This is a genomic window from Arthrobacter sp. ISL-85, from assembly GCF_018613675.1.
GTDB lineage: Bacteria > Actinomycetota > Actinomycetes > Actinomycetales > Micrococcaceae > Arthrobacter.
Genome location: NZ_JAGGPQ010000001.1, coordinates 111,119 through 166,600, shown reverse-complemented (window position 1 = coordinate 166,600; position 55,482 = coordinate 111,119). Strand labels below are relative to the sequence as shown.

Below are 55,482 nucleotides of genomic sequence, written 5' to 3'. Positions count from 1 at the left end.
CCGCCCCGACGCCACAGGTGCTATCCCCGTTCCCCGCGGCTGAACCCGGCGAGCGTACTCGCGTCCGGGGTGCCCCGCCCGGCTTGCTCGGCTAGGCTCGGAACATGACGCGAGAGAACATCAGGACCCCCGACGGCGGCACTGTGGAGCTCTTCTCCACGGGCGCGGAACTGGCTTCGGCAGGTTCGGGCGTGGTGGTGGTGCCGCCCTCCATGGTGACGGCCGCGGACTACACGAAGTTTGCCCAGAAGCTGAGCGCCGCCCTGGGCCGGCCGGTGCACACGTTCAACCGGCGCGGCCGCGGCTCGTCGTCGCCCCAGCCTGAGGACTACACGCTGGACGTTGACATCCGGGACCTGGACACCGTCATGAAGCACACGTCCAGCACGGATGTCTTTGGCCACAGCTTCGGCGGTGCGGTTGCCCTGCACGCCGCGCGGACCCTGCCGGTGGAACGGCTCGCCGTCTACGATCCCGCGGTCTCCGTGAACGGCAGCGTCACTGCCGACTGGATCGTGGAGTATGAGCGGGCCATCAGCGCCGGCGACGATGACCGCGCCCTCGCCGTGATCCAGCGCGGCCTGGAGGCCGGCGGGGCGTTCTCGTCGCGCATGCCGCTTTCCATGCTCACGCTGGCCAACAAGCTGACGGCCGGCACCAGCGAAGGAAAGCAGCAGCGTGAGCTGATGCGCACCGGCGTCCGCGAGATCAAGGCGATCATTGCCGCGGATATGCCCGCCGAGCCGTTCCAGGCACTCCCCCTGGAGACGCTGATTGTTGTGGGCGAAAAGAGCCCGGCCTACTTCGGCATCGCCTGCGGCCAGATCCATGACGTGCTCTCCGGCTCCAGCTACACCATCCTGCCCGGTTTCGGCCACGACGGCGCCATCAAGGCTCCGGACAAGCTCATCAAGGAACTCAGCGACTTCTTCGCCGGCTAGTACGGCTTGTGCTAATGTCCTGCGCCGTGGCCCGGGCCGCCGCCTTCGGTCTTGCGCATCATCGCTGACAGTACGACGGCGGCAAGGGCTATGACTGTTGCCGTCATGAAGGCGGCGCTCATCCCTGCGACGAGTCCCGACGTCGCACTCACCACCGCGAAAATGGACACCAGCAGAGCCGTGCCCGCAGCGCCGGCCACCTGCTGGGTGGTGCTCATGATCGCCGAGCCGTGCGAGTACAGGTGCGGCGGCAACGGGTTCAGGCCGGTGGTGAAGGCGGGAGTGAACAGCAGCGCCAGCCCGAAACTCAGCCCCACGTGCAGGGTGATGATCCACCAAACTGCGGTGCCGGCGTCGAGCATGGAAAACTGCCAGAGCGTTACCACCATCAGGATGGACCCGGTGACCGTGAGGGGAAGCGGGCCAACCTTGTCGAATGCGCGCCCGATGACCGGGCCCAGCAGTCCCATGGCCAAGCCGCCGGGAAGCAGCGCCAGCCCGGTTTCCAGCGAGCCGAGGCCGCGGACTTGCTGCAGGTACAGCGGCAGCAGGATAACCCCGCCGAACAGCGCCATCATGGCCACCACCATCAGCAGCACTGAGACGGTGAACATCCGGAGCTTGAAGGCGCGCAGATCCAGCAGCGGTGCGGCGGACTTCTGCAGCCGGACCTGGCGGAGCACGAACAGCGTCAGGGCAGCGACGCCGATGACAAGGGCTGCGATGGCGCCGGCACTGGGACCCGCCTGGCCGCCGTGGCCCCCGCCGATCTGGCTAAGCCCGTAAACCAGGCCGCCGAAGGCGGGAACAGTGAGGACGACGGACATGACGTCGAGCTTGCCCTTCTCCACCTCGCCCACATTGGTGAGGTACTTGGCGCCGATGGCCAGCGCCGCGAGGGCCACCGGCAGGACGAAGACAAACATGAAGCGCCAGGTGAAGTGCTCAAGGATCAGCCCGGACACTGTGGGGCCCATGGCCGGCGCTACCGAGATGGCAATGCTGACGTTTCCCATGACGGCGCCGCGCCTGGCCAGCGGCACCAGGGTGAGGATGGTGGTCATCAGCAGCGGCAGCATGATGGCGGTGCCGCCCGCCTGGACAATGCGCGCCAGGAGCAGGACCTCGAACCCGGGGGCCACTGCGGCAAGGGCTGTTCCGCCGGCGAAAAGTCCCATCGCCAGCATGAAGACGGCCCGCGTGGAAAGGCGCTGCAGGATGAAGCCGGTGGTGGGGATGACAACGGCCATGGTGAGCATGAAGCCGGTGGACAGCCACTGGACGGTGGGTGCGTCCACCCGGAGGTCCACCATGAGCCGCTGCAGGGCGACATTCATGATGGTCTCATTGAGGATCACCACGAACGTCGCCACCAGCAGCGTACTGATGATCGTCACGGACTCCCGGGACATCTTCTCCGGCGCAGCGGGCTGGATTCCTTGGATAGGGACGGACTCGCCGCTTGTATTCGGAGAGGTCTCGGTAGACATGGGTGTTCCCTCAGGGGTGGTTTAAGAGTGATGCGCGGCCGGCGCCGCTGAAGATTCCAACACTCTACCGGCTGGAGTAATTCCTCCGCACGGGTTTCTTTACCCCTGATGGAACACTAGGGGTTTTGCCCTAGGCAGTCTGGCCTGCGTGCTGGCCTTCGGAGATCTCCTCCACCAGCTTGTTGTTGAACGCGGGGAGGTCATCCGGGTTACGGCTGGTCACGAGGCCCTGGTCCACCACCACTTCCTGGTCAGTCCAGTTGGCGCCGGCGTTCTTCAGGTCGGTTTCGAGCGTGAAGTAGGACGTAACGTTCCGGCCCCTGATCACCCCCGCCTCGATCAGCAGCCACGGTCCGTGGCAGATGGACGCCACCGGCTTGTGCTGTTCGAAGAAGCTTCGGGTGAAGCTCTGCGCGTCTTTGTCCACCCGTAGGTGGTCGGCGTTGACCACGCCGCCCGGAAGTACCAGGGCGTCGAAGTCGGAGGCGTTGGCTTCTGCCACCGTGAGGTCCACGTCAAAGGTGTCGCCCTTGTCCGTCCCCTTGTAGCCCTGCAGCTTGCCGCTCTTGGGAGCCACCAGGGTCGGCTCGCCACCGGCATCCTTCACGGCCTGCCAGGGGCTGGTGAGCTCCACCTGTTCCACGCCGTCAGTCAGCAGGAATGCCACCTTCTTGCCCGCGATGCTGTGCTCTGACATTTTTACTCCTCACTGGAGGGGGCCGCGCGGCCTTTGGGCGCGCCGAGTCCCGCTCGAGAGTTGATTGCCTTACGTCTTCCAGCCTAGGAAAGGGAAAAGTAATAAGCAAGCTGACTATTGGGTTAATCCCCGCGCGGACAGATCCCGATGCGCAGATTCCATTTCGCGCCGGGTACTTTCGGCGCGAAAAGGAACATCCGCAGCGAGAATTCGTACGACGGCGGGACCCGGCCTCGGTTCCGGGTCGCCGTGGGCAGTTTCGGGGCTTGGCGGCTGGCGGCCCGTCCTAAATGTCAGTGGGTCGATGGATGATGTTCCTATGGGAAGCAGCAGCGGTGTTGGGGTGGTTTTGGAGGGTGTTCGTGCCTCTGTTGCTGCCCTTGATGCGCTGGACCGTGAAGACGCATTCCTTGCTGGCGGAGTTGGTATTGGTTCCGGGGTGGATGTGTTGCAGCGGCGGTATGAGATCCGGCTGGAGCGGCTGGAACTGACGTCCCGGCTGGAGGCCCAGTTGGCCGCGGTGAAAGCCCGGGACGCGGCCGAAGCCGTCGGGTTTCAGCAGGAGATGACGCCGCCCGATGCCTCGGTCCAGGACCGCACCTACGCTGAGATGTCCGTTGTTGAGGAAATCGCCGGGGTCCTCACTGTGAGTTCCGCGGCCGCGAGCGTTTTGGTGGAGCAGTCCCGCCGGATCTGCGCCCTGCCACCGGTTCTTGAGGCCCTGTCCGCCGGGGCCATGTCCTGGCAGCACGCGAAGATCATCGCGGACGAGACCGAAGGCCTCAGCCCTGGGGGCGCGGTGTCGTTGGTGGCGCACTTCTTCGACCCTGACGAGCCCCGCCCGGCCCGCGGCGCAGCCCCCGGTGAACTCATTCCGTCCCGGTTCCGGGCCAAGGTCCGTGCGTGGCGGGAACGGCACCACCCCGAATCCATTGAAAAGAGGCATGCGAAGGGGGTGGCGGACCGGCGGATGGAATACACCCCGGACCGCGACGGCATGGCCTGGCTCTCCCTCTACCTGCCCGGGGACACCGCGTGCGCCATCTGGAACCGCACCACCGCGACCGCCCGCGGCCTCCAAAGCCCCGACGAACCCCGCACCCTCACCCAACTCCGCCCCGACATCGCCGCATCCCTCCTCCTCCGCTCAGGCAGCTCCACGGAAACCGGCAATACCAAGGGCACGCAGAGCGTTACCGAGATCGGGAAAGTCCCCACCCCGCGGGCCGACGTCCTGGTCACCGTGCCCGTGTTCTCCCTGCTCGGCCTGACCGATGAGCCCGCCAGGCTGGACGGTCTGGGCCCGATTCCGGTGTCGACGGCCCGCAAACTCGTGGCCGACGGGACGGACTCGTTCTACCGGGTCCTGGTCGACCCCAGGGACGGTGCACCCCTGGAGATCGGCCGCACGAGCTACCGGCTCACGGAGGTCATCAAGCGCTGGATCAGGATGCGCGACCGCAAATGCACCTTCCCCGGCTGCACCAACCGCACCCCCGACAACGAAACAGACCACCTTCAAGCCTGGGCACACGGCGGAACCACTGGGGCCAGCAACCTGGGCCAGGTCTGCCCGAAACATCACAGGCTCAAACACAACGGCACGTGGACACCCGATCCGGCAACCGAGAAAGAACCACCCGGCTGGACCTCACCCACCGGCCGCCACTACAAACCCGAACACCCCAACCCCGAACCAACCCGCTGGCCGCAATGGCTCACGCCCACCGGACTCCTGGCTGAAGAAGCCAACTTCGAAGACCTCCTGCGCCGGGAACCAGACGACGACAGCCTCGTGGACCTCAACGACCTGTCACCTGAGGATCCCGTCTGGGCAGAATACTTCGAAAAGCCATTCGCCCTGTCCGCGGACTTCGCCAATGTCGGGCGGTAGGGTACCCACGTTGGCACTAGTGCATTCCGGGTAGGCGAGGTTATGCTTCGCCAATGGGGAAAGCAGGTGATCGGCTGGGTCCGCTGAACTGGACGTTCTAGAAGCCCGGAGATTCTTGAGCATGGCGACTCGTCGCTTCCTGCGATCGGTGGCAGGCGCAGCAGCATTGATGCTGTTGTGCGGGTGTCAGGCAAACGGAGGTTCTCCCACCGGTCGCGTTTCAGATTCAGCAGCTGTTCCCCCTGTGGGCTCGCCGTATAACCTCCACACGCACTGTGGCATCCATGAAGCACTGGTCGAGGGTACATACTTTGTGGCTGACGAAGCGCTGGACGACGGCCAAGGCAATCCCCCTGCGGGGTGGGACAATCCCTATCAGGCCGGCACGATCTCGGTGATGGGTTCAGAGGCCACGTTCCAGGATGCCTCTGGCCACTCAGTGACCTTCCATTCGCGCCCTGGTGCTACAGGTTTCCTCAGAACCTGCTCCTGAGCCACCTCCCGGCTGCCCCTTTTCTCCTCAGTGGATGGCGGGCGGCTTGCTGCCGGGCGCGGCCCGCTAAGCCTTGTGGTGCTCGATCAGCCAGCCCGCCATCTGCCGGGCGCGCTTCCCGGCGTCCAGGTCGCCACCCGTAGCCGAGATGATGGACCCCTTCATCAGGATCTGCCAGGAACGTGCAAACCCTGCAGGGTCCACAAGCCCGGCTTCTTCGGCCAACGCCTGCACATGGCCCCGCAGTTTTGCCAGGTAATTGATACTGGCCTGGCCCAGCGGGTGCGAAGGTCCCATCTCCAGCAGAACCTGGATGAAGGTGCTCCCTTCAAAATCATCGCGCCGGAACCATTCCCCCAGGACATCGAAGATCGCCAGCAGGCGCTCAACCGGCGTCTGGCCCTGCCGCCGCGCCTGGGACACAATGGCTTCAACGGTCCACAGCTTGTCCCGCTGCTCCAGGAACGCCAAGACCAGCGAGTCCTTTGACGGGAAATGCCGGTAGAAGGTGGCCTTCGCCACTCCTGAGCGCTCAATAAGCTCATTGACGCCCACGTCCCGGATTCCGCGGCGTGAGAACAGCTCATAGGCGACCAAAAGGATCCGCTCCACGGACTTGGCGCTGCCCTCCGGGGATGCCACCTGGGATGGCGCGTCAGATATCGGGACCTTCGCCTCTGTGCTCATAGGACTTGAAGTCTACCGCAGGGGGAGACAGACCGGTCTTTCCCGCTGTAGTGTTTCCCCTACGCAGTTCTTTAGAACACCGCAAGGGCGCACCCAAGGGGGTGGCCATTTGGAGCAAGGAGGCCCCAATGTCAGCAGAGCGGATGTTCCAAAGTGTCCCGTCGGACCCGGATCCCTGGATGTCCAGTGATACGCCCGCTGAGGTCAGGGAGTTCGCCATAGAGTCACTCCGGTGGCAGGCGCAGGAAATCATCGATGAGCTGCTTGGCGGCCAGGATCCAGGTGAAGAGCTTGCGCGGGCCCGCCTCCGCCGCTGCGTCGCCAGGAACCCGGGCCGGCCAGAACGCGCACTGCTCGAACAGCTCATGATCAACCGGGACCACTCAGGCCTGTAACGGGAGCGGACCAGGCATGCGCCGCGGCTGGAGCGGCAGCTATGAATTCAGCGGAAGGTTGTCGATCAGCCGCACCGGGCCCACCTTGGCGGCTATGAGCGCCAGGGCCTCACCGCGAAAGGGTGTTTCCCGGCAGTTTTCGGCCAGCGGCTCGAGGGTTCCCGGGTTCACCACGTCGAAGTAGTCCAGTTCCACCAAGGGCTGGGATTCCACCAGCGCCAGCGCGGAATCAAGGTCCAGCGGCTCATGCGCGTTCGCCCGCCCTTCCAGCAGCCGCAGGGCCCTGGACAGGACCAGCGCGGCGTCCCGCTCGGCATCGGACAGGAAGCGGTTCCGGCTGGACAGCGCCAGGCCGTCCTCCGCGCGGACAGTGGGCACGCCCACAATCTCCACGGGGAAGTTCAGGTCCGAAACCATCCGCCGGACCAGTGCCAATTGTTGGGCGTCTTTTTGGCCAAAGTAGGCCCGGTAGGCCGGCAGGCTGCCGCCGGCAGAACCCACGGTGCCCGCCGGAAGGCCTGCCGCCGGCATTCCGTAGTGCAGCAGCTTGGCCACAACGGTCAGGGCGCCATCGAAGTGTCCGGGCCGGGAGGCACCCTCCCATTTCTCCCCCAGGCGGCCGGACGTGACCCGCACCAAGGGCTGCCCGCCCGGGTACACCTCTTCCACTGAGGGAGCGAACGCCAGATCAACGCCCTGCTCCTCCAGCAGGGCAAGGTCTGCGTCAAGCGTCCGCGGATAGCGGTCCAGGTCCCCGGCGTCGCCGAACTGCAGCGGGTTGACGAAGATGCTGGCCACCACCACATCGTTCTGCTCGACGGCGGTGCGCGCCAACGTTGCATGGCCTTCGTGGAGCGCACCCATGGTGGGCACCAGGCCCTGCGAGACACCTGTTTTGGTGGCGAGCAAGCGGGCGCTTTCGGCTTTCAGGCCGGCCACGGTGGTGACGAGTTGAATGGGCATTCAGTCTTCCTTCGGGTCGAGGGCCGCGTGAAGCCCCTTCAGCTGGTCAGGTTTCAGCAGCCCGCGCCCTTCAGCGCGGAGGGCAGTGGCACGGGCCATCGCAAGGTAGGCAGCCAGCACGTCGCCGTGCCCGCCGCCGTCGAACTCCCGTAACGCCTCAGCATGCGCCCGCACGGTCCCCACGTCCCCGCGGGCAACCGGCCCGGTCAACGCCGACTCCCCCGAGGCCAGCGCATTCTCCAGTGTGGCCCGCAGCAGCGGACCCAGCATGCGGTCAGGCGATTCCACACCCACCTCCCGGAGGAGCTGCGACGACTGTGCCACCAAGGTGACCAGGTGGTTGGAACCATGAGCGAGGGCCGCGTGGTAGAGCGTCCGGTCGGCCTCGGCGATGGCCACGGGCTCCGCCCCCATCTCCACCACCAGCGCCTGGGCGATGGGGAGCATGGCGGCATCGGCCGTCACGCCGAAGGTGCAGTCGAGCAGCCGGGTGAGGTCCAGGCTCATGCCCGTAAACGTCATGGCCGGGTGCAGCGCCAGCGGAACTGCGCCGGCGGCACGGACCGGATGCAGCACGCCTACGCCGAACCGGCCCGAGGTATGCGCCACGAGCTGTCCCGGCTGCCAGGCCCCGAGCTTCGCCAGCCCCTCCACCAAATCCGGCAGCGCGTCGTCGGGCACCGCCAGCAGCACCAGTTCCGCACGCTCAACAATGTCCTGCACTTCAAGGATGGGCACGCCGGGGAGCAGTGTTTCAGCCCGCTCCCGGCTTGCATCGGAGACAGCTGACACGCCCACGACAGCGTGCTCGGCGGCGCGCAGGGCCGCGCCGAGCACGGCCCCCACCTTGCCGGCACCGATGATTCCGACGCCGAGGCGTCCGGGCTTAACCATGCTGCTGGCCTTCCTGTTGGTAATGGGTGCGGGCTTCAATGGCTGGCGTCCCGGAGGGCTGTGCCCCGGCCAATGGAGCGCCAGGCGCAGGCGGGGCTGGCACCGGCGCAGGCTCAACCGCCGGAACAACCTGCAGCAACCATTGTTCGGTGGTTTGCCGCTTCCTGGCCAGCCGGGCGCGCGCCGACTGTTCGTCGAAGAGTTGCCTGGCCTCGTCCAGACCCGCCTGGGTCAGCCGGGGGGCAACGGGGCCGGCCGTCGTATGCAGGACCAGGTCCGCCACCCGGAACCGCCGCGCCAGCGGCCCCTGGTGGAGGGCCAGTGACTGCGTCCGTTGGTGCGGTACCAGCACTAGCTCCCGCCACCAGCGCCCCGAGCGGATCAGCAGCGCCGTGTCCGTAGCGGCAAAACCGTTACGTCGCCAGGCCAGGGGTGCCAGCAGCCGCGCCCGCCGCGGCGTGGTGACGAACCCGCCGTCGGAATCCCTGCCGCTGAGTCCAGCCGCAAACACAGCCGCAGGCTTTTCCGTCCCAGGGTCCGGCAGGACCAGGGAGAGCATGGCCATGACATCGCCGAGCTTGCCCACCGGCAGGAGGATGGTCCTGGTGTTGCCCTCCACCGCGTTGCCGGACGTCCCATAGCCGGCGGCGTTCACCTGCATTCGGTACCAGCCGAACGGACGCCACAGCGGAGGCTGGGCAATCTTTACGGCCTGGATGCGGCCAGGCGGAAGCGTCTGTGCCTGTGTGTCCAGCAGCCCGTACCGCAGCCGGATCCCGTCGGGCGAAACGGCGGCCGTGAAGTTGTAGCCCTTGTTGAAGAAGTTCCAATAGCCCGCCGCGAGTCCCAGTGCGGCGGGCACCAGGTAGAAGTAGAAGGCGCGGTTGTCCGTCAGCGCGGACAGGAGCACCGAAGCGAAGCCGCCCACCACAATAAAGAAGCTTTGCTCGCTCAACAGGAGCGATCCGATAAGGCGCGACGGCGGCACGCTGAGTACCGGGAATTCCGGCGCCTCGGGCACGCGCGGGCCAAAGTACGCTGCCGCTGACGTGCCGCCGGGACCTGCAAACGCCTCGGCATCAACGCCGGCTGCGGGGGCCGTGCCGGGACTGGCTGCAGCTCCGGAAGCACCCGCCAGGATGGTGGCGCGCAGCTGGCGGGCGTCGCCAATCCTGAGGTAGGCCAGGCGCATAGCGGATTCGCCGGCGTCGGCAACCTCGAACTTGAGTTCAGCCAGGCCAAAGATGCGGGCCAGCAGGGGCTGCACGATGTCAATGGCCTGCACCCGGTCCAGCCGCGCCTGCCGGTGCTGCCGGAAGAGGAGCCCGGTGTTGACCCGGACATAGCCGCCGGAGACCTGGTACTTCGTGAAGTACCAGGTCAGGACGAACCCGAGGACTGCAACGGCCAGCACCAGTGCCCCACCACCCAGGAGCCAGGGCGCGCGCCTGGCAAACCCGTCCTCGAAGACGGGCTGGCCTTGGAGTGTCCGCTCAAACAGGTCTCGGCCAAAGAAAAACAGGATGGCGGCCAGGGCAACCCAGCCGCGGACGAAAGGTGAGGCAGGATGCACCCGCAGCCATTCGCCGTCGGGCGCTCCTTCTGTTTCCTGGCTGGCTGCAGCAGGTGGGAGAGCCTGCGTCCCGGGAAGCGGATCCCCAGTAGTCACAGTCCTGCCAACCTGGCTTCGCCGCGTGCGGCCAGCTGTTCCCGGAGGCGCGCACCTTCCGCTGCCGGGAGGCCGGGAATGCGCGCGTGGGTTCCGGGGGACGCTGTGTGCAGCTTTACGGTACACAGGCCCAGCCCGCGCTCCACAGGCCCCACGGCGATGTCCACATACTGCATGCGGCCGTACGGGACAGCCATGGTGCGCTGGAAGAAGATGCCGCTTCTGACCAGCAGGTCGTCGTCGCGCTCGGCGTAGCCGATGGCCCGGACCTGGCGGGGGATCAGGACCAGCCGCCATAAAGCGACCAGCAGGGTGGCGGCCGGAACGGTGACGGCCACCCACAGCGGCGGCCACCGCCACCAGCCCAGGAGGACGAACACCAGCGGCGCGGACAGGACCAGCACCGTGACGAGGTTGGCCAAGGCCCATTCGACCAAACGGACCGTTACGTACTTCGATGACACCCGCTGCCAGGCAATACCCGGCGGGTCAATCGCCTCGGTATGCATATTCGCCTTCCCCCGCGGCTTCCCCGCGGGCGGCCCGGCCCTTCTTTCCCTCGACGCCGTTGGTGTCGCCATCTTCGGGCGGGATCCTGCAGAACTTCTCCACGACGAGCCCCACCACGATCATCACCAGGCCGCCACCGGCCATGGCCAGGGCCAGCCACGTGATGCCCTGGTCGCTGCGCAGGCTCCAGATCCGCAACTGGTCCAGGAAGATGCCCACGTGCCACCCCAGCAGCACCGTTCCGGCGTACGCGCACGCCTGCGCCAGTACCAGGGTCCGGGCGGCCAGGAGCGGATCCAACTGCGTCTTCCTGGCCGTGCTGTTGGGCTTGTTGCTGTTGCGCCACCGCAGGATCCGGATGCCAAGGATAAGCGTGATGATGACGATGACACCCATGGTGGCCAAGGCGGTGGCCGGAAGGACAGGCGTGGCAATGCTGTACCGGCTGGTAACAACCGTGGCCGCCCACCCTGCGACGGCGAGGATGACGCAGATCAGCAGCAGGCGCAGGGGGTTGATGGGCTTCATCGCTCCTCCACCGCTCCCGCCGTCGGCATGCCGTCGAAGTCCCCGAACCCGTCGAATGGGGCCAGGTCCTGAAAATCGTCCGCCTGGACGGCCAGTGTGCTGATCCGTTCACCGTTCAACGTGGCGGCCGGTTCGATGAGCGACCACGGGTAGAGGACGAACGCGCGGGAGGCTGCCCGGGGGTGCGGGATGGTCAGGGCGGGGTCGTCACTGCGGAGCTCATCGTAGGTGATGATGTCGACGTCGAGCGTCCGCGGCCCCCAACGGACCTCGCGGACGCGGAGGTGCTTGTTCTCCACCGCCTGGCAGTGTTCCAACAGTTCCTGCGGCGTCAGGATGGTTTCCACGGTGATGACCATGTTCAGGAAGTCCGGCTGCCCGGACGGACCGCCCACGGCCTTGGTCTGGACTATCGGCGACACAGCGAGGAGACGGACCTCCGGGGGATCCACCAGGTCCGCCACAGCCTCTGTCAGAGTCTCGTTCCGTTCGCCAAGGTTGCTTCCCAGGGCCAGCACGGCCTTGGTGTAGATCCCGTTCATGCCTGCGCCCCGGACAGCGCAGAGGCGGCGGGGACGCGTTCCCGGTGGACTGAAACTGCCACGTCACCGAAAGGGACCTCGATGGGGGCCTGGGGCTTATGGACGGTGATGTCCACGGCCTGGAGGGTGAATTCGGCCAGGAGGCTATCGGCGATGCGCACCGCGAGTGCCTCGATGAGGTTCAGGGGCTCCCCGGTGATCCAGTCGGTAATACGCTGCGCCACCTCACCGTAGTGGGCGGTGTCCCGGACGTCGTCGGACTGAGCCGCCTCGGTGAAGTCCAGGTGGAGCACGGCGTCCACCACGAAGGGCTGGCCGTCCCGGCGTTCGAAGTCGAAGACGCCGTGATGGCCGACGGCGGTCACTCCGGTCAGCGTAATCCTGTCCATGGGTCCCCCGGCCCTATTGCGTTTTGGGTACGGCTTGTGTCTTGGGTACTGCCGCGATGCGCGCAGCCACCTTGACGGCGTCAAGGCTTGGACCGACGTCGTGCACACGGACTGCCCAGGCCCCCCGGGAGGCGCTGATGGCAGTGATCGCGGCGGTGGCGCCGTCCCGTTCTTCGGGAGCGGCGGACTTGCCGGCGACGGTAAGCAGGGTGCCGAGGAAACGCTTGCGGGAAGCAGCCACCAGGACCTTGTGGCCCAGGCTGTCCAGCTGGTCCAGGTTCTGCAGCAGTTCCCAGTTCTGTGCATCGTTCTTGGCGAACCCCAGGCCCGGATCGATGATGATCTGTTCCTGGCTGACGCCTGCGGCGTAGAGCTTGTCCCGCACTCCGGCCAGCTCCGCCACCACTTCCCCGGCCACGTCCGTGTATTCGGCGAGCGAATTCATGGTCCTGGCGTCACCCCGGCGGTGCGTGAGGATGTAGGGCACCTTGGAGGCTGCCACGAGTTCCACCATCTCCGGTTCGATGGTCAGCCCGGAGACGTCATTGATGATGGCCGCGCCCGCCTTGAGGGCGGCGGCTGCGGTGGCGGCATGCGTGGTGTCGATGCTGACCAGGGCCCCGGCCTTCACCAGCGCTTCGATCACGGGCAGGACCCGCCGCTGCTCTTCCTCCGGCGTGACATCGTCAGCGCCGGGGCGCGTCGATTCGCCCCCGACGTCGATGATGTCGGCGCCCGCGTAAAACATCCGCAGTCCCGCCGCGATGGCGGTGTCCGGCGTCTCGTGCTTGCCGCCGTCGCTGAACGAATCCGGGGTGACGTTCAGGATGCCCATGACCAGGGTGCGGCCAATGGGGAGGTCTTCGAAGCGCGCTGCCGGGCGGGGTTTGCGCAGGATGGGCAGTGGGGACGTTGCGGGCCCCGTCCCAGGGGCTGCAGCGAGTGAATCCATGGTGTGTGGTTACCTTCCGAGGATGAGGCTCATGGCTTCGGCACGGGTGGCCGGGTCATGAAGCTGCCCGCGGACCGCACTGGTGACGGTCTTCGCTCCGGGCTTGCGGATGCCGCGCATCGACATGCACATGTGCTCGCATTCAACAACGACGATGGCGCCGCGGGGTTTGAGGTGGCGCACCATCGCTTCGACTATTTCAGTTGTAAGCCGTTCCTGCACCTGCGGGCGGCGGGCAAAGATGTCCACCAGCCGGGCCAGTTTGCTCAGCCCGGTCACCTTACCGTCGTGCGAGGGGATGTAGCCGACATGGGCCACCCCATGGAACGGCACCAAGTGGTGCTCACATGTGGAGTAGAAGGGAATGTCCTTGACCAGGACCAGTTCCTCGTGGTCCAGGTCGAAGGTGGTGGACAGGACGTCGGCAGGGTCATGGTGCAGTCCGGCGAATACCTCGGCGTAGGCCTTGGCAACCCTTTTCGGGGTGTCCAGGAGGCCGCCGCGGTCCGGGTCCTCGCCAATGGCAAGGAGGATCTCGCGGACGGCCGCCTCGATCCGTGGCCGGTCCACCTTTTCTCTCTTGGAGTGGTGGGAACCGTCCTCCGCCGGGTAGTCGGCGGAGGCGGAAACGTCGTCGTCGTCGAAGGAAGTCACAGGGAAAGCTTAGCCGCGAAGGGTGTCGGGCCCCGAGTCGGGGGTGCCTCCCTGGAACGGAGCATCCTCCGGAACGCCCTGCGGATGCGGGGGCTGGGCGTCCAGTGGTTCGTCCAGCCGGGCCTTCTTGGCTTCCTCCTGCGCTTCGCGCTCGGCCCGCTCCTGGCGCGATTCCACCGGGCCGGCCATCTGGACGGGGCGGCTCTCTTTGGACAGCCACACCTCCCGGAAGTCGCGCTTGCGGACGTCCCGGAAGATGTCGGCAATCTCGGCCTGGTTCAGCGTTTCCCGCTCGAGCAACTCGAGTGCCAGCAGGTCCAGGACGTCGCGGTTCTCCGTGAGAATGGCGTAGGCCTCGTCATGCGCCTGATCGATCAGCCGGCGCACTTCCTCGTCCACCACGTAGGCGATCTGGTCGGAGTAGTTGCGCTCGTGCCCGGCGTCGCGGCCGAGGAAGGGTTCGCCGCCGCCCTGGCCCAGGCGAACGGCGCCTACGCGTTCGCTCATGCCGTACTCGGTCACCATCTTGCGCGCCGTGCCGGTGGCCTTCTCGATGTCATTGGAGGCACCGGTGGACGGATCGTGGAACACAATCTCTTCGGCCACGCGGCCGCCCATCGCGTAGGCCATCTGGTCCAGGAGCTCGTTGCGGGTGACGGAGTACTTGTCGTTCTCCGGAACCACCATGGTGTAGCCCAGGGCACGGCCGCGCGGAAGGATGGTGATCTTGGTGACCGGAGCCGAATTCCGCAGGGCAGCGGCAACCAAGGCGTGGCCGCCTTCGTGGTACGCGGTGATCTTGCGCTCATGCTCCTTCATGACCCGGCTGCGCTTCTGCGGGCCGGCCATCACGCGGTCAATGGCTTCGTCCAGGGCGCGGTCATCGATCAGGTTGGCGTTGGAGCGCGCGGTGAGCAGCGCGGCCTCGTTCAGCACATTGGCGAGGTCGGCACCGGTGTACCCGGGCGTCTTCTTCGCCACGGATTTCAGGTCCACGCCCGGGGCCATCGGCTTGCCCTTGGCGTGCACCTGCAGGATCTGGTCACGGCCAATCAGGTCCGGTGCGTCCACGCCGATCTGGCGGTCGAAACGGCCGGGACGCAGCAGGGCCGGGTCCAGGACGTCGGGCCGGTTGGTGGCCGCGATGAGGATCACGTTGGTCTTGACGTCGAAGCCGTCCATTTCAACCAGCAGCTGGTTGAGGGTCTGCTCACGTTCATCGTTGCCGCCGCCGATGCCGGCGCCGCGGTGGCGGCCTACGGCGTCGATCTCGTCCACGAAGATGATCGCGGGCGAGTTCGCCTTGGCCTGCTCAAAGAGGTCGCGGACGCGGGACGCGCCGACGCCGACGAACATTTCCACGAAGTCCGAGCCTGAAATGGAGAAGAAGGGGACGCCGGCCTCACCTGCAACTGCGCGGGCAAGCAGGGTCTTACCGGTACCTGGCGGGCCGTAGAGCAATACGCCCTTGGGGATCTTGGCGCCGACGGCCTGGAACTTGGCCGGTTCCTGCAGGAATTCCTTGATTTCCTGCAGTTCCTCCACAGCTTCGTCGGAGCCCGCGACGTCGGCGAAAGTCACCTGCGGCATGTCCTTGCTGACCATCTTGGCCTTGGACTTGCCGAACTGCATGATCTTGGAGCCGCCGCCCTGCATGCGGGTCATCAGGAACCAGAAGAGTGCGCCCAGCAGGATGACGGGGATCAGGAGGGAGAGAAGGCCCGAGAACCAGTTGCTCTCAATCGGCTGGTCTGTGAAGCCCTGGGCCGGCTTGGCGTCGGTGACAGCCTTCACCACGTCCTGTGCACGGGCATCGACGAAGAAGAACTGGACGCTCTTGCCCTTGTCCTGCCCATCCACCTGCAGGTTGTCCTTCAGCGTGAGGTCAACGCGGTTCTCGCCGTCGAAGATCTTGGCCTGCTCCACCTTGTTGCTGGAGAGCAGTTCCAGGCCCTTGTCCGTATCGATCCGGGCCGCACCGCCGGGGGCGAGCGTTGCAAAAGCCACAAGGAGCAGACCGACCACAACGACGATCCAGATGCCCGGGCCTTTGAAGAAGTTCTTAGCTTTCATCTGTTCGGGGCTGACCCCGTCCCTTCCGGTAGTGCTTCACGGCGAGTAGTCTGCGCGCGTGATGGTGCTGCGTCAGTTTCTAGCTATACACCGTCCGGAGTAAATCACGCATAACGAAAAGCAAAAGTTCCCTTTGGGCGTAGCGGGTGCGCCAGGGCCTCCGCAGAACCGCTTCTGGCGGCAGATCCGGCCGCAATATTGCCGTGAACTGCCGTGCTGCCAGAGGGGTTACTCGTAGACGTGCGGGGCCAGGGTGCCCACGAAGTCCAGGTTGCGGTACTTTTCGGCGTAGTCCAGCCCATAGCCGACGACGAATTCGTTGGGGATGTCGTAGCCCACGTACTTGACGTCGATCTCCACTTTGGCCGCGGTGGGCTTGCGGAACGCCGTGCAGATTTCCACTGAGGCTGTGCCGCGTGATTCCAGGTTGGTCTTGAGCCAGGACAAGGTGAGGCCTGAGTCGATGATGTCCTCGACGATCAGCACATCCTTGCCCATCAGGTCGGTGTCCAGGTCCTTGAGGATGCGCACCACGCCGGAGGACTGGGTCCCGGAGCCGTAGGAGGAAACGGCCATCCAGTCCATCGAGATGTGGCTGTGGAGCGCCCGGGCCAGGTCAGCCATGACCATCACGGCACCTTTGAGGACACCAACAATGAGGATTTCGCGTCCCTCGTAGTCCTTGTCGATCTGCGCGGCGAGTTCGGTGATGCGCTGCTGGATCTGTTCCCTCGAGTAGAGAACGTGCTTGAGATCTGCCTGGACGTCGTTTGAATCCACCAATGGCTCCTGTTTAGATGCGGGGTGCGACTATTTTGCGGGCGGTTTTTGAGGCCGGAATACTAGCTTCCCACAGCGCGCGTGTTCGCGGGGAACGGAACCGGCGCCGCCCGCTGTCCCCGGTGTGGCCGGGTCCTTCGATTCCTCGAGCTGTGCCAGTGACAGCCGGTACACATTCACGCCGCCGGGAAGCTCGACGGGACCGGCAGAGCCCTGCCGCCGGAGCAGTGACTCCGCCGCCAACAGACGCCGGTAGCTGGGCTGCTGCCCGCCGACGTCGGCCGCTGCCTTGGCGATGACCCGGAACCTGATGGCCGGTGCCAGTGTCCGCAACGCCTCCTCCGGCAGGCTCAGCCCGCTGCCGTCCCGCTCCACGAGGGATGCGTAGGCGCTTGCCGCCACATCCTCAAGGTAGTCAGCGTCCAGCTGGAGGATTGCGGCGGTCCGGGCCAGGGATTCGGCGACGCCGGGACCAAGTTTTTCCTCGAGGTGCGGGAGGACCTCCACCCGGGTCCGTGAGCGCGCGAAGGAGGGGTCGGCGTTGGTGGGATCGTGCCAGGGGTCCAGCTCCTCCACGGCGCAGATCTCTTCCGTGTCCGCACGCCGGAGGCCTAGGAACGGGCGCAACAGGACGGTCTTCCCGGCGCCTGCCCGGGCCGGGCGCATGCCCGCGAGGGAACGCGTTCCGGAGCCGCGGGCCAGGCCAAGCAGTACCTGTTCAGCCTGGTCATCCAGGGTGTGGCCCAGCAGGATTGCCTCCGCGCCCTGCTCCTCAGCTGCTGCCTCGAGAGCGGCATGCCGGGCGTCGCGGGCGGCGGCTTCGGGGCCGATGCCCGCACCGGCAACCGTGACAGGACGGACTTCCACCGGTTGCAGGCCCAGCGCGTCCAGTGCCTCGGCGGTGCGGGCGGCAACCTCAGCGGACCCCTCCTGCAGCTGGTGGTCCACCACTACCGCACCCACGGTCAGGGGGTGTCCGTCCACGTGGCCGCGGCGCGCAAAGTACGCGGCGACGGCGGCGAGCGCCAGGGAATCGGGGCCGCCGCTGCACGCGACAACGACATGGCGGGGATAGCCGGCGTCGGCCAGGGCGTTTTGCAGCAGTTTGCGCGCGGTGCCGACGACGGGCGCCAGCCTGCCGGGCCGCCGTCGGCCGCTGCGCACGGCCGGCACGCCAGGCGACTGGCTGTCAGGCAGCCGGGCGTCAGGCAACCGGCTGTCAGGCAAATCGGAAGGGGACAATCAGAGGCCCATCCGGTCGAGCCACAGCTTGGCGTCGTGGATCTCGGGCTCGGTGGGCAGGTGGTCCACGGACTCCCATACCTTGTTAAAGCCGTCCATCCCGGCCACGTCCACCACCGCGCGGACAAAGCGGGCGCCGTCGGAGTACTGGCGCATCTTGGCGTCCAGCCCCAGGAGGCTGCGGATGAACTTTTCGACCACGCCGCGGTCCTTGCCGCGGTCGTTGAAGCGCTGCCGGATGGTCTTGACGGAGGGCACGATGCTGGCGTCCACGGCATCCATGACCACGTTCGCGTGCCCTTCGAGGAGGCTCATCACAGCGGTGAGGTGCGATATGGCGGCCTTCTCCTCCGGGTCCTGCAACAGGTCCAGGATGGCGCCGCGGCCGGGAGTGTTTCCCGTGGCGGAACGATCCTTCAGCGAACGCGCGGCAGCTGAGGCGCGCTCCATCAGGGAACCAACATTGCCCAGGAGGTGCCCGCTGAGTTCGTCGATTTGTTCCAGCATGTGGTGGCGCAGCCACGGAGCTGCCGCGAACTGCACCCTGTGGGTCTGCTCGTGCAGGCATACCCAAAGCCGGAAGTCTTCCGGTGCGACGTTGAGTTCGCGCTCCACCGAGACGATGTTCGGTGCCACCAGCAGGAGCCGGCCGGCAGCAGGGGCCGTAGAGTTCTCCGCCAGCGCCGCGAAGGGATCGTACTGGCCCAGGACCTTGCTGGACAGGAAGGCCAGGACGGCGCCCAGTTGGCTGCCGGTAATGGCGCCGCTGACCTGGGCGGCCGCGGGGCTGAGGTTCCCGCGCCGGCTGTCCAGCATCTTCTGCATGGCGGGCTTAAGCATCACCGCGAAGCTTTGGGTGTTGGCCTTGGCCCAGGACGCCCGGTCCACCACAAGCACGGAGGAGTCGCGCAGGTCCCGCGCCGCTTCCAGCCGGGTAATTTCGTGGACGTGAGGCACGGAGGCGTCCGCGAGCCGGCGCAGGCTGTCCACCGCCTCCCCGATGGCCGCCTGGTCCAGCACCGGACCGGCGGGAGCCAGCCGCGCCGCGGTAGAAGCAGCGAGGTCCCAGTTGATCAGGGACTGGGCCTGATTGGACTGGGCTGTTGGGGACAACGTCGATGCGGACTCGCGCGCAGTGGACTCCATGGTTCCCATCAGAACACAGCATGCCGGGGATCGTCCTTAAGTTCGCTGACCGGCGAAACTTCCACAGCCACTGCACAGGAGCGGCCCTCGCCCGCGCAACCGCTGCTGCCCCGCCGCTAATGCGGGTCACGGCCGCTCATTGGCGTCGCAGCGGGGCGCCGCGAAATCCAAGCAAGCCGCCCTAGCGGCAGCCGCAACCTGCCAGGGCGGTGGCCGCCCGGTCCAGTGCGACTTTATTGCCGGCAGCCCCGGGAGTCAGGCCGTTTCCTATAAAGGAGAACACCAGGAGCCGGCCGTCGCCGTCCACCACATAGCCGCTCAGCGCCAGCACGGTGTTCAAGGTCCCGGTCTTGGCGCGCACCAGCCCGGCACCACCGGAGGTAGTGGCATCCCCGTAGCGGCTGTCCAAGGTGCCCGACAGCCCGCCGACCGGGAAGCCGTCCAGCGCGGCGCGAAGCCTGCCGTCGGCGCCGGTGGCGATGGTCCGCACCACATCCGTGAACTGGCGGGCGGAAACCTGGTTGCCCATGGCCAGCCCGCAGACATCCACCAGTTTCACGGTGTCCGAAGGGATGCCGGCAGCCCCAACCTCGGCCGCGACCGCAGCAGTGGCACCATCGTTGCTACCGGGGCGGCCGGTAGCCAGCGCCGTCATCCGGCCCATGGTTTCGGCCAGGTAGTTGTCCGAAACCTGCAGCATCAGGTCCACCTGCTCCGCCACGGTAGCCGAGTCAACGCTGGCCAGGACTGCGGCGCCGGCAAGGCCGGCGCCCGGTGAACGCTCGACGCCGGCCGTCACCGTGAGTCCCGCCCCGGCACCTGCCGCACGGAGCTGCCCCGCGAACGCCTCCGCCGCAGTCATGGCGGAGTCCTGGGGCCGGGGACCCGTGGTGACGGCGGGATCGAAGCGCGCAGAGTTCAGGGCCAGCGGGTACAAGGGCGCAATTTCGCCGGCCTCCACATCGCCGGACTGCCAGTTGGGGTTCAACACCGGGCCTGCGAACAGGGAGTCATCCACGAGCACCTTGATCTCCCCTGCGGTACCTGAGGCCTGCAGCGCCTGCAATGTCAGGGCGGCAAGGGTGGCCAGGCCGGCATGGCCCATCACCTCGTCCGGCCGCGACTCCCCGGCACCCAGGAGGACGTCGCCGCCGCCCACCAAGACCACTTGCCCGGCAGCAGGCCCCCGCACCACCTTGGTGGTGAAGCGGCGGTCCGGACCCAGGGTGCGCAGCGCGGCCACAGCAGTCAGCAACTTAAGGTTCGACGCCGGCACCCGGCCTTCCGCCCCGCCCCGGTCAAAGAGGACCTGGCCCGTGAGCGCGTCCTGCACCGTGCCCGTGAAAGTACCACCGCCGTCGGCCTTCAACACGGGTTCCAGCTGGGCCGTCACCGCTGAGGGCACGGGCACCGGGGCGGAAGGCTGCAGCGGTGCAAGCACCTGCGGGGCAGCAAGGGTGGCGGGTGCCAGTTGCCAGGCAGGCGGCGCAGGGGTGGGTGCCGGCGGCTCGGGGCCCAGGAATCCCGGGGCCACCAGCATGGCTGCCGGGATGGCCAGGACAAGCAGAATCAGTGCGGCCAGTGCCAGCGGCCAGGACGTGTGGGGCCCCGCGTCCGGGCTCCGCCGGCGCAGGCGTCGACGGGCGCGCAGCCGTTCCCCGCCGCTTGTTTTGGTCATGCTGGTGCTGGTCCTCAAGTCCGGAAATATCCCCACAAGTTCCTGATTCCAGGGCCTCTCGCTATATCCTCAATAATAGTCGGCGGCACCGACACTCTTTTTTGTGGGCCCGTCAAGTGTGCCGCGCACCCCCTGCAATTGCCGAGGAGCATTCCATGAAGCACGACGTGACCATCGAGATCCCCAGGGGATCACGCGTCAAGTACGAAGTTGACCACGAGACCGGCCGCGTCCGCCTGGACCGCGTCCTCTTCACCTCCATGCAGTACCCCACGCACTACGGGTACTTCGAGAACACCCTCGGCGAGGACGGCGACCCGCTGGACGCGCTGGTGCTCCTGCAGGACTTCGACCTGCACCCCGGCGTCATCGTCGAGTCCCGCCCCATCGGCGTCTTCAACATGACCGACGACGGCGGCGGAGATGCGAAGATCCTCTGCGTTCCCGTGGATGCCCGTTTTGACCACATCCAGGAAGTCAGCGATGTCAACGAGTTCCTGATCAAGGAAATCGAGCACTTCTTCACCCGCTACAAGGACCTCGAGCCCGGCAAATGGGTCAAGGCCGAGGGCTGGGGCGACCGCGCCGCCGCCGAAGCCGAACTGGAAGCGTCCATCAAGCGCTACGTCCCCACCGGACACTAGTCCTGACGGTAGGCCCGTTGGTTCGGCCTACAACACTAATCCCCGCCTTCTGGACAAATCCCCGCGCCGTACGAGGGGGAATCGTCCGGGAGGCGGGGATTTTCCGCTTTAACCGCACCTGCACATCTGTGGCATCGTGGGGCTGTGAGTTCCGAGCCAGCCCTGATGTCCCAACTCTTGTTCCATCCGCCGTGCGGCCCCGTCAGCGGCCGGAGGGATGGCGACGTCATTCGCGCCACCGGCATTCCCTACGCCACCGCCCAACGGTTCCAGCCGCCGGCGCCGGCCCCCGACTGGACTGCGGAATTTCGCGCCACCTCCCCCGCGCCCGCCTGCCCGCAGGCGCCGGTGCCCTTCCTCGATGACGTCCTGGGCACGAAATACGGCGAGCTTCCGGGCAGCGAGGACTGCCAGAACCTTTCCATCACCATGCCCGGCGACCTGAATCCGGACGACACGCTGCCCGTCATGGTCTGGATCCACGGCGGCTCCTACACCACCGGCTCCGGGGACCTGGCCATCTTCGACCCCGCCCGGCTGGTGGCCGAGAACCGCGTCATTGTGGTTTCCGTAACCTACCGGCTGGGCCTGTTCGGCTTCCTGGCCACACCGGCAGGCCGGCCCGGCAACCTGGGACTCCTGGACCAAATCGAGGCGTTCCGTTGGGTGCAGCGGAACATAGCGGCTTTCGGAGGCGATCCGGGCCGGGTCACCGCGTTCGGCCAGTCTGCCGGCGGCGACGCGATCGCCCACTTGATGGCCACGCCGGAAGCGCCCGCCCTCTTCCAGCGCGCCATCATCCAGAGCGCGCCGCTGGGCATCGCCCGGGGGCGGGCGAAGATGAACCACGCCATGGGGATTGCCGCCGAATCCGTATCGGAGGAGACGCCGGCCATGGAGGTGGTGGCGGTTGAGGAGCGGGTCACCCAGGTGGCCCGGAAATTCGGCATGCTGGCCGCCATGCCCTTTGGCACGCAGTATGGCCACGACCCCCTTCCGGAGGAATCCGGCATCGAAGCAGCGTGGGACCGCACGGCGCCAGCCATCGAGGTGTTGATCGGCCATACGTCAGAGGAGGCCCGCCTGTTCCTCCCCCGCAGCCCCCGCCTGATGCGCCTGGCCGCGGTCCCAGTGGTGGGCCGTGCCGCCGTGCGCGCCATCGACTGGGTGGTCACCGAAACCGTGTATGGCCGTGCAACCCGCAGGTTCGCCCGCCGCCATGCCAGGGCCGGAGGCCGGGCCCACCGCTATGTGGTGGACTGGCACGCCCCGGGCAACATGTTCGGCGCCGCCCACACCATCGACCTCCCACTGCTGCTTGGCAACCGGAAGACATGGGACGGTGTGGGCCTGATCGCCGGCGCCCCCTGGGAAGACGTGGAGGCGGCAGGCCGGGAGATGCGCACGCTGTGGGCCGGCTTTGCACGGGGCGCGGACCTTGGCGGGGCCGGCAGCATCCCCGGCGTCCTGCGATACCGCTCGGCCTGAATGCCATGATGGGCTGCCCGTGAGGACGCTGGGCGTGGATCTGGCTGCGGCGACGAAGAAGACCGCCGTCGCCATCATCGAATGGGAAAGTACCTCCAGCGTCAGCTCCCAGGACTCCGGCGGCACCGCCCGGCTCACCCACCTGGCCCTGGACGTCGGCGACCAGGAGATCGTGGAGCTGTTCGGCACCTGTGACATGACCGGCGTCGACTGTCCCCTGGGCTGGCCTGACGCGCTGGTCCCGTTCCTCACCGGCCACCTGAACTTCGACGCTGGACCCGTCCTCCAGCACGACGGGATCGCAGGCAGGCGGCTGCTTGCCTACCGCGACACGGACCGGTTCGTCACGCGCCAAACAGGGCTCATCCCGCTGAGTGTCTCCGCCGACCGGCTGGCGCACCCGGCCATGCGCTGCGCGGTGATCCAGGCGAAGATCGCGGTGCTGCACGGCCCCCAGCCGCGGGACGGGTCCGGCCGGCTTGCCGAGGTCTACCCGGCCGCAGCACTGAAGATCTGGGGCCTCAACGGGCGCGGCTACAAGGGCCGCGGCATACCCGAAGCCGAGCGCCTGGGCCTCCTGCTGGCGGCCCTCGAAGAGCAGGCGCCGTGGCTGGACCTCGCCGGGCACCAGGACAAATTAGCCGGTTCGGACGACCTGTTCGACGCCGTCATTGCCTCGCTGGCCGCCCGGGCCACCGCCCGTCGTCGTACGCTCCGGCCGGATGCCGCCCACGCAGCCGCCGCCCGCAGCGAAGGCTGGATCCACCTGCCCTCCTGCGGCATGGACGAACTCCCGCTTTAGTAGGTCAGCCGCCCAGCTTCCAGTTCCGGATCTCCTCCGGGTCCTCGCCGTGGGTACGGGTGTGCTCGCGGGCGCGGTTCCGGCTGTCCTGCAGGTCCTGGCGCAGGAGCGAGTGCTTCTCGGCCAGGCCCGGCACCCGGTCGATCGCGTCGATGGCAAGGGTGAAGCGGTCAATGCCGTTCAGCATGGCCATGTCGAACGGGGTGGTGGTGGTCCCCTCCTCCTTGTAGCCGTGCACGTGGAAGCCCTGCTGGTTGGTGCGGCGGTACGCCAGGCGGTGGATCAGCGCCGGGTAGCCGTGGTAGGCGAAAATGACGGGCTTGTCCGCGGTGAAGATGCCGTCGAAGTCATGGGCAGGAAGGCCGTGCGGGTGCTCGCTTTCGTCCTGCAGCCGCATCAGGTCCACCACGTTGACCACCCGTACCTTGAGTCCGGGCGCGCCATCGCGAAGCAGTTCGGCGGCGGCCACGGTCTCCACGGTGGGAACGTCCCCGGCGCAGGCCAGCACGACGTCGGGCTCCTCGCCGGGGACCTCAGAGCCGGCAAACGTCCAGATCCCCAGGCCGCGGCGGCAATGGTTGGCGGCATCGCCCGGGCCAAGCCAGGTGGGCGAGGGCTGCTTGCCGCTGACCACGATGTTCACGTAGTCCGTGGAGGCCAGGCAGTGCTCCATGACGGACAGCAGGGTGTTGGCGTCCGGCGGCAGGTACACCCGGATGACCTCCGCCTTCTTGTTCACCGCGTGGTCGATGAAGCCCGGGTCCTGGTGCGAGAACCCGTTGTGGTCCTGCTGCCACACGTGGGATGACAGCAGGTAGTTCAGCGACGGCACCGGCTGGCGCCACGGCAGCCTGCGGGAGACCTTGAGCCATTTGGCGTGCTGGTTGAACATGGAATCGACAATGTGGACGAAGGCCTCGTAGCAGTTGAAGACCCCGTGCCGGCCGGTCAGGAGGTAGCCCTCCAGCCAGCCCTGGCACAGGTGCTCGCTCAGCACCTCCATCACCCTGCCGGACCGCGCCAGGTGCTCGTCGACGTCGTCAATCCGGTACTGCCACACCTTGTCGGTGACCTCGTAGACGTTCTGCAGCCGGTTGGACGCCGTCTCGTCTGGACCGAACAGCCGGAAGTTCTCCATGTTGTGCGCGATCACGTCCCGCATCCATGAGCCCAGCGTGACCATGGGGCTGACGCGCTCGACGCCGGCAGTGGGGACCTCGACGGCGTGGTCCTGGTAGGCGGGCAGCCTCAGCGCGCGCCTCAGCACGCCACCGTTGGCGTGCGGGGTGGCGCTCATCCGGAAGTCGCCGGTGGGCGCGGCTTCGGCGACGTCGGGCCGGAGCCGGCCGTCGCCGTCGAACAGCTCGTTGGGTCGGTAGGACTCCAGCCACTCCTCCAGCTGCTTCAGGTGCTCGCCGTTGGTGCGGACCTCGTCCAGCGGCACCTGGTGCGCCCGCCACGTCCCCTCCACCTGCAGCCCGTCCACGATGTGGGGTCCGGTCCAGCCCTTGGGCGAGCGCAGCACGATCATGGGCCAGTGATGCCCGCCCTCCCCCTCCTTTTCAGCGTCCGGATTCTGCCGGTGGGCGTCCTGGATGGCCTTGATATCGGCCAGGCACCGGTCCAGCACGGCCGCGAAATCACGGTGCGCCTGCTCCGTGTTGTCCGGATCCGCCACGGTCACGAAGTACGGCTCGTGGCCATACCCGCGCAGCAGCTGCTCCAGCTGATCCTGCGGCATCCGGGCCAGGACGGTGGGGTTGGCGATCTTGTAACCGTTGAGGTGCAGGATGGGCAGCACGGCGCCGTCCACTGCGGGGTCCAGGAAGTTGTGCGAGTGCCAGCTGGCGGCAAGGGGCCCGGTCTCCGCCTCGCCGTCGCCGATCACGACGGCGGTCACCAGCTGGGGGTTGTCGAACACCGATCCGTAGGCGTGGGCAAGGGAGTATCCAAGTTCACCGCCTTCGCTGATGGAGCCGGGGCTTTCCGGGGCGGCGTGGCTGGGAATGCCGCCCGGGTAGGAGAATTGCCGGAACAGCTCGGCCAGGCCCGCCTCATCGTTGCCCACATGCGCATAGATTTCGGAATAGGTTCCCTCCAGCCAGGCATTGGCGACGACGGCGGGACCACCATGCCCGGGACCGGCCACAAAGAGCATCTCGAGGTTGTCGCGGCGGATCACGCGGTTCAGGTGGGCGTAGACGAAGTTAAGCCCGGGCGTGGTGCCCCAGTGGCCCAGCAGGCGGGACTTGGTGTCCTCCGCCTGCAGCGGTTCCCGCAGCAGCGGATTGGACCGCAGGTAGATCTGCCCCACCGAAAGGTAGTTGGCCGCGCGCCACCACCTGTCAACGAGTTCCAGCTCCCCCTGTTCCATGGTGGCCTGCTGCATCTCGTCCTGCATCTCGTCCTGCATCTCATCCTGCCCAGTGCTGCCGGCCATAACCATCCTAACGTCGGGTGTTGCCGCTGCAGGCGGCCGTTTCCCCATCGCAACAGATGAAGGGGCAGGCAGGCAACCCCCGCCGTCGAACCTTGCCTTGTGATCCTTGGGCACCCGAAGGGTGCTGAGCAAGCTTAATTTTCGTTGAGGCGGAGGCTGGGAACATCAATATGGGGAGACCAAGACATGCCACGCCAAGGCGACCGGCGCCTCGGGCTCCGGTTCCGCGGTACTGGAGGCGGCCGGCATCCGGCGCGGCGGCCGGACAGGACAACTGACCCGGGCCCGTCAGCCACCCGGCCTACGGCTGAGGGTCCGCGTCCACTCTGCGCGGTCCCTCAGCTGTCTGCAGAGTCCTGACCGGGCTTGCGGTGCCTTCCAAAACCGGCCGTTCCGCCGTACCTACTTCCGGGTAGTGTGGACCCAGAATGTTCACGTTGACCATCAACCAAACGGACAGCAGGCGCGACGGCGACCAGGTGCCGCAGCTGCTCAAGGCGCTGCGGCACATTCCCGCGCGCCTCGATTTTGACCGGTCAGTCGAGGACGAAGTCCAGGGCATTGTCGACTGCCCGCACCAGGCCGTGGACGCCGCGCTGATCGCATTGCGGAGCGGGCACTGGTACGTGGGGATCGGCGCAGGGCCGGTGAACGAGCCGTTGCCCAACCAGATCAAGGATGCCTCCGGCCACGGCCTGGTCTATGCCCGCCGGGCCGTGGACCGGCTCCGCAACAGCAAAGAGCGGGTCCCGGTTGCGGTGGAGGGTCCGCTGGCCGATGTTGCCCACGACGCCGAAGCAATCCTGCGGCTGCTGGGCCACATTGTGCGGGACCGCTCAGGTGCCGAATGGCGGGTGCTGGACCTGTTGACCCCCGGAGTCCGCGGCCAGCAGAAAGCAGTGGCGCAGGAACTCGGCATCACTACCCAGGCCGTCAGCAAGGCGGTGGCACGGGCGCAATGGAATGAGGAACATGCCGCCCGGCCTGCCGCCGCGAGGCTGCTGGGGCTGATCCTCGCAGTGGGTTAACTGCCGCAGCCGAGTCCGCCGTCGTCACCTACTGCCGGGGCTTGCCTTGGGACCTTAGCTCCCGGTGGCGGCCATGACCGGCTCGCCGTTGAAGTACTCCAGCTTCCAGCCGTCGATCGCGTGGTGGTGGGCCAGGTTGAGGGCCGCGTTGTCCACGCTGGCCAGGGTCTGGCTGATGGCGCGGCTGAGGCTGACGCGCAGCAGGGTGCCATGGGTGACCACCAGGAGCCGCTGGCCGCGGTACTCCTCCGCCAGGGCTTCCAGCGCCGCGAGACCGCGCTCCGCCGCCTCGTCTTCGCTCTCTGCACCTTTGAACCCGCCGGGTACGCGGAGCGCCTCCAGCTCGGGGCCGGCCTGCATCCCTTCGGCCGGGCCGAAGCTGCGCTCTGTCAGTTCGGGGACACGCCGGGCGACCTTGAGCCCGAGCCCTTCGGCGATCAGGTCCGCGGTCTCCGCAGCACGGCTCAGCGGCGAGGAGACAATGGCGTCCCATTCGTAGGGCGCAAGGGTGGCGACGGCGTCCCGCGCCTGGCCGCGTCCGACGTCGTTCAGGGGGATGTCGGTTGATCCCTGCAGCCGGCGCTCGGCATTCCAGTCGGTCTGGCCATGGCGGACGAGGGCGAACGTCGTGAGGGTCATACCCCTATTCTGCCTTGGCCCCGGGCTGACCCCGGAATCGCGGCAGCGGAGCGTGGCCCTGCGGCACCTTAGAGGAGGCTGCGCAGCACGTGGGCGGCGCCGTCGTCGTGCACTGAGTGGGTGACCTCGTCCGCCGCGGCCACCACCTCTGCCGGGGCCTGGCCCATGGCTACCCCGCGGCCGGCCCAGGTGAGCATCTCGATGTCGTTCCTGCCATCGCCCACCGCAACGGTAAGGTGCTCCTCGAAGCCAAGCCGGACCCGGAGGTTTTCCAGGGCGCTGGCCTTCGTCACACCCGCGGCGGCAATGTCCAGCCAGGCGGTCCAGCCCACCGAGTAGGTCACACCCGCGAGGCCCACGTGGTTGATGGCCTCATTGAACTCCTCCGGGGTGTTTTCGGTGCTGAACACCACCACGCGGACGGCGGTTGCCTCCAGCATGGTGTGGAAGTCCACGCCCACCGCCTCCACGCCGAAGCTGGCATCCTGGAACCGCTCCGTCGAGAGGAAATTGCCGTCAGCGTCCTCCAGCGCATATTTGGCGGAGGGAAGCCGTTCGCGGAGGGCACGCAGGGCCGGTGCCGGATCAAACGTGGCTTTGTGGACTACCTCGTAGCCGTTTTCCAGTTCGGGGTGGAGCCGGAGGGTCACGCCGCCGTTGCAGCAGACGGCGTATCCGCGCTCGATGCCGATCTTCTCGATGATGGGAAGCGTGGCGTTAAGTGAGCGGCCGGTGGCGATCATTACCTCGTGTCCGGCGGCCACCACGGCCTGCGCAGCTTCCCGGACGCCAGGGGACATGTGGCCGTCGTGGTTCACCAGGGTGCCGTCCACGTCCAGGGCGACCATGAACTTCTGGTCGGCAGCGGCGAAGCCGGCGTTGTTCTGGTTGTAGTCTCGGTTGTTGTCTCGCCGGTCATCGTTGCCGGCGACTGAGGTTTCAGTCAGCGTTGTCATCCACATAGTGAAGCAGACGTAACTGACACGCGCTAGGACGCGGGCCACAGATTTATTGAACTGTTGGTTAACACGGCGGTTTTCCGCAGCGGACGTGCCCGGCAAGTGTCACACCGCCCGGCCGCATCTTCGCTCTGCACCCGCCCATGGACACCGCACCCCCGCACTCGTGGGTGCACCGTCCTTTCCAGGGTGCGCCGTCCTTTCCGCGGTGCGCGGCAAGGGTTTCCCGGTTGTCCACATGCACCCGCCTGGCCCTTCAGCAGTCACGTCCAATGCCATGAGGATGAGTGGCATGCATCTGATTTCCGCCCAGGACCTCCGCCGCGCGTCCGGCGACACCCGGTCACTCAGCAGGCGTTTCGCGCAGGGGGAACTTGTCCGCGTTCGGCGAGGCGTTTACGCAGACAAGGCCGAGTGGCTGTCACTGGCACCGTGGGAAAGGTACTTCCAGACCGTCCGTGCAGTGGATGTGGAACTGCCCGGGTCCACATTCTGCCTCGACACCGCTGCCGTGGCATGGGGTTTGGACCTGCTCGGGGTGCCCGGACACGTGCACGTGTGCGGCGCATCAAGGGGCCACACTGGGCGTCAGCAACCCATCACAGCCGCTGCCCCGACCCGGTCCGGACGGACCGGACTTGAGGACATTACCGGTTACGGCATCCACCGGCATCGGGGACAACCAGAGGGAGTCCAACGGGAGGGGTTGCTGGTGACGCCGCTGCCGGAGACGGTGATAGGCGTTATTGCGCGGGAAAGCTTTACGGCAGGAGTGGTCCTGGCGGACCATGCAATCAGCGGCCGCCGCATTTCCGGACCCCCGGTCAGCAAGGACGAACTGGCTCAGGCAGCCTGCGCGCTTCCAGCCCAGGCACGTCGAAGCTGGGTGTCAGCGGTTCTCGATTTCGCGGATGCGAATTCTGAGTCACCTGGGGAATCGCTCAGCCGGGCGCAGATGCACCTTCTGGGCTTCCCGGCCCCCATGCTGCAGGCAAAATTCCGGCAGGGAGGGTCGTTTCTGGGGCGGCCGGACTTTTTCTGGCCCCGATACCGGCTGATCGGGGAGTTCGACGGCGACGCCAAGTATCTGAGTGACGACTACCTGGGAACACGGACGGCACGCCAAACCGTGCTTGCCGAGAAGAAGCGTGAGGACAGGCTGCGGGCCAAGGGTTTCCGGTTCGTACGTTGGGACTGGGCAACGGCCTCGGACCCTGCCCGCTTTGCCGCATGCCTCCGGCAGGCGGGCCTACCGAACACCCGGAGCAGGCCAGGCACCCGCTAATGGACCGTGCACCCCCGCGCTCGGGGGTGCACCGTCCATAACCGGGTGCCCGGTCCAGTCGGGGGGCAGGGCAAAGCGCGGCCTTAGAGGACCGGGAGCACCTCAAGGCCGCCCAGGTACTTCTGCAGCGCCTTGGGCACGTTGACGGAGCCGTCTGCGTTCTGGTGGTGCTCAAGCAGTGCCACAATCCACCGGGTGGTGGCCAGGGTGCCGTTCAGCGTGGCCACGGCACGGGTGCCCTTGGCCACGCCCTCCGCGTTGACCGTTCGCTCACGGATGTTCAGGCGGCGTGCCTGGAACGTGGTGCAGTTGGAGGTGGAGGTCAGCTCACGGTAGGCGCCCTGGGTGGGGACCCAGGCTTCGCAGTCGTACTTGCGGGCCGCGGACATGCCCAGGTCGCCGGCCGCGGTGTCGATCACCCGGTACGGCAGCTCGCACTTTGCCAGCATTTCCTCTTCCCAGGCCAGGAGGCGCTGGTGCTCGGCGGCGGCCTCTTCAACGGTGGTGTAGATGAACATCTCCACCTTGTTGAACTGGTGCACGCGGATGATGCCGCGGGTGTCCTTGCCGTGGGATCCGGCCTCGCGGCGGTAGCAGGAGCTCTGGCCCGCGTAGCGGATGGGGCCGGCGGAGAAGTCGAGGATCTCGTCGGCGTGGTAGCCGGCCAGCGCCACCTCGGAGGTGCCCACAAGGTAAAGGTCGTCTTCGGCGAGGCGGTAGATCTCGGCGTCGTGCTTTACATCAAAGCCGGTGCCCTGCATCGTCTCGGGACGCACCAGCGTGGGCGTGATCATCGGGACGAAGCCGGCCTCGATGGCCTGGTCCATGGCCATCTGCAGCAGCGCCATTTCCAGTCGGGCACCCATGCCGCGCAGGAAGTAGAAGCGCGCGCCGGAGACCTTGGCGCCGCGTTCCATGTCGATGGCGCCAATCAGCTCGCCGATCTCCAGGTGGTCGCGGGGCTCGAAGTCAGGGAATTCACGCGGAGCGCCAACGGTCTTGACCACCACGTAGTCGTCCTCGCCCCCCTCGGGAACGCCGTCCTCCACCAGGTTGGGGATGGTGCGCAGCAGTTCTTCCTGCTTGGTCTGGGCTGCATCGGCCTCCGCGGAGGCCGCCTTGACCGCGTTGGCCACTTCCTTGACCTCGGCCAGCAGGGCCTGCTTCTCCTCGCCCTTGGCCTTCGCCACTTTCTTGCCGAACACGTTCTGCTCCGCACGGAGGTTTTCGAAGCGGAGCAGGGCTGCACGGCGGGCGGAATCCGCGGAAATGATCGCGTCCACCACTGATTCGTCCGCGCCGCGGGCGCGCTGGCTGGCACGGTACTTGTCCGGGTTTTCGCTGAGGTCTTTTACGTCGATCACCAGTCAAGGGTATCCAATCCGATGCACGACGGCAGGCGCGCGGCTCCGTGCCCCCGCCCGCCCCGCGCCGGGCTACTGTTGAAGCACCATGAGCGACTGGATTCTCTACCTGCTGATTGCGGTGGCACTTGCCTTCGCTACCTCCAGCTGGTGGGGGGTGCGGCGCCTCAAGGCCCTGCACGTGCGCAGCGCGGTGGCGGGCGAAGCCTCCGACTCAGGACTGGCGCAGCAGCGGGTGGCCGTCGTCCTGAACCCCATCAAGGCGCGGGCCGAGGAAGCCAGGGGAATGATCCACAGGGCCTGCCTGGCCGCGGGCTGGGAGGAACCGGTCTTTTTCGAGACCACGGCGGAGGACCCCGGCTTTTCGCAGATGCAGGCTGCCTTGGCAGGAAAGCCCGACGTCGTCCTGGTGGGCGGCGGCGACGGCACCGTCCGCGTGGTGGCTGAGGCCCTCGCGCACACCGACGTTGCCATGGGTTTGATTCCGTTGGGCACCGGCAACCTGCTGGCCCGGAACGTGGACTTGGATGTGAACGACCTCCACGGCAACGTCCAGGCAGCACTTTTCGGCCGGCAGCGGTACATCGACACCGCCCGGATGGCCATTGAGAACTCCCTTACAGGCCACTACTCGGAGCACGTCTTCCTGGTGATCGCCGGAATCGGCATGGACGCCGAGGTCCTGGCCGACACCAATGCGGGGCTGAAGAAGGCAGTGGGCTGGCTCGCCTACACGGAGGCCGGCGTGCGGCATCTCCCGGGTCGGCGAAAGAGGGTCTCCATCGCCCTGGATGGCAGTCCGGAGCAGGTCCGGAACATCCGCAGCGTGCTTTTCGCCAACTGCGGACTGGTCCCCGGCGGCATCGATTTCATTCCGCAGGCCATGATTGACGACGGCATGCTCGACGTTGTGGTCATGAGCCCCCGCAGCGCCCTGGGCTGGATGCTGATGTATGTGAAGATCATGTTCAAGCACAGTGGAAAGCTGCCCATCATGACCGTTTACCGGTCAGTCAAGGTGGTCATCAGGTGCCCTGAACCCATGCCCACACAGCTCGACGGCGACACATCCGGGGAAGCCACGCAACTTACGGTCCAGGTGGAGCCCCGGTCACTCCTGGTCAGGGTCAAGGGGCAGGTGCAGGAGAACGGCCGGGCGCAGGGCAACGCACGCGCCGTCCGGTAGCCGGCGGCTGAAGCGGCGCCGCGACGGTACTGGCTGTCCTGAGGGCTGGGCCGACCCAGGACACGATGTCAGGACCGAGCCTTCTTTTCTGCCTCAGCCGCCCGTTTCGCGTCCGCCTGGGCTTGTTTGGCAGCAGCGTGGGCTTCGGACTGCTCCCGGATCATTGCCTGCTCCTCTTCGAAGCGCAGGCGGTCCGCGCGGTCCGCGTCGTCCCCGTCCCAGTCCTGGTTGTCTCCCGTCGGCTTGGGGTTAACGATCATCCCTTGGCCGTCGTTGTCAGTGCTGCTGCTGGTCATGACCCACTCCCTTCGTCAGGGGCCATACCCCGTGTGGATCAGGCAAGCATACGCATTGTCCACACCCCGCGGAAGTACTTCCGAGGGCGTTTACCTACGCTTTTGGCGAAGCCCCGGAACCGCTTTCACCTGCGACGGATTCCGCGGTGAGTATGGATTCCACCCATGTCCGGGCCGCCGCAAAAGCGTCATCGGAGGTATGTGCCGGGACCAGCGTTCCCTGCCTGTCTGCCCTGGGATACGAGCCCAGGAAGCGCGTGGCCGGACTGATGCGGTGCAGCCCCGCCAGCGCGTCGGCCACCCTGGCCTCGCCGGCATGGCCATCTGCGTCGATGCTGAAGAAGTAGTGGCCCAGGTACTGGCCCGTGGGGCGGGATTCAATTCTGCTGAGGTTGACCCCGCGGCTGGCGAACTGGTCCAGGATTTCCATCAGGGCGCCGGGACGGTCCTCCGGAAGCGGGACCACGACGGTGGTCTTGTCGGCGCCAGTGCGTGCCGGGAGCGCGTGGGGCCGGCTGACAAGGACGAAGCGCGTCACCGCAGCGGGGTTGTCGCCGATGTTTTCCGCCAGGATGGACAGCCCCGCCTGCTCCCGGGCCACCAGCGGTGCGCAGATGGCCGCGTCATAATGGCAATCCCCGTCCAGCAATCCCACGGCGGACGCGGCAGTGGAGGAGCCGGGAACGTATTCCGCGTCAGGTATATTCTGGTCCATCCACAACCGGCACTGCGCCCAGGCATGCCCGTGGGTGGATACCCGCCGCACATCCGCCAACCGCACCCCGGAACGCGCCACCAGGACGAAGCTAATGGGAACCAGGACTTCGCGGATGATCCGCAGTTCCTGGCCAGCGGCGATGGCATCCAGCGTGGCCGTGACACCGCCCTCCACCGAGTTCTCGATGGGAACCATGGCGGCGTCGGCCGATCCGTCCCGCACCTTGTCAAGGGCGGCATTGACGTTCGACGCCGGCAACCGGACTGCCTGGAGGGCGTCAGGCACCTGCAGCAGGGCAGCCTCGGTGAACGTGCCTTCCGGGCCCAGGAAGGCGTACGTCCGGGACGCGCCGGGCACTAAAGTACCAGCGGCTTGAGTCCGTTGTCCGAGACCAGGGGCTTGCCGGATTCCAGCCACTGGTCCATTCCACCGGAAACGTTGATGGCCGTATATCCCTGGCCGGTGAGCCATTGCGCAACGCGGAAGGAGCGGCCGCCCGTGCGGCAGATGACGTAGAGGTCCTCGTCCGGATCGAGTTCGCCAAGCCGGGCCGGGATCTGGTCCATAGGAATGTGGACCGCGCCGTCAGCATGCCCGGCAACCCATTCGTAGTCCTCCCTGACGTCCAGGATCACGGCGTCAGCGGGGACGTCGTGGACGGGGATGGTATCGAAATCGCTCATCGGAGTCCTGTCTTGGCGGATCTGGTGGATCAAAGTCAGGTTTAAGCCTAGCCCTTTTGCTCCCCTTCACCTGGCCCCGTCCGGAAATGGCCGCGGGTTAGGCTGGTGAAGGCCCAGGAGGTTTCCATGTCCCAGCAGCTGACCGCCTTTCCCGCACCACCGCTATGCGCCGCCCGCAATGCCGGACCGCAGCCGGAGGACCGCCACGGTGCCTGAACTCCACGAACTCCCGGCGCTGGCCCTGCGGGACCTCCTGCGCAGTGGAACAGTGTCCGCCGCCGATGCCACCGCACACTTCCTGGAGCGGATCCGGCAGCAGAACCCCCTGCTGGGCGCCTTCATCACTGTGACAGCGGATCAGGCGATGGAACAGGCCCGGACGGCGGATGCCCTGCGCTCCCTCTCGGACGAGGATGACCTCCCCTTGCTGCATGGCATGCCGCTTGCCTTTAAGGACCTCACTGACGTGGCCGGCGTCGTCACCACGCACGGCAGTGCGGCCCTGGACCACAAGCCCGCCCCGGCCGATGCGCCCCTCGTGGCTCTTTTCAAGGACGCCGGCGTGATCTCCCTGGGCAAGACCCAGGTGCCGGAATTCGGCCTGACGGCCTACAGCGAGAACCGCATCGCACCGCCGTCGCGCAATCCCCACGCACCCAGCAGGAGTTCCGGAGGGTCGTCGGGTGGCAGTGCAGCGGCCGTGGCGGCAGGGCTGCTGCCCTTCGCCCCCGGGACCGATGGCGGCGGATCAGTCCGCATACCGGCCGCCGCCTGCGGCCTGGTGGGGCTTAAGCCCGGCCGCGGAATGGTGGCGGCCGGGGAAAGTGCCGGGGACCCTGCACAGCTGGTGGCGCCCGGTCCCCTTGCCCGGAACGCGGAGGACGCCGCGCTGATGATGGACGCCCTGGCGCCCGGCAACCGGTACCTTGCGGCAGTGAAGGCGGAGCCGCCGCGGCTGCGGATCGGCGTCACACTGGACAGCCCGTGGTCAAGCACGTTTCCCTTCACGCCGGACCGGGAAGCCCTGGACGCGCTCCGGGCCGGCGAAACCCTCCTGGAGCACGCCGGCCATGTGCTGGGGGATGCTGCTATCCGTTACGACAACCGTTACCCGGACGCCTTCACCACCGCCTGGACCGCAGGAGTGGGCGCGGCACGGATCAGCCCCTCCCGCGAAGCGCTGTTGGCGCCCCTGACCCGCACGTTCCGCCGGCGCGCCCAGCAGCGCAGCCCGGCGAAGCTTGCGGAGGCGCTGGCGTTCCTGCGGCAATTCCAGCACGCCACCCTGGCGCAGTACGGGCAGTGGGACCTGATACTGATGCCCGCGTTGGCGCAGACGCCGCGGCCGGTGGGTTGGTTCACCGGCACCGCGCACGGCAGCGACCGCTGGCCGTCGGCCCAGTGGCCCGGCGATGCCGACGGCGACTACCGGAAGCAATGCGAATACGCGCCGTGGTCCTCAATGGTGAACGTGTGCGGACTGCCGGCCATCACCATTCCCGTGCACTGGACCGGCGGTGCCGCCGGCAGCGGACTTCCCATGGGAATCCAGCTGGTAGGCCCCATGGGATCGGAAGCCCTCCTCCTGCAGGTGGCGCGCCAGCTGGGGTACTGACCAGCCGGGGTACCGGGGAAAACTGGCCTGGTTGCCGTTGTTGACCTGAACCTAACACCGGATTAACCCGCCCGTAACTCCCACGGCGCAAACTGGAAAAGCACGCTTCAGCACCCTCCACTCGCCCTCCGCCCGACGAGGAGTTGCCCCACATGAACGCTGACTACCCAGCCGCTGGCCCCGGAACCACCGAGACATCAGACGATGAACGGCCGGACCTTAGCAACTCCAACGTCCGGGAGGACCTTGCCATGGCCGGCCGCTGCGCGCTGGTCCACCTGCCCACGGGCCGGGCCTGCCTGCTCCCCCTCCGCCACCAGGGGCCGTGCGAGTTCCACCGCCCCCAGGAGGCGCAGGACGTGGTGGCCGGCGGCGGCTGACAGGACACCCCCTCCTTGGGTGGCACGGCCCTGTCCCGGCTCCAATGGCAGCTCCACGCCATGCCTCCCCATGCCCTGCTGCCCTCCTGCCCTCCTGCCCTTGCGCCGATCGTCCCGGTCTCGACGCCAGCGCACGGCAGGAGGACGATTAAAGGGCAGTCACCATAAGGAGGTCTGTGATGTGTTATGCATCGAGCAAGGACTTCGGGTGGGGCGCAAAGAAAGAAACCAAGCGCCGGCCTGAAGCAGAACCGGAAACCCCTGCGGAAACTCCTGAGGAGCCGGTCAAGGCACAGGAATTCACCTTCTGGGCCTTCCCCAACTGGCGCAGGACGCCTGCGCCGCGCACCCCCTCCGCAGAAAAGAGCAGGGAGAGGGTCTGACGTCCGGGAAAACATCATCCGGGCAAGAGTCAAGGAGGGGTCCCCGCGCGGGGACCCCTCCGCTGTGACAATGCGTCGTGCCGCCTGTTCCCGATGCAGCCCCGACCTGCGAACCGCCGTCCCCGTCGTTGTACTCCGGCAGGATTGGCGTCTATGGTTGAACAATAAGCATGCTTAGCATTCTGGAGAGGGGACGCGCATGAGTACAGGACAGTACACGCCGGGACCGGACCGCCGGCCGGAAGCGGAAGCCGGCCAGGCGCCGTCGAACGTGGCACAGCCCTCGGCAGACAGGGCGGCAACATACGGCAATGCCCCGTCCTACCCGTCGGGCGCCCCGGGAACACCTGCCGCGGGAGCGGCCACCTCCCCCACGGCGGGCGGCCCCCCGGAGCGCAAAGTCACCCGCGCCGGAGTCATCTGGGCGGCAGTGGTGGCCTCCCTGGTGCTCCTGATCCTGTTGATCATCTTCATCCTCCAGAACCAGGAGCTGGTCCTGGTGAAGTTCCTGGGCTTCGAGGGCTCCGTCCCGCTGGGCATGGCGCTGTTCATCGCTGCCGTGGCCGGTGGCGTCCTGGTGGCCGCAGCAGGTGGCGCACGCATTCTTCAGCTGCGCAGGAACACCCGCCGGCCCAAATCCCAACAGCGGAGGTAGCACCCCAGGTGCCGCGTTAGGCTGCCGCCACCGCTTGCCGCCGCGCGGGCTCTATCGCACGCTCTACACCGAGTCCACGTCAGCGGCTACCCAAGCTTGCGAACTTCCGGGCGCGGGCAGCCACCAGCTCAGGTACCGGAACACGGGCCACGGAGGCCAGTTCGTACTCGATGGCCCGGGCCATCCGGGTGCAGAACCCGCGCGGCTCCAGTGAAGCGTCGCCACGTTCGTCCACGATGTGATCCACGAGGCCGTTGGCATACAGCGCCGCCACGTTGACCCCCTGCGCCTGTGCCATGGCGGGCGCAAACGCGGTAGTGCGATGCACAATGGCGCTGGCGCCTTCGGGGGGCAACGGCGAGAGCCAGCTGTGCTGGGCGGCGATGGTCCTGTCCGCCGGCAGCAGTGCCAGTGCCCCTCCCCCGGCGCCTTGGCCCAGCAGCACGGAGACCGACGGCGATTCGAGCCCGATCAGTTCGTGCAGTGAGCGCGCAATCTCCCCTGCCAGCCCGCCTTCCTCCGCTTCCTGGGAGAGAGCAGCACCGGCAGTGTCAATGACGGTGAGCAGGGGCAGCCTCAGTTCCTCCGCCAGCTTCATGCCCCGGCGCGCCTCGCGCAGCGATCCGGGCCCCATGCCGGCAGCGTCCTTCCGCAGCGGCCGCGCGTGCCCCAGGACAATGCAGGGCTGGGCGCCAAAGCGGGCCAGTGCAAGCAGGAGCCCCGGGTCCTTTTCCCCTTGCCCGGTCCCGTTCAGGGGCAGTGCGTCAGTGGCGCCAAACTTCAGCAGCTGGCGCAGGTCAGGGCGCCGTGAGCGCCGGGAAATCTCTATGGACGTCCACGCGTCAGCGGTTGAGGGCCGGGTGTCCAGCGTTTCGGGTGGGGCGGGCGGCGGGGCGGGCACAGACGCCGCTATGGAACCACCAGCACCAGCTCCGCCGTTCGCAGCCAGGATGTCCAGAGCGCGGCCCACCAGGTCGGCAAGGTCACCGGGTTCCACCACGCCGTCGATCAGTCCCTTGTTGAACAGGTTCTCCGCCACCTGCACGTCCTCCGGGAACGCTTCGCCGTGCAGCGCCTCGTACACGCGCGGGCCCAGGAAACCCAGCAGCGCGCCTGGCTCGGCCACGTTGATGTGCCCCAAGGAGCCCCAGGAGGCCATGACACCGCCGGTGGTGGGGTGCCGCAGGTAGACCAGGTAGGGAAGACCGGCCTGCCGGTGCGCCCGGACGGCGCCGGTGATCTTCACCATGGACAGGAACGCGAGCGTTCCCTCCTGCATCCTGGTTCCGCCGGAGGCAGGACCGGCCAGCAGCGGCAGGCCCTCCGCGGTGGCGCGTTCGACGGCGGCAACAATCCGTTGCGCCGCCGCGTGGCCGATCGACCCGGCGAGGAAGGAGAATTCGCTGACGATCAGCGCCACCCGGCGGCCACGGATGAGCCCGGCGCCGGTGATCACTGACTCGTCGGCGCCGCTGCGTTCCCGTGCCCTGGCAAGGTCACGGGCATATTCCGCGGACAGCACAGGCTGTTCCGGCTCCGTGTCCCAGCAGGCAAACGACCCCGGGTCCACCACGGCCTCCAGAAGTTCGGTGGCGTTCATGTGCCGCACCTTTTCTGCCGTCGCCATGCTATTCGGACCCGGGAGTCGGGGCGCCCAGGCCCAGCCACTCCCGGATCGCCGGCCCGTCCTCGTTGAGCAGGGGCGGCGCGTCGTGTTGGGTCAGGGTGGTTTCGGCGGCGTCCCCGGGCGCGAAGAACCGCAGCGGCGGCCCGGGCAAGCTGACTTTCCCGAGCAGCGGATGCTGCACTTCCACCACGAGCCCCTGGGAAGCCACCTGGTCCCAGGCGTACACCTCGTCCAGCGAGCGGACCTTGCCTGCCGGGATCCCGGCGTCGTTCAGCTTTTCCAGCAGTTCCACCGCGCCGTACTGGGCAAAGGCGCGTTCGACGGCGGCAATTACCTCCCCGCGGTTCCGCACCCTTTCGGCGTTGCTGGCAAAGCCCGGGGCAGCCGGGTCCAGGCCAAAGGCGGCGGCGAACGATTGCCACAGCTTCTCGCTGCCGACGCTGATCTGCACGCTCCCGTCCTTGCAGTTGAACAGGCCGTAGGGGGTAATGGACGGGTGGTGGTTGCCCTGGGCCTGCGGAACCTCACCGGCAACGGTGGTCCTGGTGCCCTGGAAGGCGTGGACGCCGATCAGGGATGCCAGCAGCGAGGTGCGGACCACCTTGCCCTGCCCGGTCCGGTTCCGCTCCACCAGGGCGGCCAGCACCCCGTATGCCCCGTTCATACCGGAGAGCAGGTCGGCAATGGGGACACCGACCCGCTGGGGATCGTCCGGGCCAGACCCCGTCAGGGACATCAGGCCGGCTTCGCCCTGCAGGATCTGGTCGTAGCCGCTGCGCTGGGACTCGGGCCCGTCGTGGCCAAAGCCGGTGATGGACAGGATCACCAGCCGCGGGTTGAGCTCATGCATGGCCGCGGTGGAGAAGCCCAGCCGGTCCATGACGCCGGGCCGGAAGTTCTCGATCACCACGTCCGCCCGCTCCAGCAGCCTCCGGAGCACCGCCCGGCCGTCCTCGCTCTTCAGGTCCAGGCTGATGGACTCCTTGTTGCGGTTGCAGGACATGAAATAGGTGGACTGCAGGTCATCCTCAGGCCCCACGAAGGGCGGGCCCCAGCCGCGGGTGTCATCCCCCGTGCCCGGGTTCTCCACCTTGATGACGCGGGCGCCGAGGTCCGCCAGCATCATGCCGGCATGCGGCCCGGCCAATGCGCGGCTAAGGTCGACGACGAGATGCCCGGCCAGGGGGCCTTGGGAAGTTTCGGCTGTGCTCATGTGCAGGGTTTCCTTTCTAAAGTACGGCGCCGGCTGCAGTGGTGGCTAGAGCCAGCCGGGGACCACCAGCGCCAGCCAGGCCAGGACGGGTCCCGCCACGATGACGATGCCGCTGTAGCCGAGGATCCGCCGGCGGCGGGAGACAGTGCGCCCACGGCAGTGATCACGGCGGTGATGGCGAACATGACCCAGGGGATGAGGGCGACCCGGCTGCCCACCAGCTTGACCGCGCCGCGGACCAGGAGGTCGATGGTGCCGTTGTTCTGCGCTATGGCGAACAGGTAAGTGACGCCGACGATTGTCAGGAAGAGGCCGCCGGGGAAGTTGGCAAGGATCTCGTTCGTGGACATGCCCAGCACCACGGCGCCGAGCAGGAAGGCACCCACGAAGGCGAGTGCGCCCATGTTGAGGGGCAGGACGGTGGCGAGCAGGAACATCGCCGCGAGGATGATGATGGATAAAACAGGAGCGGACATCGTTGGTCCTCCGTTGGGGGAGCGAGAGTGTGACGTGAGTTACTGGCTCACTGGACTAGCCTCTTAGACAGTAAGTCTATCTGTCAATAGACGAAGCAGGTATTCTGGTCCGGTACGTCCAAGGGAGGGCTTTGTGGAGAAGACAGCACGTCAGGGCTTGGAGCGGGTCTCGCGGCCTCGGCTCTATGAACAGCTGGTGGAGCAGATCCTTGCCTACATCGAGTCCGCCCAGCTCCGCCCCGGGGACCTCCTGCCTGCGGAACGCGATCTTGCCGAGCGGCTGGGTGTTTCCCGTGCCACCCTGGCCCAGGCCCTGGTGGCGCTGGAGGTGCTTGGCGTGATCGATGTGCAGCATGGCACCGGCGCCGTCCTGGCGCGGCGGCCCAGCGTGGCCTCGGTAATCAAGGGCCTGCGCGAACACCAGAGCCGGCTGCCGGAAATCGTCGAAGCCCGCAGCACCCTGGAAGTGAAGCTTGCATCCCTTGCCGCGGAACGCCGGACGGATCAGGACCTGGCCGCCATCGACAACGCCCTTAACATCATGGCGAAGGAGATCAACGACGGCGACCGCGGCAGCCATGGCGACGAGCTGTTCCACCAGGCCATCACCGCCGCAGCCCATTCAGCTGTACTGGCGCAGCTGATGGCGTTCATTGCCGAGATGATCCTGGAAACGCGGATGGAATCGCTGGGCCAGCCCGGCCGGCCGGAGCAGTCCCTGGCCTCGCACCGCAAGATCGCCGCTGCCATCCGCGCGCAGGACGCGAAAGCAGCCGCGAAGGCCATGCTGGCGCATATCGAGCTTGTCTCGGACGTGGAACTGCTCCGCTAGGAGCCGCATACACTTCGAGTCACCGGGCCACACCGGACTGTCTGGCTTCCCGGACAGCAGCAGCCGCGTGGCGGTGTTGCCGGCACCCGAAATGTGCTGCCGCTGGCATGAAGGGTAAGACGCGCTGTTTCGGTAAACACGACGGCGGCCCGGGCGCAGGTGGCGCGTTCCAGCAAGTGCAGGGCTGCCGTCGCGTCATGTCCCGGGTCAGCGGGGCTAGAAGGTGCCGGTATTCGACCCGGCGGTGCCGGCGACAGCCAGCCCGATGATGAACAGCAGCCAAATGGCCCCATACCCCAGCAGGCAGAGGTAGCCCAGCACCAGGCCGGTAATGGACATCCCTTTACCGGAGGGCTCACGCCGGAGGGCCAGGTGGCCGGTGATGATGGCGGCGAACTGGGGGAGCAACAGCCAGCCCATGATGACCGAGGCGATGCCGCAGACCATGCTGGCGATGCTCAGGGTCTTCGGTTCCACAGTTCCGCCGTAGTAGGACGGCTGGCCGAAATACTGGCCTGGGTTGTACTGGGGCTGGCCGTACTGCGGCTGGTGGTACTGGGCTCGGTCGTACTGCGGCTGGTTGTACTGGGCTTGGGCGTACGGCGACTGCCCGTATTGGGGCCGGCCGTATGCGGCTCCTTGCCCGAACTGGGCCGGCGGCTGGTACCCGGGCCAGGGCGAACCGCTTTGCTGGTTTTCGGGACGCTGGTAATCGGGCCCCTGGGATGGCTGGTTGCTCATGGTTTCTCCCCTGCGAATCTGGCTACAGCCTACTTCAGTGCAGGACCAGGCGGATGGCCAAAATTACCATCAGCACGCCGATGGAGGCGTCAATCCAACGCCAGGTTCGGGGGCTGGTGAGCACTCCTGCCAGCGTCCTCGCCCCATAGCCCAGCGCAGAGAACCACAGGACGCTTCCGGTCACCGCCCCGCCGGCAAAAGTCCAACGCAGGCCGGGACCTTGCTGGTTGGCAAGGCTGCCCAGCAGCACCACGGTGTCAAGGTAGACGTGGGGGTTGAGGAAGGTCAGTGCCGCCGTGGTTGCGATGACCGAGTTCCTGGACCTGGATGCCTGCTCCTCCAGCGCTGAAGGTTTCACCGCTGCCAGGAAGGACCGCACCGCGAACCACAGCAGGTAGGCGGCACCGGCCCAGCGCAGCACTTCCAGCACGCCAGGGAATTGGGTGACCAGCGCTCCGATCCCCGCGGTTCCGGCCACGATCAGCAGGGCATCGCCGGCCATGCAGACAGCCACCACCACCCCGATGTGTTCCCGGCGGATGCCCTGGCGCAGCACAAAGGCATTCTGGGCGCCGATCGCCACGATCAGCGCCAGCCCGGTCAGCATTCCCGTTATTCCCGCGGTCCACATGCCATGACCATAGGATCGCGAGGTGCCTGTAGACAAATAAAGGATTCTTGGCCTTCATTAGAATACCTTCATGAACCTTGAGCACCTGAAAGCCCTCGTCGCAGTCATCGATGAAGGAACGTTTGAGGCGGCGGCCGACCTGCTCCGGATCACGCCCTCAGCGGTGAGCCAGCGCATCAAGGCGCTGGAAACGTCCGTGGGCCAGGTCCTGGTGCGCCGCCGGCTGCCCTGCACCGCCACCGACGCCGGCGCGCTGCTGCTGCGGATGGCCCGCCAGGTGCAGGTGCTGGACGCTGAGACTGCGGCAGCACTGGGAACCGGATCGAGCTCGCGGGCCCACCTGCCCGTGGCCGTTAACGCGGATTCGCTGGCCACCTGGTTTACCCCCGTTCTGCACCAGGCCGCCGGCTGGGAGGATTCCGCCCTCGACCTGCACATTGAGGACCAGGGCTACAGCAGCCAGCTTCTCCGCGACGGAGCCGTGATGGGCGCAGTGACCTCCGACCCCGTCCCGGTGAGCGGATGCCGCGTGGAGTTGCTCGGGTCCATGCGCTACATTCCGGTGGCCACTCCAGGGCTGCGCCGGCGCTTCTCCGGGCCGGGCGGCGTGGACTGGGCAGCAATGCCGGTCCTGAAATTCAATACGAAGGACACCCTTCAGCAGGACGTTCTCACTGCCAAGCGGGTGCCGGAGCTTCCGGCCACGCACACCGTGCCCTCTTCCCAGGGATTCCTCGCGGCAGTCAGAGCCGGACTGGGCTGGGGAATGATTCCGGAGCTTCAGCTCAGCGGTGAGCTGGCCGGCGGCACGCTGGTCCGGCTGGAGGAGGATGCCCACCAGGACGTGGCCCTGTACTGGCAGGCCTGGGCGCTCGATTCAGACCGGCTCAACCGGTTCTCAGCTGCCGTCCGCGCGGCCGCCGTGGACCAGCTGCGGTCCGGGGACGGGCGGGAGGCTAGCGGGCCAAGTAGGGCAGGATATAGACGGCAAAAATAACGAAGGCGGCCAGCAGCGCCAGCTTGCCTCCGCTGGTGCCGCCGTGTGGCTGTGCCTTGGTGCTCCGGCCGTGGCGCCAATGGCCGGCCGGTGCAGCCGTATGCTGCCCCGCCTGGATGTCCCGTGGCGGCAGGGCACGGCCGGCGGGGTGCCGGGATGCACTGCGGGACCTGGCTGCATCTTCGGCGGATCCGGTTTTGCCTCCCGGGGTAGCCGCGGGACCGGCCGGAGGCAGGGCTCCCGCCGGGCGCACCACGGTTCCCGGGCGCACGTTGCGCAGGGCCGTGATGCCGGGTTCCTGCTCATGCGTGAGTTGCCGGCCCAGCTGCTCGTACAGTCCCACCACTGCCTGCTGTTCGAGCACTGCCGGCAGCGCTTCGATGGCCCCGACCACCCGCTCGGAGCCCGCGACGGCGACGTCCGAGTCTGTTATCCCGAAAAGGTCCGGCTGCGCGGCCATGCAGATGAGCGGACGCACCAGCCTGCGGTGCGGCGGAGCCAGCACCGAGGAAACAGCAGCACACTGGGCCAGGGCACCTTCCACCGCCTGGGTCCGCGCGTAACGGCCCTGCCACAACACACCGGAAGCCACCCGAACTTCGCCGGTCCAGTTCTTCGAATTCACCACCACCACGCCGCCCGGGCCCACCAGGACGTGGTCCAGGTTAGCCTTCGGCCTGCCCGGCCAGTGGACATCGTGGAGCACGTACCAGCCGCGGGGAACCAGCTCGCTGAGCTTGTCAGCCACCAACCGCTCCCCCACCGCTCCGGCATCCCACGCCTTGGTGGAATGTTCGACCTCGTCCAGCCGGCGCTTCAGCCTTGCCACGCGCTCGGCAGCAAGCCTTGACTGCTCCGCTGCCCCGTCTCCTGCCCCCATTGGACGTCCCCGTTTCCTTGCCGGACAGGACGACGGCGGCGGGCCGCCGTCGTCCGTTCCTTTCGGTTTGTTTTCGTGGAATTTCCTTGAAATTAGCAGGGGCGGAAGGGGCGGTATATAGGTACTTTCGCGGCCGTGTACTCAGGTGGGCTACTTGGTTGGCAGCGTCACGGCAGGTCACAGCGTCCGGATTTTGGGCGGGTCGTTTTGACTCCTGCCAGGTTCTGGCATGCTGGAGCCATGGCTAGCCGCGCGGGTACAGTTGCCCAACCCCAGGACCTTGTTGACATCACTGCGCTCCTTGACGCGTATTACGACATCGCACCGGACCTGGGGGACCCCGGCCAGCGCGTCGTGTTCGGGACATCCGGGCACAGGGGCTCCAGCCTCAAGGCGTCCTTCAATGAGCAGCACATCGTGGCCATCACCCAGGCCATCGTTGAATACCGGGCTGCGCAGGGCGTTACCGGCCCGCTGTTCCTGGCCAAGGACACCCACGCGCTGAGCGAACCCGCGCAGAACTCCGCCCTTGAGGTGCTCGCCGCCAACGGCGTCCAGGTCCTGGTCGACGCCCGGCACGGCTACACCCCCACCCCTGCACTGAGCCACGCCATCCTCACCTACAACCGGAAGGCGGCGCCGGGGGCACCCCAGGCGGACGGCATCGTGGTGACGCCGAGCCACAACCCGCCGGCCGACGGCGGCTTCAAGTACAACCCCCCGCACGGCGGCCCCGCTGACTCGGACGCCACGGGCTGGATCGCCAACCGCGCCAATGAGCTGCTGGAAAACGGCCTGCGCGGCGTGAAGCGGATCCCGCTGGCGGATGCCCAGGCCGCGGACACCACCGGCAAGTTCGATTTCCTCTCCAGCTACGTGGACGATCTTCCGTCCGTCCTGAACCTGGACGCCATCCGCGACGCCGGCGTCCGGATCGGTGCCGACCCAATGGGCGGCGCCTCCGTGGACTACTGGGGTGAGATCGCCGAGCGCCACCACCTGGACCTCACCGTGGTGAACCCCACCGTGGACCCGCAGTGGGCCTTCATGACGCTGGACTGGGACGAGAAGATCCGCATGGACTGCTCGTCGCCGTCGGCCATGGCATCGCTGATCCAGCGCATGTCCACCGGCGGAGCCACCTTCGACGTGGCCACCGGCAACGACGCCGACGCCGACCGGCATGGCATCGTCACCCCGGACGGCGGCCTGATGAACCCCAACCACTACCTGGCAGTCGCCATCGACTACCTCTACCGCAACCGCAGCGGCTGGAACCCGTCCTCCGTGGTGGGCAAGACCCTGGTGTCCTCCTCCATCATCGACCGCGTGGCGCAGAGCCTGGGCCGCAAGCTCGTTGAGGTTCCCGTTGGCTTCAAGTGGTTCGTCCCCGGCCTGCTCTCCGGCGAAGGTGCGTTCGGCGGCGAGGAATCCGCGGGCGCATCTTTCAATAAGCTGGACGGCAGCGTGTGGACCACTGATAAGGACGGCATCCTGCTGGCCCTGCTGGCGTCCGAGATCACCGCGGTCACGGGCAAGTCCCCGTCCCAGCTGTACAAGGGCCTGACGGACCAGTTCGGCGCCCCGGTCTATGCACGGATCGACGCCGCCGCCACGCGCGAGCAGAAGGCGAAGCTGGGCAAGCTCTCTGCCGCGGACGTCACTGCCACATCGCTGGCCGGCGAGGAGATCACCGCCAAGCTCACCGAGGCGCCGGGCAACGGCGCGCCCATCGGCGGCCTGAAGGTGGTCACCGAAAACGCGTGGTTCGCCGCGCGCCCCTCCGGCACCGAGGACGTGTACAAGATCTACGCCGAGTCCTTCAAGGGCGAGGAGCACCTGAAGCAGGTGCAGGCCGAGGCCAAGGCGCTGGTGGACAGCGTCATCGCCTAGCTTTCACCTTCGCGGCTCCAGAGCCGGAGGACGCGCCGGATGGTGTGGTCGCCGTCGGGAGCCATGTCCACCAGGGCGACGCGGTCAAGCACGACGGCGTCGCCCGGGTGGAGGCGTTTGTCACCGTGATGTGAGACGTGGGGGCGGTACCCGGCAAGGGTGTGGGCGGGCGTAAGGATCCTGCCACCCAGGGCGTCGACGGCGGCAACCAACTGCCCGTGCAGGGCCTGAAGGTCCGGCTGGGGCTGGATGAGGTTGACCGGCACTGAACCGTTGCGGCCGAAGGCGGCGTCCTCCCCTACCGTCAGCGCGGCTCCCAGCGCCGCGGCCGCCGGCGCGTCAGCGAGCCCGGCGATGCGTTCGGTGACGTCCGCACTGTCTTGCCTGCCGGCGTCGAACCTCACCAGCGTGATGTGCAGCGGCCACTCCGTCCGCAGGAAAACCTGGCCGTCGGCAACCGGCTCCAAGAACGCCACGAATATCAGGTTCCGCATCGGCATGGCCCCAGTCTGCCACCCGTCATCAGACGCCCGCTCATCTTTCGCAGCCAAATTCAAAACGCCCGCTCACATTTGACGCCTAAAACTCAAACGCCCGCTCACCAGGGTGAGCGGTCGTTTAGAGAATGAACGTCAAACGTGAGCGGGCGTTTAGAGAAAGAACGTCAAACGTGAGCGGGCGTTTGATGAAAGACCGTCAAACGTGAGCGGGGGTTAGACGGTGCGGACGGCCTCGCCGTAGGAAAACTTGGGCTTGGCCTCGCCCCAGGCTTCCTCGCCGGGCTGGCCGATGTTGACCACCAAGAAGCTCTTCTGGTCGCCTGCCGGGAAGAAGGCGGCGTCGATCGCGTCGAAGTTGGCGCCGGTCATGGGGCCGGCGGCGAAACCGAGGGAGCGGACTGCCAGGATGAAGTAGCCGGCCTGCAGGTGGGCGTTGTTGTTGCCCGTGGCGGCGGCAAGGGCCGGGTCGGCGTCGAACATGGCCTTTGGGGCGTTGTAGCCGGGAAGGAAGTTATCCCATTTGCCGGCCCAGTCGGTGTCGTAGCTGAGGATGGCCACGAGCGGAGCAGACGCTGTTTTGGCCTGGTTGCCGCGGGACAGGGCGTCCACAAGGGTGGCGCGTGCCTCGTCGGAGCGAACGTAGGTGACGCGCAGCGGCTGGGAGTTGAAGGCGGTGGGGCCGAACTTGGTGAGCTCATAGATGGCCTGGGCCTGCTCCTCGGTCACCTCCCCGGTGAAGGAGTTGGCAGTGCGGGCCTGGGCGAAGATCGCGTCCACGGCTGCCGGATCGATAACCGCTTCTTCGTGGGCAATGGTCATTGGCTTACCTTTCGCTGCGCCGCCCGCCTGCAGCGGTGGCCTCTGTTGCTTTCCATAGTTGCAACTTCAAGTGCTCTCCTCCTCTTCCCGTGACGCCGGGTGACCTTGAGCACAGCGGGCGGTGTAAAAACTTGGCGGTATTCTTGACCAAGTTGATCTTCGCCCCCTCGCGGCACCCCCTGAAAGGCATTCCTTCCCATGAGCATGCTCGGAATCAAATGGAAGCTGCACGGCACCGGCAAAACCATCAAGCCGGGCCAAGTGGTGGCCCCTGATGAGCGGTTGGCGTGGCCCCTGACCATTGGCGTGGGCATGCAGCACGTGGTGGCCATGTTCGGCGCAACCTTCCTGGTACCCATCATCACCGGGATGCCGCCGGCCACCACGCTGTTCTTCTCGGGGATCGGCACGCTGCTGTTCCTGGTGCTCACCAAGGGCCGGGTACCCAGCTACCTTGGCTCGAGCTTTGCGTTCATCGCTCCCATCACCGCCTCACAGGCACAGTTCGGGATCCCCGGCGCCCTGGGCGGCGTGGTCCTCGCCGGGACCACCCTGGCCCTGGTGGGTGCGGTGGTGCAGAAGTTTGGCGCCGGCTGGATCAACCGGCTGATGCCACCCATCGTCACCGGTGCCATCGTGGCGCTGATCGGCCTGAACCTGGCCCCCGCCGCAAAGCAGAACTTCGACGCCGCACCCATCACCGCCCTGGTCACGCTGGTCACCATCATCCTGGTCAGCGTCCTGTTCCGCGGCATCGTGGGCCGGCTCAGCATCCTGGTGGGCGTGGTGGTGGGATACCTGGTGGCCATGCTCCGCGGCGAGGTGAAGTACGACAAGATGGACGCCGCAGCCTGGGTGGGCCTGCCGCACTTCCAGACCCCCGAATTCCACATCGGCGTCCTGGGCCTGTTTGTCCCGGTGGTGCTGGTGCTGGTGGCGGAGAACATCGGCCATGTGAAGTCGGTTGCGGCCATGACAGGGCAGAACCTCGACGGCGTCTCCGGACGCGCGCTGCTGGCTGACGGTGCCGCCACCGTCCTGGCCGGTTTCGGCGGCGGCTCCGGCACCACCACCTACGCGGAGAACATTGGCGTCATGGCTGCCACCAAGGTGTACTCGACGGCGGCCTACTGGGTTGCGGGCATGTTCGCCATCGTGCTCAGCTTCTCACCGAAGTTCGGCGAACTCATCGCCACCGTCCCGGCGGGCGTGCTGGGCGGCGCGGCCACCATGCTGTACGGCATGATCGGCATCCTCGGTGTGAAGATCTGGGTGCAGAACAAAGTGAACTTCTCCAACCCGGTCAATCTGACCACTGCTGCCGTGGCCCTGATCATCGGCATCGCGGACTACACCTGGACCATCGGGGACCTGAAGTTCACCGGCATCGCCCTGGGTTCAGCTGCCGCGCTGGTGATCTACCACGGCATGAAGGCCATAGCGAAGGCGCGGGGAACGGTCGCGGAACCCGAAACCGAGCAGGGCGGGCTGCCGCCGGCGGTCAAGTCGGCCCTGAACGCAGCATCGAAGCGGGGCCCCAGGAAGCGCTGAGGCACTGACCGCTACGCTGCCTCCCCCTCCGGCGCGGGGCCTCCGGCGATGTTGGGGTTTACGCCCACAATGGGGTGGCCCGGCGGGAATGGCCCCGGACGGCCAAGGCCAAACACCGGCCCGGGCTGGGGCCGCTTGGCCGCCAGTTCGTCGTCGGCGTGGTGGGGAAGCAGCCGCTTCAGGACCCACGGCACAAAGTACTGCCGTGCCCAGACCAGGTCCTCGGCCCGCGCCTGCGTCCACCCGTGGGCCGGAAGCGGCCGCGGCTGGGACGGCTTGAGCGCGTGCTCCACCCCAAGGGCGTTGAGGGTGGCGACGGCCACGGAGTGATGGCCCAGCGGGGAAAGGTGCAGCCGGTCCGGGTCCCACATCACCGCGTGCTGTAGCTCAGGCAGGCACCACAGGTCCACCATGATGGCGTGGTGCCGCGCCCCGATCCTGTGCAGGTGCTCGTTATAGATCGCAACCCGCCCACGGATCTTGCCAAAGACCGGTGTGTCGCCCCAGTCCGGCCCTGCGTACAGCAGGACAGTGGCGCCGGTGGCTGACAGGATGCCGACGGCCCCGTCAATCTTTTCCGCCAGCTTGTCCGGGTCGCCGTGGCGGAACACGATGTCGTTGCCGCCGCCGGACATCGCGATCAGGTCCGGTTTCAGCGCCAGCGCCGGCGCCAGCTGGACGTCGAGGATCTGCTTCAGCAGCATGCCGCGGATGGCCAGGTTGGCGTAGGCGAAGTCCGGCTGGCTGTCGGCGAGTTCCTCTGCCACCCGGTCGGCCCAGCCCCGGAGGCCGCCCAGGCTGTTCGGCTCGGGGTCGCCAATTCCTTCGGTGTAGGAGTCCCCCAGGGCAACGAACCGGTGCCAGGGGTGCCTGCCCGGTGCGTCCGCGACGGAGCGCAGCTCCTGTTTCTCGATGGTCATGCCGTCCTCCCTTCCGCGGCGGCCGGGGGTTCCTTCCCCGGCGCAGCATCCTTCCGGGGCGACGTTCCGGTTGGAAAGTCCCGCCCCGCCGCCGACGGCCGCGGAAGCTCCGCCACGCCGTCGTACGTTTCCTGCCGCAGCCCCGAAGGCTGCCCGGCCCCGCGGTTCATGCCGCTTGGGGCCACGACATTCAGTGCCGCGTCCCGGAGGTCCAGTTCGTGGTGCAGCGCCTGGGTCTGCAGGAACCGCAGCGCGCCCTCCCGGGTAAGCCCGTATTCGTTCATGAGGCTGCGCACCGCGAGGTCCACCAGGACCAGGGAACTTTGGACGACGGCGAGACCAGCCGTCGTTTCCGCACGTTCAGCCACCCGGACCACGACGCGTAGGGCGCGCGCCACCTGGCGGGCGTAGCTTTGGCTGCGCACCAGGTCGTCACTGGTGAAGGCGTGCGGGGTCGGTGCGTAGAGGTTGATGGCAGCGCTGGTCCCGCCTTCGGTAAGGATGGGGACAGAAAGCAGGGACTGCACGCCGTGGACGGCGGCGGCGCTGGAATATCCGGGCCAGCGGCGGTCCCGGCCCAAGTCCGGGAGCAGAACGAATTCCCCGGTGCGCACGGCTTCCATGACGGGCCCGTCGGCAAAGGAGCACTGCTCCCGGTCGGCCTCGCGTGCCTGCTCCGTGCTGGCCGCAAGGGTGCGTGCCTTGCCCAGGCGAAAGAGGGTGGCCGCCCAGCTGATGCTGCGGCGCTCACCTTTGATGCCCGTCATGAAGTCGCGGGTGACTTCCCAGAGGTAGTCTTCGACGTCCTTGCTGTCGAAGACCGGCTCGGGGGTTACTGGAAGCGGTCCCCAGCCAACCTGCCCCTTGGGTTCAGCGGCCATGCTCCAGCCCTGCTATCAGCGCTCCGGCCCACTGCAAAACCCGTGCTCTTAGAATACGACCCCTTGACGCGTTGATGGGGGATACCGGCAAAACAAAGGGGGATTCTGCGGCTAACGGAGGGGCGGCGCGCCGGTGTCCCTTCCGCGGGCTCCGCTGCGCAGTAGCATCGGGAGAGGGAACACCGAATACTCCCTGCCGGCTGGGGTAACTGACCTTGGGCAAGGGGTCTTGGAGCATCCATGCCAGCACGGGAACGAGCAATGGAAAGAGGAGCTTATGCGGGAGCCGGGCACAAGCGAGCGTACTTCAGAAGCGGATGCAGCGGCCGCGGGCAATGCGGAAGTGGAAGCGGAAGTGGAAGAGGGAACTGCGGAGCCGTCACCGGAGCTGGAGGTCACTTTTGACGAGCAGTTCTTCGCTGCCCGGCCCAAGGCGCTGCGGCCCATCGCGCGCCGGCGGCAGTTCGTCGGCAGCCGGCCGTCCTTCGAATTCGACGGGCGGAACGCAGCGTATGTGGAGTGGCTGCGCAACCAGGCCATGCTCGGAGATGCGAATACGCTGGCGCGGCAGCTGTCCGGCCAGGCCAGCATGTGGCAGAACTCTTATGCGCATCCCAACCCGCGCGCCGCCGTCGAACGCGCCTCCGTATGGTTCACCGCTTACCCGCTGTCCTTTATCACCCCCACCGGCCAGTCGTTCCTTTCCGCCCTGGGCGACCCCGAAATGTGGAAGGCTTTCCGCGACATCGGAATCCGCGGGATCCATACCGGGCCCGTGAAGCTCGCCGGGGGCATCAGCGGCTGGTCCCACACGCCAAGCGTGGACGGCCACTTTGACCGCATCAGCATGGCGATCGATCCCGTCTTCGGAACGGAGGACGAATTCCGCCGCATGTGTGAGGTGGCCGCTGAGCACGATGGCACGGTGATCGATGACATCGTCCCCGGCCACACCGGCAAGGGAGCCGACTTCCGGCTGGCTGAGATGAACTTCCGGGACTACCCCGGGATCTACCACATGATCGATATCCCGGAGGAGGACTGGAACCTGCTCCCGGACGTCCCCGAGGGCGCCGACTCGGTCAACCTCAGCCCCGACGCCGAGCAGGCGCTGCAGAAGGCCGGCTACATCATCGGCCGGCTGCAGCGGGTCATCTTCTACGAGCCCGGCGTGAAGGAAACCAACTGGAGCGTCACCCGGCCCATCGTGGACACCACCGGCAAGACCCGCCGCTGGGTCTACCTGCATTACTTCAAAGCCGGCCAGCCCTCCATCAACTGGCTGGACCCCACCTTCGCGGGAATGCGGCTGGTGGTGGGCGATGCCCTGCACTCTCTCGTGGACCTTGGCACCGGTGCTCTGCGCCTGGACGCCAACGGCTTCCTGGGCGTGGAAAAGAGCGCCGAGGAACAGCCCGGCTGGTCCGAAGGGCATCCGCTGTCCGAGGCCGCCAACCAGCTCATCGGTTCCATGATCCGCAAGGTGGGCGGGTTCTCCTTCCAGGAGCTGAACCTGACCATTGACGACATCAAGGCAACCTCGGAGTCCGGCCCGGACCTTTCCTACGACTTCATCACCCGGCCGGCCTACCACTACGCCCTGGTCACGGCAGATACCGAGTTCCTGCGGCTGACCCTCCGCCTCTCCATGGAAATCGGGGTTGACCAGGCCTCGCTGGTGCACGCCCTGCAGAACCATGACGAACTCACCTACGAGCTGCTGCACTTCGCTGCCGGGCACCGGGACGAGATGTTCGAACTCAACGGCGAGGAACTCACCGGCGCGCAGCTGGCTGAAAATGTGCAGCAGACCCTGCGGGACCGGCTCACGGGCGAAAAGGCACCGTACAACGCCGTCTTCACCACCAACGGCATTGCCTGCACCTCGGTCAGCTTCATCATGGCCGCCCTGGGAATCGCGGACCCGGACGCCGTCACACCGGAGCAGGAAGCCCAGATCCGGGATGTCCACCTGCTCCTGGCGATGTACAACGCGCTGCAGCCCGGCGTCTTCGCCCTTTCCGGCTGGGACCTCACCGGCATCCTGGCCCTGGACCGCAGCAGGGTGCGGGAACTCACCTCGCAGGGGGACACGCGCTGGATCAACCGTGGCGCCCACGACCTCATGGGCACCAGCCCGGACGCCACCACGTCCTCGGCCGGGATGCCCCGGGCCCGCAGCCTGTACGGGCCGCTGCCTGAGCAGTTGAAGGACCCGGACTCGTTCGCGCGCAGGCTGCAGCGGATCCTTGCGGTGCGCGAGGACAACGGAATCGCCACCGGGACCCTGCTGGACGTTCCGGACGTTTCCAACCGCGGCGCGCTGGTGCTGGTGAACCGCCTGAAGGACGGCGCCCTGCAGGTGACGGCCCTGAACTTCTCCGGCCAGGACATTGCCGGCAGCATCCAGTCCAACGAGCTGCCGTCCGGCGCCAACGTCCAGGACCTGTTCAGCGGGGAGACCGTGGGGCAGGTGGACGACCTGCACAGCTTCTTCCTGGAACTGCCCGCTTATGGCGGGACCGCGCTGCTTCTGACGGAGCCGGAGCCGGAGGCCGAAGCCTAAAGCCGGGCGCCGGGCAGCGCCGCGAATCCTGCGGCGCTACCCGGCGATGGCGCCTGCGAGCGTGGCCTCGATAATGGCCGGTGAAAGGACGTACTGGGTGACCAGTTGGCTTGCTCCGAGAACGCCAGCCTGGGCGCCCGCCCGCGAGATGTTGATGCGCAGGTGCGAGGTGGCCAGGGGCGGCGAGCGCCGGTACACCACCTCACGGATGCCTGCCACCACGTGTTCCCCGGTCTCGCCGAAGCTGCCGCCCACCACAATCACCGACGGGTTGAGCAGGTTGACCACGGTGGCCAGCACCTCACCGATGTCCCGCCCGGCCTGGCGGAGCGCCTGGATGGCCTGCAGGTTGCCGTCGGCGGCGAGCCGGAGCACGTCGGCGCCCTTGGCCACCTCCAGTCCCTGGTCACGGAGGAAACGCACGACGGCGGGACCGGACGCGAGCGCTTCAAGGCACCCATAGTTGCCACAGGCACACAGGACATCCGCGCCCCGCGCCACCTGGACATGTCCAAGGTCTCCTGCCGTGCCGTTGGCGCCGCGCTGCAGTTCCCCATTGCTGATGATGCCGGAACCGATGCCGGTGGCCACTTTCACGAAGAAAAAGTTGTTGTGCTCGGGCCAGTGGGCGGACTGCTCCCCCAACGCCATGATGTTCACGTCGTTGTCCACCAGGACGTGCACAGGCAGGGACCGCTGGACGTAGCTGACCACGTCGAACCCGTCCCAGCCGGGCATGATGGGCGGCTTGACGGGCTTGCCGGTGTCATGTTCCACGGGACCCGGCAGTCCGATGCCGATCCCGGCCAGTTCGGCTACGCTCCGGCCCGCCGCGGCCAGGAGCTCCCTGCCCTGCGCCACCACTTGGTCCAGCACCGCCTCCGGCCCGGCGGCCACCTGCTGCTCCAGCCGGTGTTCAGCGAGGATTTTCCCGCCGAGGTCTGTGACCGCGACGATGACGTGCGTGGCTCCCACATCAGCGGCCAGCACCAGGCGGGCGGACGGGTTGAAGGCAAAGCGCGACGGCGGCCTGCCGCCGCTGGAGAGCGCCTCCCCTGCCGGACCTACCAGGCCGGACAGCATGAGGGCGTCGATCCTTGAGGCCACGGTGGAGCGGGCCAGTCCTGTACTCAGGGCCAGCTCGGCGCGGGTGCGTGCTCTTCCGTCCCGCAGCAGCTGGAAGAGGTCCCCTGCCCGCGACAGGCTGCCGACGTCAGCGTCCTTTAGGGCCTGCTTACCCGTGGCTTGAGTCATGTCTAAGTCATAACACTGTTACTTACCGCTGTCATCACGGCAGAAGAACGACGCGCAACAAACAACTTTTGCTTGACGCACGTCAAAAGTAGTTCTACCTTGTGATTCGGGGCACATCCGCGGACCGGATGGCAACCATCCACCGTAGTGATCCTTCCGGTACTTCAAAGTCCGTTTACAAAGAGGTAATTGAACTTGTCCCACATCGCAGCGCCAGCAGTCCGGCCCCTTGGCGTCGGCATCCTCGGCGCCGGACCCGTCACCCAGGCCATCCACCTTCCGGCACTGGCCCGCCTCCGGGACATCCTGGAGGTGCGGCACATCATGGACGTGGACCCGGCCGTGGCTTCTTCAGTGGCCTCGCGTGTTGGTTCCGCATCCAGCACCAGCCTGGAGGCCCTGCTGGCTGATCCCGCAGTGGACATCGTGGCTGTTTGCAGTCCCCACCAGTTCCACGCGGACCAGGTCATCGCTGCGTGCAGGGCCGGCAAGAAGGCGGTCCTCTGCGAAAAGCCCTTT

54 protein-coding genes and 1 pseudogene (2 of these 55 only partly in view) are annotated in these 55,482 nt (G+C 67.0%); 20 read left to right on the top strand and 35 right to left on the bottom strand.

Annotated features, from left to right (window positions below; translation table 11 throughout):
- On the top strand, positions 1-43 hold the final stretch of the coding sequence (locus tag J7I84_RS00830; protein WP_214939284.1) for an alpha/beta fold hydrolase. It extends 872 nt beyond the left edge of the window; only the last 43 of its 915 coding nucleotides appear in the window; its start codon lies off the left edge, out of view; the stop codon is at positions 41-43.
- Between the two features lie 61 nt (positions 44-104).
- Positions 105-941, top strand: coding sequence for an alpha/beta fold hydrolase (locus tag J7I84_RS00825; protein WP_214939282.1), 837 nt, complete (start codon positions 105-107; stop codon positions 939-941).
- An 11-nt stretch (positions 942-952) separates the two neighbouring features.
- On the opposite strand, the gene J7I84_RS00820 is transcribed toward J7I84_RS00825, so the two are convergent.
- The gene (locus tag J7I84_RS00820) at positions 953-2,431 is read right to left on the bottom strand and encodes a DHA2 family efflux MFS transporter permease subunit (RefSeq protein ID WP_214939280.1); all 1,479 of its coding nucleotides are present in this window, start codon (positions 2,429-2,431) and stop codon (positions 953-955) included.
- A 130-nt stretch (positions 2,432-2,561) separates the two neighbouring features.
- A complete protein-coding gene (locus J7I84_RS00815; protein ID WP_214939278.1) occupies positions 2,562-3,128 on the bottom strand; it encodes a type 1 glutamine amidotransferase domain-containing protein in 567 nt (188 codons plus the stop codon).
- 319 nt (positions 3,129-3,447) lie between these two features.
- Between J7I84_RS00815 and J7I84_RS00810 the strand changes: the two genes are divergently transcribed.
- Entirely contained in the window at positions 3,448-5,022 is a 1,575-nt protein-coding gene (locus J7I84_RS00810; RefSeq protein WP_214939275.1) for an HNH endonuclease signature motif containing protein, read from the top strand.
- 559 nt (positions 5,023-5,581) lie between these two features.
- On the opposite strand, the gene J7I84_RS00805 is transcribed toward J7I84_RS00810, so the two are convergent.
- A complete protein-coding gene (locus tag J7I84_RS00805) occupies positions 5,582-6,202 on the bottom strand; it encodes a TetR/AcrR family transcriptional regulator (protein WP_214939273.1) in 621 nt (206 codons plus the stop codon).
- Between the two features lie 128 nt (positions 6,203-6,330).
- Here J7I84_RS00805 and J7I84_RS00800 point away from each other — a divergent pair, with 128 nt between their 5' ends.
- Positions 6,331-6,597, top strand: coding sequence for a hypothetical protein (locus J7I84_RS00800; RefSeq protein WP_214939272.1), 267 nt, complete (start codon positions 6,331-6,333; stop codon positions 6,595-6,597).
- A gap of 39 nt (positions 6,598-6,636) precedes the next feature.
- On the opposite strand, the gene J7I84_RS00795 is transcribed toward J7I84_RS00800, so the two are convergent.
- The 14 genes from J7I84_RS00795 to dacB all read right to left on the bottom strand — a co-directional run bounded on the left by J7I84_RS00795 (position 6,637) and on the right by dacB (position 20,617).
- Complete coding sequence (locus J7I84_RS00795) at positions 6,637-7,560, bottom strand: pantoate--beta-alanine ligase (protein WP_214939268.1); 924 nt, start codon at positions 7,558-7,560, stop codon at positions 6,637-6,639.
- Positions 7,561-8,454 carry a Rossmann-like and DUF2520 domain-containing protein gene (locus J7I84_RS00790; RefSeq protein ID WP_214939266.1) on the bottom strand — a complete coding sequence of 298 codons (894 nt, stop codon included), beginning with the start codon at positions 8,452-8,454 and terminating at the stop codon, positions 7,561-7,563.
- On the bottom strand, positions 8,447-10,123 hold the full coding sequence (locus J7I84_RS00785; protein ID WP_214939263.1) for a PH domain-containing protein: 1,677 nt from the start codon (positions 10,121-10,123) through the stop codon (positions 8,447-8,449). The genes J7I84_RS00790 and J7I84_RS00785 overlap by 8 nt, the downstream gene beginning before the upstream one ends.
- A complete protein-coding gene (locus J7I84_RS00780) occupies positions 10,120-10,632 on the bottom strand; it encodes a PH domain-containing protein (RefSeq protein WP_214939260.1) in 513 nt (170 codons plus the stop codon). Before J7I84_RS00780 ends, J7I84_RS00785 begins: the two co-directional genes overlap by 4 nt.
- On the bottom strand, positions 10,613-11,161 hold the full coding sequence (locus J7I84_RS00775; RefSeq protein WP_214939257.1) for a DUF3180 domain-containing protein: 549 nt from the start codon (positions 11,159-11,161) through the stop codon (positions 10,613-10,615). Before J7I84_RS00775 ends, J7I84_RS00780 begins: the two co-directional genes overlap by 20 nt.
- Complete coding sequence (gene folK, locus J7I84_RS00770; protein ID WP_214939254.1) at positions 11,158-11,703, bottom strand: 2-amino-4-hydroxy-6-hydroxymethyldihydropteridine diphosphokinase; 546 nt, start codon at positions 11,701-11,703, stop codon at positions 11,158-11,160. The genes J7I84_RS00775 and folK overlap by 4 nt, the downstream gene beginning before the upstream one ends.
- Positions 11,700-12,092, bottom strand: coding sequence for a dihydroneopterin aldolase (gene folB / locus J7I84_RS00765; RefSeq protein WP_214939251.1), 393 nt, complete (start codon positions 12,090-12,092; stop codon positions 11,700-11,702). The genes folK and folB overlap by 4 nt, the downstream gene beginning before the upstream one ends.
- A gap of 13 nt (positions 12,093-12,105) precedes the next feature.
- The gene (gene folP, locus J7I84_RS00760; RefSeq protein WP_214939248.1) at positions 12,106-13,044 is read right to left on the bottom strand and encodes a dihydropteroate synthase; all 939 of its coding nucleotides are present in this window, start codon (positions 13,042-13,044) and stop codon (positions 12,106-12,108) included.
- A gap of 9 nt (positions 13,045-13,053) precedes the next feature.
- Positions 13,054-13,698: a GTP cyclohydrolase I FolE gene (folE, locus tag J7I84_RS00755; protein WP_214939246.1), complete on the bottom strand. Its 645-nt coding sequence runs from the start codon at positions 13,696-13,698 to the stop codon at positions 13,054-13,056.
- Between the two features lie 9 nt (positions 13,699-13,707).
- On the bottom strand, positions 13,708-15,771 hold the full coding sequence (gene ftsH / locus J7I84_RS00750; protein WP_214939243.1) for an ATP-dependent zinc metalloprotease FtsH: 2,064 nt from the start codon (positions 15,769-15,771) through the stop codon (positions 13,708-13,710).
- 228 nt (positions 15,772-15,999) lie between these two features.
- A complete protein-coding gene (hpt, locus tag J7I84_RS00745; protein ID WP_142042755.1) occupies positions 16,000-16,551 on the bottom strand; it encodes a hypoxanthine phosphoribosyltransferase in 552 nt (183 codons plus the stop codon).
- A 30-nt stretch (positions 16,552-16,581) separates the two neighbouring features.
- Positions 16,582-17,655, bottom strand: coding sequence for a tRNA lysidine(34) synthetase TilS (tilS, locus tag J7I84_RS00740; RefSeq protein WP_214939327.1), 1,074 nt, complete (start codon positions 17,653-17,655; stop codon positions 16,582-16,584).
- A 138-nt stretch (positions 17,656-17,793) separates the two neighbouring features.
- Positions 17,794-18,939 carry a zinc-dependent metalloprotease gene (locus J7I84_RS00735; RefSeq protein WP_214939323.1) on the bottom strand — a complete coding sequence of 382 codons (1,146 nt, stop codon included), beginning with the start codon at positions 18,937-18,939 and terminating at the stop codon, positions 17,794-17,796.
- A gap of 181 nt (positions 18,940-19,120) precedes the next feature.
- On the bottom strand, positions 19,121-20,617 hold the full coding sequence (gene dacB / locus J7I84_RS00730) for a D-alanyl-D-alanine carboxypeptidase/D-alanyl-D-alanine-endopeptidase (RefSeq protein ID WP_214939240.1): 1,497 nt from the start codon (positions 20,615-20,617) through the stop codon (positions 19,121-19,123).
- A gap of 155 nt (positions 20,618-20,772) precedes the next feature.
- On the opposite strand from dacB, the gene J7I84_RS00725 reads away from it, so the two are divergent.
- The 3 genes from J7I84_RS00725 (at position 20,773) to J7I84_RS00715 (ending at position 23,551) form a co-directional block, all read left to right on the top strand.
- On the top strand, positions 20,773-21,261 hold the full coding sequence (locus tag J7I84_RS00725; protein WP_214939237.1) for an inorganic diphosphatase: 489 nt from the start codon (positions 20,773-20,775) through the stop codon (positions 21,259-21,261).
- A gap of 165 nt (positions 21,262-21,426) precedes the next feature.
- Positions 21,427-22,749 (top strand): carboxylesterase family protein, encoded by a 1,323-nt coding sequence (locus J7I84_RS00720; RefSeq protein WP_214939320.1) that lies wholly within the window; start codon positions 21,427-21,429, stop codon positions 22,747-22,749.
- A 19-nt stretch (positions 22,750-22,768) separates the two neighbouring features.
- Positions 22,769-23,551 carry a DUF429 domain-containing protein gene (locus J7I84_RS00715; protein WP_214939234.1) on the top strand — a complete coding sequence of 261 codons (783 nt, stop codon included), beginning with the start codon at positions 22,769-22,771 and terminating at the stop codon, positions 23,549-23,551.
- Positions 23,552-23,555: 4 nt separating this feature from the next.
- On the opposite strand, the gene J7I84_RS00710 is transcribed toward J7I84_RS00715, so the two are convergent.
- Positions 23,556-25,991: a phosphoketolase gene (locus J7I84_RS00710; RefSeq protein WP_214939231.1), complete on the bottom strand. Its 2,436-nt coding sequence runs from the start codon at positions 25,989-25,991 to the stop codon at positions 23,556-23,558.
- Between the two features lie 428 nt (positions 25,992-26,419).
- Between J7I84_RS00710 and J7I84_RS00705 the strand changes: the two genes are divergently transcribed.
- Complete coding sequence (locus J7I84_RS00705; RefSeq protein WP_214939228.1) at positions 26,420-27,019, top strand: hypothetical protein; 600 nt, start codon at positions 26,420-26,422, stop codon at positions 27,017-27,019.
- A gap of 54 nt (positions 27,020-27,073) precedes the next feature.
- Here J7I84_RS00705 and J7I84_RS00700 read toward each other — a convergent pair whose 3' ends face one another.
- Positions 27,074-27,658, bottom strand: a complete 585-nt coding sequence (locus J7I84_RS00700; protein ID WP_214939226.1) for a histidine phosphatase family protein — start codon at positions 27,656-27,658, stop codon at positions 27,074-27,076.
- A gap of 68 nt (positions 27,659-27,726) precedes the next feature.
- Positions 27,727-28,614, bottom strand: a complete 888-nt coding sequence (locus J7I84_RS00695) for an HAD family hydrolase (protein ID WP_214939223.1) — start codon at positions 28,612-28,614, stop codon at positions 27,727-27,729.
- A 295-nt stretch (positions 28,615-28,909) separates the two neighbouring features.
- Here J7I84_RS00695 and J7I84_RS00690 point away from each other — a divergent pair, with 295 nt between their 5' ends.
- The gene (locus tag J7I84_RS00690; RefSeq protein ID WP_251045852.1) at positions 28,910-29,902 is read left to right on the top strand and encodes a type IV toxin-antitoxin system AbiEi family antitoxin domain-containing protein; all 993 of its coding nucleotides are present in this window, start codon (positions 28,910-28,912) and stop codon (positions 29,900-29,902) included.
- 83 nt (positions 29,903-29,985) lie between these two features.
- Here J7I84_RS00690 and serS read toward each other — a convergent pair whose 3' ends face one another.
- The gene (gene serS, locus J7I84_RS00685; RefSeq protein ID WP_214939217.1) at positions 29,986-31,266 is read right to left on the bottom strand and encodes a serine--tRNA ligase; all 1,281 of its coding nucleotides are present in this window, start codon (positions 31,264-31,266) and stop codon (positions 29,986-29,988) included.
- A gap of 88 nt (positions 31,267-31,354) precedes the next feature.
- Between serS and J7I84_RS00680 the strand changes: the two genes are divergently transcribed.
- Positions 31,355-32,452, top strand: coding sequence for a diacylglycerol kinase family protein (locus tag J7I84_RS00680; RefSeq protein ID WP_214939215.1), 1,098 nt, complete (start codon positions 31,355-31,357; stop codon positions 32,450-32,452).
- 68 nt (positions 32,453-32,520) lie between these two features.
- On the opposite strand, the gene J7I84_RS00675 is transcribed toward J7I84_RS00680, so the two are convergent.
- The 3 genes from J7I84_RS00675 to J7I84_RS00665 all read right to left on the bottom strand — a co-directional run bounded on the left by J7I84_RS00675 (position 32,521) and on the right by J7I84_RS00665 (position 34,149).
- Positions 32,521-32,748 carry a hypothetical protein gene (locus J7I84_RS00675; RefSeq protein ID WP_214939212.1) on the bottom strand — a complete coding sequence of 76 codons (228 nt, stop codon included), beginning with the start codon at positions 32,746-32,748 and terminating at the stop codon, positions 32,521-32,523.
- Between the two features lie 94 nt (positions 32,749-32,842).
- On the bottom strand, positions 32,843-33,823 hold the full coding sequence (gene pheA, locus J7I84_RS00670; RefSeq protein ID WP_311381030.1) for a prephenate dehydratase: 981 nt from the start codon (positions 33,821-33,823) through the stop codon (positions 32,843-32,845).
- Positions 33,823-34,149, bottom strand: a complete 327-nt coding sequence (locus J7I84_RS00665; protein WP_214939206.1) for a rhodanese-like domain-containing protein — start codon at positions 34,147-34,149, stop codon at positions 33,823-33,825. Before J7I84_RS00665 ends, pheA begins: the two co-directional genes overlap by 1 nt.
- Positions 34,150-34,357: 208 nt before the next feature.
- Here J7I84_RS00665 and J7I84_RS00660 point away from each other — a divergent pair, with 208 nt between their 5' ends.
- From J7I84_RS00660 to J7I84_RS00645, 4 genes are all read left to right on the top strand, one after another.
- Positions 34,358-35,764 carry an amidase gene (locus tag J7I84_RS00660; protein ID WP_214939203.1) on the top strand — a complete coding sequence of 469 codons (1,407 nt, stop codon included), beginning with the start codon at positions 34,358-34,360 and terminating at the stop codon, positions 35,762-35,764.
- A 152-nt stretch (positions 35,765-35,916) separates the two neighbouring features.
- Positions 35,917-36,144 (top strand): hypothetical protein, encoded by a 228-nt coding sequence (locus tag J7I84_RS00655; RefSeq protein ID WP_214939201.1) that lies wholly within the window; start codon positions 35,917-35,919, stop codon positions 36,142-36,144.
- A 179-nt stretch (positions 36,145-36,323) separates the two neighbouring features.
- Positions 36,324-36,527 (top strand): hypothetical protein, encoded by a 204-nt coding sequence (locus J7I84_RS00650; RefSeq protein WP_214939198.1) that lies wholly within the window; start codon positions 36,324-36,326, stop codon positions 36,525-36,527.
- 199 nt (positions 36,528-36,726) lie between these two features.
- Complete coding sequence (locus J7I84_RS00645) at positions 36,727-37,182, top strand: lipopolysaccharide assembly LapA domain-containing protein (RefSeq protein WP_214939195.1); 456 nt, start codon at positions 36,727-36,729, stop codon at positions 37,180-37,182.
- A 79-nt stretch (positions 37,183-37,261) separates the two neighbouring features.
- Here the strand turns inward: J7I84_RS00645 and J7I84_RS00640 are convergent, their stop codons facing one another.
- The 3 genes and pseudogenes from J7I84_RS00640 to J7I84_RS00630 all read right to left on the bottom strand — a co-directional run.
- Positions 37,262-38,809 carry a carboxyl transferase domain-containing protein gene (locus J7I84_RS00640; protein ID WP_214939192.1) on the bottom strand — a complete coding sequence of 516 codons (1,548 nt, stop codon included), beginning with the start codon at positions 38,807-38,809 and terminating at the stop codon, positions 37,262-37,264.
- 1 nt (position 38,810) lies between these two features.
- Positions 38,811-40,022 (bottom strand): CaiB/BaiF CoA-transferase family protein, encoded by a 1,212-nt coding sequence (locus J7I84_RS00635; RefSeq protein ID WP_214939188.1) that lies wholly within the window; start codon positions 40,020-40,022, stop codon positions 38,811-38,813.
- A 101-nt stretch (positions 40,023-40,123) separates the two neighbouring features.
- Positions 40,124-40,498 (bottom strand): annotated as a pseudogene (locus J7I84_RS00630) (hypothetical protein); the annotation flags it as partial.
- 133 nt (positions 40,499-40,631) lie between these two features.
- Here J7I84_RS00630 and J7I84_RS00625 point away from each other — a divergent pair.
- The gene (locus tag J7I84_RS00625; RefSeq protein ID WP_214939185.1) at positions 40,632-41,330 is read left to right on the top strand and encodes a FadR/GntR family transcriptional regulator; all 699 of its coding nucleotides are present in this window, start codon (positions 40,632-40,634) and stop codon (positions 41,328-41,330) included.
- A 216-nt stretch (positions 41,331-41,546) separates the two neighbouring features.
- Here J7I84_RS00625 and J7I84_RS00620 read toward each other — a convergent pair whose 3' ends face one another.
- Positions 41,547-42,071: a DUF4190 domain-containing protein gene (locus J7I84_RS00620; protein ID WP_214939182.1), complete on the bottom strand. Its 525-nt coding sequence runs from the start codon at positions 42,069-42,071 to the stop codon at positions 41,547-41,549.
- Positions 42,072-42,105: 34 nt separating this feature from the next.
- Complete coding sequence (locus tag J7I84_RS00615; protein ID WP_251045851.1) at positions 42,106-42,702, bottom strand: LysE/ArgO family amino acid transporter; 597 nt, start codon at positions 42,700-42,702, stop codon at positions 42,106-42,108.
- Between the two features lie 70 nt (positions 42,703-42,772).
- Here J7I84_RS00615 and J7I84_RS00610 point away from each other — a divergent pair, with 70 nt between their 5' ends.
- A complete protein-coding gene (locus tag J7I84_RS00610) occupies positions 42,773-43,699 on the top strand; it encodes a LysR family transcriptional regulator ArgP (RefSeq protein ID WP_214939179.1) in 927 nt (308 codons plus the stop codon).
- Here the strand turns inward: J7I84_RS00610 and J7I84_RS00605 are convergent.
- Complete coding sequence (locus tag J7I84_RS00605) at positions 43,659-44,579, bottom strand: nuclease-related domain-containing protein (protein ID WP_214939176.1); 921 nt, start codon at positions 44,577-44,579, stop codon at positions 43,659-43,661. The two genes, J7I84_RS00610 and J7I84_RS00605, sit on opposite strands and share 41 nt — an antisense overlap.
- A gap of 240 nt (positions 44,580-44,819) precedes the next feature.
- Between J7I84_RS00605 and pgm the strand changes: the two genes are divergently transcribed.
- Positions 44,820-46,472: a phosphoglucomutase (alpha-D-glucose-1,6-bisphosphate-dependent) gene (gene pgm / locus J7I84_RS00600; protein WP_214939173.1), complete on the top strand. Its 1,653-nt coding sequence runs from the start codon at positions 44,820-44,822 to the stop codon at positions 46,470-46,472.
- On the opposite strand, the gene J7I84_RS00595 is transcribed toward pgm, so the two are convergent.
- Positions 46,469-46,966 carry a 2'-5' RNA ligase family protein gene (locus J7I84_RS00595; RefSeq protein WP_214939314.1) on the bottom strand — a complete coding sequence of 166 codons (498 nt, stop codon included), beginning with the start codon at positions 46,964-46,966 and terminating at the stop codon, positions 46,469-46,471. The two genes, pgm and J7I84_RS00595, sit on opposite strands and share 4 nt — an antisense overlap.
- 219 nt (positions 46,967-47,185) lie before the next feature.
- On the bottom strand, positions 47,186-47,791 hold the full coding sequence (locus J7I84_RS00590; protein ID WP_214939170.1) for a malonic semialdehyde reductase: 606 nt from the start codon (positions 47,789-47,791) through the stop codon (positions 47,186-47,188).
- Positions 47,792-47,989: 198 nt separating this feature from the next.
- Here J7I84_RS00590 and J7I84_RS00585 point away from each other — a divergent pair, with 198 nt between their 5' ends.
- Positions 47,990-49,342, top strand: coding sequence for a uracil-xanthine permease family protein (locus J7I84_RS00585; protein WP_214939167.1), 1,353 nt, complete (start codon positions 47,990-47,992; stop codon positions 49,340-49,342).
- Positions 49,343-49,353: 11 nt separating this feature from the next.
- On the opposite strand, the gene J7I84_RS00580 is transcribed toward J7I84_RS00585, so the two are convergent.
- Positions 49,354-50,262: an SGNH/GDSL hydrolase family protein gene (locus J7I84_RS00580; protein ID WP_214939164.1), complete on the bottom strand. Its 909-nt coding sequence runs from the start codon at positions 50,260-50,262 to the stop codon at positions 49,354-49,356.
- The gene (locus tag J7I84_RS00575) at positions 50,259-51,143 is read right to left on the bottom strand and encodes a GAF domain-containing protein (RefSeq protein WP_214939161.1); all 885 of its coding nucleotides are present in this window, start codon (positions 51,141-51,143) and stop codon (positions 50,259-50,261) included. Before J7I84_RS00575 ends, J7I84_RS00580 begins: the two co-directional genes overlap by 4 nt.
- A 277-nt stretch (positions 51,144-51,420) precedes the next feature.
- Here J7I84_RS00575 and treS point away from each other — a divergent pair, with 277 nt between their 5' ends.
- Positions 51,421-53,709: a maltose alpha-D-glucosyltransferase gene (gene treS, locus J7I84_RS00570; protein ID WP_214939158.1), complete on the top strand. Its 2,289-nt coding sequence runs from the start codon at positions 51,421-51,423 to the stop codon at positions 53,707-53,709.
- Positions 53,710-53,745: 36 nt separating this feature from the next.
- On the opposite strand, the gene J7I84_RS00565 is transcribed toward treS, so the two are convergent.
- On the bottom strand, positions 53,746-54,963 hold the full coding sequence (locus J7I84_RS00565) for an ROK family transcriptional regulator (protein WP_214939155.1): 1,218 nt from the start codon (positions 54,961-54,963) through the stop codon (positions 53,746-53,748).
- A 189-nt stretch (positions 54,964-55,152) separates the two neighbouring features.
- Here J7I84_RS00565 and J7I84_RS00560 point away from each other — a divergent pair, with 189 nt between their 5' ends.
- On the top strand, positions 55,153-55,482 hold the start of the coding sequence (locus J7I84_RS00560) for a Gfo/Idh/MocA family protein (protein WP_251045849.1). It continues 768 nt past the right edge of the window; 330 of the gene's 1,098 nt are visible here — the first part of the coding sequence; its start codon is at positions 55,153-55,155; the stop codon falls past the right edge of the window.

Coding starts and splice junctions, on each gene's coding strand:
- J7I84_RS00825 (WP_214939282.1), top strand. CDS start 105: ATGACGCGAGAGAACATCAGGACCCCCGACGGCGGCACTGTGGAGCTC.
- J7I84_RS00820 (WP_214939280.1), bottom strand. CDS start 2,431: ATGTCTACCGAGACCTCTCCGAATACAAGCGGCGAGTCCGTCCCTATC.
- J7I84_RS00815 (WP_214939278.1), bottom strand. CDS start 3,128: ATGTCAGAGCACAGCATCGCGGGCAAGAAGGTGGCATTCCTGCTGACT.
- J7I84_RS00810 (WP_214939275.1), top strand. CDS start 3,448: ATGGGAAGCAGCAGCGGTGTTGGGGTGGTTTTGGAGGGTGTTCGTGCC.
- J7I84_RS00805 (WP_214939273.1), bottom strand. CDS start 6,202: ATGAGCACAGAGGCGAAGGTCCCGATATCTGACGCGCCATCCCAGGTG.
- J7I84_RS00800 (WP_214939272.1), top strand. CDS start 6,331: ATGTCAGCAGAGCGGATGTTCCAAAGTGTCCCGTCGGACCCGGATCCC.
- J7I84_RS00795 (WP_214939268.1), bottom strand. CDS start 7,560: ATGCCCATTCAACTCGTCACCACCGTGGCCGGCCTGAAAGCCGAAAGC.
- J7I84_RS00790 (WP_214939266.1), bottom strand. CDS start 8,454: ATGGTTAAGCCCGGACGCCTCGGCGTCGGAATCATCGGTGCCGGCAAG.
- J7I84_RS00780 (WP_214939260.1), bottom strand. CDS start 10,632: ATGCATACCGAGGCGATTGACCCGCCGGGTATTGCCTGGCAGCGGGTG.
- J7I84_RS00775 (WP_214939257.1), bottom strand. CDS start 11,161: ATGAAGCCCATCAACCCCCTGCGCCTGCTGCTGATCTGCGTCATCCTC.
- folK (WP_214939254.1), bottom strand. CDS start 11,703: ATGAACGGGATCTACACCAAGGCCGTGCTGGCCCTGGGAAGCAACCTT.
- folB (WP_214939251.1), bottom strand. CDS start 12,092: ATGGACAGGATTACGCTGACCGGAGTGACCGCCGTCGGCCATCACGGC.
- folP (WP_214939248.1), bottom strand. CDS start 13,044: ATGGATTCACTCGCTGCAGCCCCTGGGACGGGGCCCGCAACGTCCCCA.
- ftsH (WP_214939243.1), bottom strand. CDS start 15,771: ATGAAAGCTAAGAACTTCTTCAAAGGCCCGGGCATCTGGATCGTCGTT.
- J7I84_RS00735 (WP_214939323.1), bottom strand. CDS start 18,939: ATGGAGTCCACTGCGCGCGAGTCCGCATCGACGTTGTCCCCAACAGCC.
- dacB (WP_214939240.1), bottom strand. CDS start 20,617: ATGACCAAAACAAGCGGCGGGGAACGGCTGCGCGCCCGTCGACGCCTG.
- J7I84_RS00725 (WP_214939237.1), top strand. CDS start 20,773: ATGAAGCACGACGTGACCATCGAGATCCCCAGGGGATCACGCGTCAAG.
- J7I84_RS00720 (WP_214939320.1), top strand. CDS start 21,427: ATGTCCCAACTCTTGTTCCATCCGCCGTGCGGCCCCGTCAGCGGCCGG.
- J7I84_RS00710 (WP_214939231.1), bottom strand. CDS start 25,991: ATGGCCGGCAGCACTGGGCAGGATGAGATGCAGGACGAGATGCAGGAC.
- J7I84_RS00705 (WP_214939228.1), top strand. CDS start 26,420: ATGTTCACGTTGACCATCAACCAAACGGACAGCAGGCGCGACGGCGAC.
- J7I84_RS00700 (WP_214939226.1), bottom strand. CDS start 27,658: ATGACCCTCACGACGTTCGCCCTCGTCCGCCATGGCCAGACCGACTGG.
- J7I84_RS00695 (WP_214939223.1), bottom strand. CDS start 28,614: ATGACAACGCTGACTGAAACCTCAGTCGCCGGCAACGATGACCGGCGA.
- J7I84_RS00690 (WP_251045852.1), top strand. CDS start 28,910: ATGCATCTGATTTCCGCCCAGGACCTCCGCCGCGCGTCCGGCGACACC.
- J7I84_RS00680 (WP_214939215.1), top strand. CDS start 31,355: ATGAGCGACTGGATTCTCTACCTGCTGATTGCGGTGGCACTTGCCTTC.
- J7I84_RS00675 (WP_214939212.1), bottom strand. CDS start 32,748: ATGACCAGCAGCAGCACTGACAACGACGGCCAAGGGATGATCGTTAAC.
- J7I84_RS00665 (WP_214939206.1), bottom strand. CDS start 34,149: ATGAGCGATTTCGATACCATCCCCGTCCACGACGTCCCCGCTGACGCC.
- J7I84_RS00655 (WP_214939201.1), top strand. CDS start 35,917: ATGAACGCTGACTACCCAGCCGCTGGCCCCGGAACCACCGAGACATCA.
- J7I84_RS00650 (WP_214939198.1), top strand. CDS start 36,324: ATGTGTTATGCATCGAGCAAGGACTTCGGGTGGGGCGCAAAGAAAGAA.
- J7I84_RS00645 (WP_214939195.1), top strand. CDS start 36,727: ATGAGTACAGGACAGTACACGCCGGGACCGGACCGCCGGCCGGAAGCG.
- J7I84_RS00640 (WP_214939192.1), bottom strand. CDS start 38,809: ATGGCGACGGCAGAAAAGGTGCGGCACATGAACGCCACCGAACTTCTG.
- J7I84_RS00635 (WP_214939188.1), bottom strand. CDS start 40,022: ATGAGCACAGCCGAAACTTCCCAAGGCCCCCTGGCCGGGCATCTCGTC.
- J7I84_RS00620 (WP_214939182.1), bottom strand. CDS start 42,071: ATGAGCAACCAGCCATCCCAGGGGCCCGATTACCAGCGTCCCGAAAAC.
- J7I84_RS00615 (WP_251045851.1), bottom strand. CDS start 42,702: ATGTGGACCGCGGGAATAACGGGAATGCTGACCGGGCTGGCGCTGATC.
- J7I84_RS00610 (WP_214939179.1), top strand. CDS start 42,773: ATGAACCTTGAGCACCTGAAAGCCCTCGTCGCAGTCATCGATGAAGGA.
- J7I84_RS00605 (WP_214939176.1), bottom strand. CDS start 44,579: ATGGGGGCAGGAGACGGGGCAGCGGAGCAGTCAAGGCTTGCTGCCGAG.
- pgm (WP_214939173.1), top strand. CDS start 44,820: ATGGCTAGCCGCGCGGGTACAGTTGCCCAACCCCAGGACCTTGTTGAC.
- J7I84_RS00595 (WP_214939314.1), bottom strand. CDS start 46,966: ATGCGGAACCTGATATTCGTGGCGTTCTTGGAGCCGGTTGCCGACGGC.
- J7I84_RS00590 (WP_214939170.1), bottom strand. CDS start 47,791: ATGACCATTGCCCACGAAGAAGCGGTTATCGATCCGGCAGCCGTGGAC.
- J7I84_RS00585 (WP_214939167.1), top strand. CDS start 47,990: ATGAGCATGCTCGGAATCAAATGGAAGCTGCACGGCACCGGCAAAACC.
- J7I84_RS00580 (WP_214939164.1), bottom strand. CDS start 50,262: ATGACCATCGAGAAACAGGAGCTGCGCTCCGTCGCGGACGCACCGGGC.
- J7I84_RS00575 (WP_214939161.1), bottom strand. CDS start 51,143: ATGGCCGCTGAACCCAAGGGGCAGGTTGGCTGGGGACCGCTTCCAGTA.
- treS (WP_214939158.1), top strand. CDS start 51,421: ATGCGGGAGCCGGGCACAAGCGAGCGTACTTCAGAAGCGGATGCAGCG.
- J7I84_RS00565 (WP_214939155.1), bottom strand. CDS start 54,963: ATGACTCAAGCCACGGGTAAGCAGGCCCTAAAGGACGCTGACGTCGGC.